Source organism: Paenibacillus sp. A14 (assembly GCF_036864815.1).
In the GTDB taxonomy this organism is placed as follows: Bacteria; Bacillota; Bacilli; order Paenibacillales; family Paenibacillaceae; genus Fontibacillus; species Fontibacillus sanfengchensis.
The window spans coordinates 1-55974 of record NZ_JBAGJD010000001.1; the positions used below are offsets into that span (position 1 = coordinate 1).

The 55974-nt window shown below is 52.1% G+C and carries 59 protein-coding genes and 1 rRNA gene (1 of these 60 only partly in view); 18 read left to right on the forward strand and 42 right to left on the reverse strand.

Annotated elements, in window-relative coordinates; translation table 11 throughout:
- Positions 1-320: ribosomal RNA gene (locus V4U88_RS00005) — 16S ribosomal RNA — on the reverse strand; the annotation flags it as partial.
- Between the two features lie 514 nt (positions 321-834).
- Here V4U88_RS00005 and V4U88_RS00010 point away from each other — a divergent pair.
- Positions 835-1353 carry a DUF3231 family protein gene (locus V4U88_RS00010; protein WP_334071163.1) on the forward strand — a complete coding sequence of 173 codons (519 nt, stop codon included), beginning with the start codon at positions 835-837 and terminating at the stop codon, positions 1351-1353.
- A 44-nt stretch (positions 1354-1397) separates the two neighbouring features.
- Here V4U88_RS00010 and V4U88_RS00015 read toward each other — a convergent pair whose 3' ends face one another.
- The 8 genes from V4U88_RS00015 to V4U88_RS00050 all read right to left on the reverse strand — a co-directional run bounded on the left by V4U88_RS00015 (position 1398) and on the right by V4U88_RS00050 (position 6769).
- Complete coding sequence (locus V4U88_RS00015) at positions 1398-1544, reverse strand: hypothetical protein (protein WP_334071164.1); 147 nt, start codon at positions 1542-1544, stop codon at positions 1398-1400.
- Positions 1526-2284: a hypothetical protein gene (locus tag V4U88_RS00020; protein ID WP_334071165.1), complete on the reverse strand. Its 759-nt coding sequence runs from the start codon at positions 2282-2284 to the stop codon at positions 1526-1528. The genes V4U88_RS00015 and V4U88_RS00020 overlap by 19 nt, the downstream gene beginning before the upstream one ends.
- Positions 2285-2447: 163 nt before the next feature.
- The gene (locus V4U88_RS00025) at positions 2448-3086 is read right to left on the reverse strand and encodes a hypothetical protein (protein WP_334071166.1); all 639 of its coding nucleotides are present in this window, start codon (positions 3084-3086) and stop codon (positions 2448-2450) included.
- Positions 3087-3222: 136 nt separating this feature from the next.
- Positions 3223-3777: a GNAT family N-acetyltransferase gene (locus tag V4U88_RS00030; protein ID WP_334071167.1), complete on the reverse strand. Its 555-nt coding sequence runs from the start codon at positions 3775-3777 to the stop codon at positions 3223-3225.
- An 89-nt stretch (positions 3778-3866) separates the two neighbouring features.
- Positions 3867-4739 (reverse strand): VOC family protein, encoded by an 873-nt coding sequence (locus tag V4U88_RS00035; protein WP_334071168.1) that lies wholly within the window; start codon positions 4737-4739, stop codon positions 3867-3869.
- 170 nt (positions 4740-4909) lie between these two features.
- Positions 4910-5689: a TIGR00266 family protein gene (locus V4U88_RS00040; protein ID WP_334071169.1), complete on the reverse strand. Its 780-nt coding sequence runs from the start codon at positions 5687-5689 to the stop codon at positions 4910-4912.
- Between the two features lie 56 nt (positions 5690-5745).
- Positions 5746-6249: a hypothetical protein gene (locus V4U88_RS00045; RefSeq protein ID WP_334071170.1), complete on the reverse strand. Its 504-nt coding sequence runs from the start codon at positions 6247-6249 to the stop codon at positions 5746-5748.
- Positions 6242-6769, reverse strand: a complete 528-nt coding sequence (locus tag V4U88_RS00050; RefSeq protein ID WP_334071171.1) for a GNAT family N-acetyltransferase — start codon at positions 6767-6769, stop codon at positions 6242-6244. Before V4U88_RS00050 ends, V4U88_RS00045 begins: the two co-directional genes overlap by 8 nt.
- A gap of 179 nt (positions 6770-6948) precedes the next feature.
- Here V4U88_RS00050 and V4U88_RS00055 point away from each other — a divergent pair, with 179 nt between their 5' ends.
- A complete protein-coding gene (locus V4U88_RS00055; RefSeq protein WP_334071172.1) occupies positions 6949-7326 on the forward strand; it encodes a MerR family transcriptional regulator in 378 nt (125 codons plus the stop codon).
- Positions 7323-7643, forward strand: coding sequence for a thioredoxin (trxA, locus tag V4U88_RS00060; RefSeq protein ID WP_334071173.1), 321 nt, complete (start codon positions 7323-7325; stop codon positions 7641-7643). Before V4U88_RS00055 ends, trxA begins: the two co-directional genes overlap by 4 nt.
- A 167-nt stretch (positions 7644-7810) precedes the next feature.
- Here trxA and V4U88_RS00065 read toward each other — a convergent pair whose 3' ends face one another.
- The 3 genes from V4U88_RS00065 to V4U88_RS00075 all read right to left on the reverse strand — a co-directional run bounded on the left by V4U88_RS00065 (position 7811) and on the right by V4U88_RS00075 (position 9800).
- On the reverse strand, positions 7811-8278 hold the full coding sequence (locus V4U88_RS00065; RefSeq protein ID WP_334071174.1) for a hypothetical protein: 468 nt from the start codon (positions 8276-8278) through the stop codon (positions 7811-7813).
- A gap of 118 nt (positions 8279-8396) precedes the next feature.
- Entirely contained in the window at positions 8397-9476 is a 1080-nt protein-coding gene (locus tag V4U88_RS00070) for an AI-2E family transporter (RefSeq protein WP_334071175.1), read from the reverse strand.
- Positions 9477-9533: 57 nt separating this feature from the next.
- Positions 9534-9800, reverse strand: coding sequence for a hypothetical protein (locus V4U88_RS00075; RefSeq protein ID WP_334071176.1), 267 nt, complete (start codon positions 9798-9800; stop codon positions 9534-9536).
- Positions 9801-9959: 159 nt separating this feature from the next.
- Between V4U88_RS00075 and V4U88_RS00080 the strand changes: the two genes are divergently transcribed.
- Both V4U88_RS00080 and V4U88_RS00085 read left to right on the forward strand, forming a co-directional pair.
- Entirely contained in the window at positions 9960-11315 is a 1356-nt protein-coding gene (locus V4U88_RS00080) for a TrkH family potassium uptake protein (protein ID WP_334071177.1), read from the forward strand.
- A gap of 68 nt (positions 11316-11383) precedes the next feature.
- On the forward strand, positions 11384-12616 hold the full coding sequence (locus V4U88_RS00085; RefSeq protein WP_334071178.1) for an aminopeptidase: 1233 nt from the start codon (positions 11384-11386) through the stop codon (positions 12614-12616).
- Between the two features lie 62 nt (positions 12617-12678).
- Here V4U88_RS00085 and V4U88_RS00090 read toward each other — a convergent pair whose 3' ends face one another.
- On the reverse strand, positions 12679-12879 hold the full coding sequence (locus tag V4U88_RS00090; protein WP_334071179.1) for a hypothetical protein: 201 nt from the start codon (positions 12877-12879) through the stop codon (positions 12679-12681).
- Positions 12880-12944: 65 nt separating this feature from the next.
- The gene (locus tag V4U88_RS00095; protein ID WP_334071180.1) at positions 12945-13562 is read right to left on the reverse strand and encodes an MFS transporter; all 618 of its coding nucleotides are present in this window, start codon (positions 13560-13562) and stop codon (positions 12945-12947) included.
- 138 nt (positions 13563-13700) lie between these two features.
- Here V4U88_RS00095 and V4U88_RS00100 point away from each other — a divergent pair, with 138 nt between their 5' ends.
- The 3 genes from V4U88_RS00100 (at position 13701) to V4U88_RS00110 (ending at position 15884) form a co-directional block, all read left to right on the forward strand.
- A complete protein-coding gene (locus V4U88_RS00100) occupies positions 13701-14279 on the forward strand; it encodes a TraR/DksA C4-type zinc finger protein (protein WP_334071181.1) in 579 nt (192 codons plus the stop codon).
- 182 nt (positions 14280-14461) lie between these two features.
- A complete protein-coding gene (locus tag V4U88_RS00105; protein ID WP_334071182.1) occupies positions 14462-15070 on the forward strand; it encodes an RNA polymerase sigma factor in 609 nt (202 codons plus the stop codon).
- Positions 15021-15884, forward strand: a complete 864-nt coding sequence (locus tag V4U88_RS00110; protein WP_334071183.1) for a hypothetical protein — start codon at positions 15021-15023, stop codon at positions 15882-15884. The genes V4U88_RS00105 and V4U88_RS00110 overlap by 50 nt, the downstream gene beginning before the upstream one ends.
- 74 nt (positions 15885-15958) lie before the next feature.
- Here V4U88_RS00110 and V4U88_RS00115 read toward each other — a convergent pair whose 3' ends face one another.
- The 3 genes from V4U88_RS00115 to V4U88_RS00125 form a co-directional block, all read right to left on the reverse strand.
- Complete coding sequence (locus tag V4U88_RS00115; RefSeq protein ID WP_334071184.1) at positions 15959-17239, reverse strand: hemolysin family protein; 1281 nt, start codon at positions 17237-17239, stop codon at positions 15959-15961.
- 335 nt (positions 17240-17574) lie between these two features.
- Complete coding sequence (gene gerQ, locus V4U88_RS00120) at positions 17575-17979, reverse strand: spore coat protein GerQ (protein WP_416367238.1); 405 nt, start codon at positions 17977-17979, stop codon at positions 17575-17577.
- Positions 17980-18176: 197 nt separating this feature from the next.
- Complete coding sequence (locus V4U88_RS00125) at positions 18177-18599, reverse strand: cell wall hydrolase (RefSeq protein ID WP_334071186.1); 423 nt, start codon at positions 18597-18599, stop codon at positions 18177-18179.
- 238 nt (positions 18600-18837) lie between these two features.
- On the opposite strand from V4U88_RS00125, the gene V4U88_RS00130 reads away from it, so the two are divergent.
- Entirely contained in the window at positions 18838-20163 is a 1326-nt protein-coding gene (locus tag V4U88_RS00130) for an FAD-dependent oxidoreductase (RefSeq protein ID WP_334071187.1), read from the forward strand.
- A 50-nt stretch (positions 20164-20213) separates the two neighbouring features.
- On the opposite strand, the gene V4U88_RS00135 is transcribed toward V4U88_RS00130, so the two are convergent.
- From V4U88_RS00135 to ilvB, 3 genes are all read right to left on the reverse strand, one after another.
- Positions 20214-20618 (reverse strand): DUF2500 domain-containing protein, encoded by a 405-nt coding sequence (locus V4U88_RS00135; RefSeq protein ID WP_334071188.1) that lies wholly within the window; start codon positions 20616-20618, stop codon positions 20214-20216.
- Between the two features lie 218 nt (positions 20619-20836).
- Complete coding sequence (locus V4U88_RS00140; protein WP_334071189.1) at positions 20837-21022, reverse strand: hypothetical protein; 186 nt, start codon at positions 21020-21022, stop codon at positions 20837-20839.
- Between the two features lie 206 nt (positions 21023-21228).
- Positions 21229-22926: a biosynthetic-type acetolactate synthase large subunit gene (gene ilvB, locus V4U88_RS00145; RefSeq protein WP_334071191.1), complete on the reverse strand. Its 1698-nt coding sequence runs from the start codon at positions 22924-22926 to the stop codon at positions 21229-21231.
- Between the two features lie 129 nt (positions 22927-23055).
- Between ilvB and V4U88_RS00150 the strand changes: the two genes are divergently transcribed.
- Positions 23056-25053 (forward strand): LuxR C-terminal-related transcriptional regulator, encoded by a 1998-nt coding sequence (locus V4U88_RS00150; RefSeq protein ID WP_334071192.1) that lies wholly within the window; start codon positions 23056-23058, stop codon positions 25051-25053.
- 20 nt (positions 25054-25073) lie between these two features.
- On the opposite strand, the gene V4U88_RS00155 is transcribed toward V4U88_RS00150, so the two are convergent.
- Both V4U88_RS00155 and V4U88_RS00160 read right to left on the reverse strand, forming a co-directional pair.
- Complete coding sequence (locus tag V4U88_RS00155) at positions 25074-26378, reverse strand: WD40/YVTN/BNR-like repeat-containing protein (RefSeq protein ID WP_334071193.1); 1305 nt, start codon at positions 26376-26378, stop codon at positions 25074-25076.
- A gap of 53 nt (positions 26379-26431) precedes the next feature.
- Positions 26432-27448 carry a polysaccharide deacetylase family protein gene (locus tag V4U88_RS00160; protein ID WP_334071194.1) on the reverse strand — a complete coding sequence of 339 codons (1017 nt, stop codon included), beginning with the start codon at positions 27446-27448 and terminating at the stop codon, positions 26432-26434.
- A gap of 312 nt (positions 27449-27760) precedes the next feature.
- On the opposite strand from V4U88_RS00160, the gene V4U88_RS00165 reads away from it, so the two are divergent.
- Entirely contained in the window at positions 27761-28687 is a 927-nt protein-coding gene (locus V4U88_RS00165; RefSeq protein WP_334071195.1) for an L-lactate dehydrogenase, read from the forward strand.
- A gap of 99 nt (positions 28688-28786) precedes the next feature.
- Here V4U88_RS00165 and V4U88_RS00170 read toward each other — a convergent pair whose 3' ends face one another.
- The 3 genes from V4U88_RS00170 to V4U88_RS00180 form a co-directional block, all read right to left on the reverse strand.
- Entirely contained in the window at positions 28787-30346 is a 1560-nt protein-coding gene (locus V4U88_RS00170) for a 2-isopropylmalate synthase (protein WP_334071196.1), read from the reverse strand.
- A gap of 138 nt (positions 30347-30484) precedes the next feature.
- Positions 30485-30634, reverse strand: a complete 150-nt coding sequence (locus V4U88_RS00175; protein ID WP_334071197.1) for a hypothetical protein — start codon at positions 30632-30634, stop codon at positions 30485-30487.
- Positions 30635-31127: 493 nt separating this feature from the next.
- On the reverse strand, positions 31128-32363 hold the full coding sequence (locus V4U88_RS00180; RefSeq protein WP_334071198.1) for an MFS transporter: 1236 nt from the start codon (positions 32361-32363) through the stop codon (positions 31128-31130).
- Between the two features lie 150 nt (positions 32364-32513).
- Here V4U88_RS00180 and V4U88_RS00185 point away from each other — a divergent pair, with 150 nt between their 5' ends.
- The 3 genes from V4U88_RS00185 (at position 32514) to xerS (ending at position 34938) form a co-directional block, all read left to right on the forward strand.
- The gene (locus V4U88_RS00185; RefSeq protein WP_334071199.1) at positions 32514-32924 is read left to right on the forward strand and encodes a MarR family winged helix-turn-helix transcriptional regulator; all 411 of its coding nucleotides are present in this window, start codon (positions 32514-32516) and stop codon (positions 32922-32924) included.
- A gap of 202 nt (positions 32925-33126) precedes the next feature.
- On the forward strand, positions 33127-33795 hold the full coding sequence (locus V4U88_RS00190) for a spermine/spermidine synthase (RefSeq protein ID WP_334072030.1): 669 nt from the start codon (positions 33127-33129) through the stop codon (positions 33793-33795).
- A 42-nt stretch (positions 33796-33837) separates the two neighbouring features.
- Entirely contained in the window at positions 33838-34938 is a 1101-nt protein-coding gene (gene xerS / locus V4U88_RS00195; RefSeq protein ID WP_334071200.1) for a tyrosine recombinase XerS, read from the forward strand.
- A 61-nt stretch (positions 34939-34999) separates the two neighbouring features.
- Here xerS and mobB read toward each other — a convergent pair whose 3' ends face one another.
- From mobB to V4U88_RS00220, 5 genes are read right to left on the reverse strand one after another with little or no spacing between them, the layout of a single operon-like run.
- Entirely contained in the window at positions 35000-35551 is a 552-nt protein-coding gene (gene mobB, locus V4U88_RS00200) for a molybdopterin-guanine dinucleotide biosynthesis protein B (RefSeq protein WP_334071201.1), read from the reverse strand.
- A complete protein-coding gene (locus V4U88_RS00205) occupies positions 35548-36819 on the reverse strand; it encodes a molybdopterin molybdotransferase MoeA (RefSeq protein ID WP_334072031.1) in 1272 nt (423 codons plus the stop codon). The genes mobB and V4U88_RS00205 overlap by 4 nt, the downstream gene beginning before the upstream one ends.
- On the reverse strand, positions 36819-37169 hold the full coding sequence (locus V4U88_RS00210) for a prenylated flavin chaperone LpdD (RefSeq protein WP_334071202.1): 351 nt from the start codon (positions 37167-37169) through the stop codon (positions 36819-36821). Before V4U88_RS00210 ends, V4U88_RS00205 begins: the two co-directional genes overlap by 1 nt.
- 39 nt (positions 37170-37208) lie before the next feature.
- Positions 37209-38141: a dihydroorotate dehydrogenase gene (locus V4U88_RS00215; RefSeq protein ID WP_334071203.1), complete on the reverse strand. Its 933-nt coding sequence runs from the start codon at positions 38139-38141 to the stop codon at positions 37209-37211.
- Positions 38138-38833, reverse strand: a complete 696-nt coding sequence (locus V4U88_RS00220; RefSeq protein WP_334071204.1) for a dihydroorotate dehydrogenase electron transfer subunit — start codon at positions 38831-38833, stop codon at positions 38138-38140. Before V4U88_RS00220 ends, V4U88_RS00215 begins: the two co-directional genes overlap by 4 nt.
- Before the next feature lie 163 nt (positions 38834-38996).
- Here V4U88_RS00220 and V4U88_RS00225 point away from each other — a divergent pair, with 163 nt between their 5' ends.
- Positions 38997-39851 (forward strand): polysaccharide deacetylase family protein, encoded by an 855-nt coding sequence (locus V4U88_RS00225; protein WP_334071205.1) that lies wholly within the window; start codon positions 38997-38999, stop codon positions 39849-39851.
- A 53-nt stretch (positions 39852-39904) separates the two neighbouring features.
- Here the strand turns inward: V4U88_RS00225 and V4U88_RS00230 are convergent, their stop codons facing one another.
- The 4 genes from V4U88_RS00230 to V4U88_RS00245 all read right to left on the reverse strand — a co-directional run bounded on the left by V4U88_RS00230 (position 39905) and on the right by V4U88_RS00245 (position 43158).
- Complete coding sequence (locus V4U88_RS00230) at positions 39905-40606, reverse strand: 3D domain-containing protein (protein ID WP_334071206.1); 702 nt, start codon at positions 40604-40606, stop codon at positions 39905-39907.
- Positions 40607-40846: 240 nt separating this feature from the next.
- Complete coding sequence (locus V4U88_RS00235) at positions 40847-41569, reverse strand: amino acid ABC transporter ATP-binding protein (RefSeq protein ID WP_334071207.1); 723 nt, start codon at positions 41567-41569, stop codon at positions 40847-40849.
- Positions 41556-42218, reverse strand: coding sequence for an amino acid ABC transporter permease (locus tag V4U88_RS00240; RefSeq protein ID WP_334071208.1), 663 nt, complete (start codon positions 42216-42218; stop codon positions 41556-41558). The genes V4U88_RS00235 and V4U88_RS00240 overlap by 14 nt, the downstream gene beginning before the upstream one ends.
- A gap of 94 nt (positions 42219-42312) precedes the next feature.
- On the reverse strand, positions 42313-43158 hold the full coding sequence (locus tag V4U88_RS00245) for a transporter substrate-binding domain-containing protein (protein ID WP_334071209.1): 846 nt from the start codon (positions 43156-43158) through the stop codon (positions 42313-42315).
- A 345-nt stretch (positions 43159-43503) separates the two neighbouring features.
- On the opposite strand from V4U88_RS00245, the gene V4U88_RS00250 reads away from it, so the two are divergent.
- On the forward strand, positions 43504-45249 hold the full coding sequence (locus V4U88_RS00250; RefSeq protein ID WP_334071210.1) for an alpha-glycosidase: 1746 nt from the start codon (positions 43504-43506) through the stop codon (positions 45247-45249).
- A gap of 99 nt (positions 45250-45348) precedes the next feature.
- On the opposite strand, the gene glgA is transcribed toward V4U88_RS00250, so the two are convergent.
- Together glgA and glgB are read right to left on the reverse strand one after the other, a co-directional pair.
- The gene (gene glgA / locus V4U88_RS00255; RefSeq protein WP_334071211.1) at positions 45349-46788 is read right to left on the reverse strand and encodes a glycogen synthase GlgA; all 1440 of its coding nucleotides are present in this window, start codon (positions 46786-46788) and stop codon (positions 45349-45351) included.
- Positions 46785-48722 (reverse strand): 1,4-alpha-glucan branching protein GlgB, encoded by a 1938-nt coding sequence (glgB, locus tag V4U88_RS00260; RefSeq protein ID WP_334071212.1) that lies wholly within the window; start codon positions 48720-48722, stop codon positions 46785-46787. Before glgB ends, glgA begins: the two co-directional genes overlap by 4 nt.
- A 189-nt stretch (positions 48723-48911) precedes the next feature.
- Here glgB and V4U88_RS00265 point away from each other — a divergent pair, with 189 nt between their 5' ends.
- On the forward strand, positions 48912-50135 hold the full coding sequence (locus tag V4U88_RS00265; protein ID WP_334071213.1) for a glucose-1-phosphate adenylyltransferase: 1224 nt from the start codon (positions 48912-48914) through the stop codon (positions 50133-50135).
- Positions 50136-50199: 64 nt separating this feature from the next.
- On the opposite strand, the gene V4U88_RS00270 is transcribed toward V4U88_RS00265, so the two are convergent.
- Genes V4U88_RS00270 through V4U88_RS00295 form a run of 6 tightly spaced genes read right to left on the reverse strand, consistent with a single transcriptional unit; the run spans position 50200 to position 55152 of the window.
- Positions 50200-50742 carry a GNAT family N-acetyltransferase gene (locus tag V4U88_RS00270; RefSeq protein WP_334071214.1) on the reverse strand — a complete coding sequence of 181 codons (543 nt, stop codon included), beginning with the start codon at positions 50740-50742 and terminating at the stop codon, positions 50200-50202.
- Positions 50723-52231, reverse strand: a complete 1509-nt coding sequence (locus V4U88_RS00275) for a sensor histidine kinase (protein ID WP_334071215.1) — start codon at positions 52229-52231, stop codon at positions 50723-50725. Before V4U88_RS00275 ends, V4U88_RS00270 begins: the two co-directional genes overlap by 20 nt.
- Complete coding sequence (locus tag V4U88_RS00280) at positions 52228-52926, reverse strand: response regulator transcription factor (RefSeq protein WP_334071216.1); 699 nt, start codon at positions 52924-52926, stop codon at positions 52228-52230. Before V4U88_RS00280 ends, V4U88_RS00275 begins: the two co-directional genes overlap by 4 nt.
- Before the next feature lie 30 nt (positions 52927-52956).
- On the reverse strand, positions 52957-54228 hold the full coding sequence (locus V4U88_RS00285; RefSeq protein WP_334071217.1) for a hypothetical protein: 1272 nt from the start codon (positions 54226-54228) through the stop codon (positions 52957-52959).
- Entirely contained in the window at positions 54225-54959 is a 735-nt protein-coding gene (locus V4U88_RS00290; protein WP_334071218.1) for a phosphonate ABC transporter ATP-binding protein, read from the reverse strand. The genes V4U88_RS00285 and V4U88_RS00290 overlap by 4 nt, the downstream gene beginning before the upstream one ends.
- 31 nt (positions 54960-54990) lie before the next feature.
- Positions 54991-55152, reverse strand: coding sequence for a hypothetical protein (locus tag V4U88_RS00295; RefSeq protein ID WP_334071219.1), 162 nt, complete (start codon positions 55150-55152; stop codon positions 54991-54993).
- Positions 55153-55228: 76 nt separating this feature from the next.
- Here V4U88_RS00295 and V4U88_RS00300 point away from each other — a divergent pair, with 76 nt between their 5' ends.
- A protein-coding gene (locus V4U88_RS00300) for a helix-turn-helix domain-containing protein (protein ID WP_334071220.1) crosses the window boundary here: on the forward strand, positions 55229-55974 show its 5' portion. It continues 169 nt past the right edge of the window; the window shows 746 of its 915 coding nt (coding positions 1-746); it begins with the start codon at positions 55229-55231; the stop codon falls past the right edge of the window.

Genomic DNA, 55974 nt, shown 5'->3' on the forward strand with positions numbered 1-55974 from the left:
CCGTTCACCCTCTCAGGTCGGCTACGCATCGTCGCCTTGGTGAGCCGTTACCCCACCAACTAGCTAATGCGCCGCAGGCCCATCCGTAAGTGACAGATTGCTCCGCCTTTCATTATCCCACCATGCGGCAAGATAAATTATCCGGTATTAGCTACCGTTTCCGGTAGTTATCCCAGTCTTACGGGCAGGTTGCCTACGTGTTACTCACCCGTCCGCCGCTAACCAATGGACTCCCGAAGGAATCCATTAGTCCGCTCGACTTGCATGTATTAGGCACGCCGCCAGCGTTCGTCCTGAGCCAGGATCAAACTCTCCAATAAAGTTGAAACTTATTGAATAAGCTGATAGCTCATTTTGAATCTGACGAGAAAACTAATTCTCATTTTAATACTCACTCGTTGTTCAGTTTTCAAAGATCAACTTCGTTTCTTTCGTCATCGCCTCATCAGCGGCAACTTTTATATCTTATCATATCAGCAAGCTAGATTGCAAGAACTAATTCTTACCATTTCGCTTGCCACCATGCCGTCGAAGCGGCAGGAATAATAATATAACACGCTCAGGATCAAATAACAAGGTGTAATTTCTTCCATCGCCTTATTCCCCGGTCAATTCCTGACTGGATTTATAATATAACACGTAGGTTGGAGGAAAGCCAAATGTAAATTAATCCACAAGTTTGTTAAATGTATGCTCGATACGGCTGAGCTCTCACTTTACGACATCCGCCCTTACCCGATCCATGGCACGATAAATACTTAAGCATCAAATATGTCCCCTCGGTAAATAATAAACTCGTATGGTAATCCAACAAGAATAAAGGAGACACTTAATATGGGTATTTTGAGCGGGAATCCCAAAGATCAACCGATGCACTACGGCGAGGTTATCGGTATTTGGGAAACCTCTATGATGGCTAAAGGTACGATTTCATGCTACCAGGCGTACTTAAATCATGCCGGAGATAAAGATCTGAAAGAAGTGCTGAAAGATTTGCTGGATCAAGCCAAGCTTGAATCCAAAGAGTGCGACGCTCTGCTGACGGAGCATGGGATTTTACCGGCCCCCGGATTTCCGGAAAGACCGGCGGTCTCCTGGGAAGACATTCCTCCAGGAGCTCGATTCTCCGATCCGGAGATCGGTGCCAAAATCGCGGCCGATTCCGTTCTAGGCCTTGCCGCCTGCAGCAAAATGATGGGGATGTCCTTTCGCGAAGACATCGGCGCATTGTTTGCGAAGTATCACACGACAAAAACGGCGTTCAGCCTTCGCATACTCCGGTTGAACAAAGACAAAGGTTGGCTCGTCCTTCCTCCGCTGCACTTCAAAAGATCCGATGAGGATGTGGAGTAACAAAAAAGATCCCGCCACAGGCGGGATTCTCTCGTTTATTCACTCTAATTTTCATAATCCAGGTTCTCTTTAATTTGGTCGATAAGCGCGGCGGCGTTCGGATCCTTGGAAGCCAGCTTTATAAATTGCTCCATGTTCTTTGGCAGCGTCTTCTCGATCTTCTTCAGTTCCTTCATATCTTCGGTTGACAATTCAAGGGCGTCTGTGCTGCCATCCTCCATCTTCCCATTTTTGCCAGTTCCGTACCGGCATTAATGATTTTCCGAATCATGCCGCCGCCCGTCCCGATATAATAATAGGTGGCAAGATCATTCGTGATCGCTCTGACAAGCTGTTCATACTGCTTCACTTGACTTGCCAACTCTCTATTGGATGCCAACCCCTGGATGCCAACCCCTGGATGCCAACCCCGAACTTCTCGCCTCTCCCAAACGTTCGGCAATAGCATAAGCAATGTAACTTTCCGAAAAAGTGTTCCTTCATTCAGAAAAAGGATCACCGAGTCCGAAGGAGACGCGTAATCCCAGCCCCCGGATTGCTGAAGCTGAGGTGTACATATAATAAGTGGATAATTTGAGGACTGAATCCGTTTGAGAATCTCCGTTCCTTTTTTCTCCAAATTGGCAATCGTCAGGTTCTTGACCGAGTCGCTCAGCACGTCATTATACCAGGGCAGCACAGTGTAGGATTTTTCTTGGGAAAAATAAACGGCCGCTCGAGCCGTAGACTTTGGTCCGCTATTTTTGTTCAATTCTGTGTACTCGTTAATAATCAGAATATCCTTCATGTCATCCCCATTCATGTCTTTGAAGCCGATCGCAAGAATGCCTTGGAACCGCAAATCTTCCGGTGTGGAGTCAGACAGAGTATAAACGATCCGTTCCTGGTCATCCGTAAACAGAAAGACCGGTTTCTTTTCGTCCCCCTTCATCTAATAACCGGATGTAAAGTGAACCTTTCCCCAGAAAGCCGTTTCCAAATCGAAGGACTGCTTCGCATCCCGCTGGAACCCGCGCTCCTTCCAGTCACTTAGGCTTGCCAAATGGGCGGCTCTTCCGCGCCGGAAGAATCATCCCCGCCCTCATCCTCGGCGGTCATGCTTCATCCGCTGTCACCGCCTCGGAGGCGGCCTTGAGTTCTTTCGTATAAGGCTCCACCTGCACCTTAAGAGTAGTTCCCGTATCTTCGGCAGCACCGGGGATTTCCAATTCTATAAAGCCATCCCCTATAAAGCCTGAGAACACCTCAGCCATTTTCCCTTTATATTCATACCCTTTTTCCTTCAATATGGGAAGGATCATGTTCTCCAAGGTCCGGTTAGCTTCTTCGCCGCTCATGTCCTTCAAATTAGGAATGGAATCCGCATCAAGAAGCAGATTATAAAGCGGCATCCCGCTAACCCCGTCCACTACTGTGCCGGTTTTAACATTGACCTTATAAATGGCCGCTTCCATCCCTTCCGGAGCATCGGCGTAATAGGTCAGCATCTCGGCGGAAAGATATTCGGCCGTATCTTTCCCCCGATATTTCAGCCCCTTGTCAAAATGGCGCTGCATAAGTTCGGTGAACTTCTCTATATCCGCGGTAACCGGTTTTTCTTGAGTCACCGCTTTGGTTTCCGGTGCTCTTTCGCCTTTCGCTCCTTCGGAATTGCCGGAACAGCCTGAAAGCACCAGACCTCCGGCCAGGAGCAAAATCAGGCTCCAACTCCCAATTTTTCGCGATTTCTTCATCCTTTTTCTCCTCTCTGAATCCAACATTCCATATTTAACCACCCCCTGATAAAACGTGTCAATAAGGAAAAAAGTATACAGGCTGCCGACAAATTAAAACGCCCGGTTTCCCGGGCGCATTATCGCTGGACAGACCTCAAGCCCTATTTGCTTCGTATTGCTGCTTAAGAAGTGCAAATATGACAGCGTCGGCGAACTGATTTTTCTCATAAAAGCATTGTTTCAAGTAGCCTTCTTCATGAAAACCCGTCTTTTCCAACAGGTATCTGGAACGGATGTTATCCGGGTCGATAAAGGCCTCGATCCGATTCAGCCAGAGATCCTCGAAGCCGAAACGCAGGGTCTCCTGCAGCACCTCGGTCATCACGCCCTTACCCCAATAGGTGGGGTTCAGCTCATAGCCGATCTCGGCTTTGAAATGCTCTTTGGACCAATTATGAAAGCCGATCGTACCGATGACCTTGTTGTTCGGTTTCTCGGTAATGGCCCAGCGGAATCCTCTCTTCTCAGTGAAACGGCGGTTCCAGGATTGAATCAAATCCTCGGCCTGCCGAAGCTCTACAAAGCTGTCCAAGTCGTAATATTTAGTGACTTCATCATTGGAAAAATAATGGAACAAATCGCGGGCATCCTCGGAAGTCAGCTTGCGCAACACAAACCTTTCCGTCTCCAATTGCGGGAACAGCTGCATGGCATTCGGTCCTTTCCTACGGAATTCGTATTCCTTATTATAGGCGAAAGGACGCGGCGGAGAAAGTGGAAAGCGCATTTTTTTTCGATTTATTCGTGATCGGAAACCTTCAAGCGGATGCCGATCCCGAACGGGTCCTTCATAACCATTTCTCCGGATAGGCGTTCAAGAGAAATCCCCCCGGCGGCCAGACGCCGCTCCACCGCGTCGAGCTCCTGGGTGCTAGGGACCATGATGGTAAAATAACGGATGCCTACGGCGTCTTCCGGCGCGGCAGGAGCCCCCGCCCCGGCCCAAAGGTTCAAGCCGATATGGTGATGATAGCCGCCGGCGGAAACAAACAATGCGGAGCTGCCATAATGCGCCGTAATCTCAAAGCCGAGAATATCGCAGTAAAAATGCTTGGCGGTTGGCAAGTTGCCTACATGAAAATGAACGTGCCCGATTTTTGTTTTGTCCGGCAACCCCTCCCAAATTGCCCCTTCGGAGGCGGATAACAGCCCGTCGACATCCACCGGGTCCGTAGTCATGACATACTCGCCCCGTTCATTTCTTTGCCAGGTCTCGCGCGGGCGATCGGAATAAATTTCAATGCCGTTCCCGTCCGGATCGTTCAAATACAGCGCCTCGCTGACCAGGTGATCGCCTTGGCCGACCGGAACCTGATGGCGCGCCAAGTTTCGCAGAACCGATCCCAGAGATCGGCGATCCGGGACAAGCACCGCAAAATGATACAACCCGGATACCGATCGCTCCGGCAGCCTGCGGAAATTTGGATCGGCCTCCAGAATCAGCAGTGGATTTTTTCCATCCGCCGTCAGGACGGCTGTGGCTGAGGCTTCATCCCGGCTCAAAAGGTGAAAACCTACCGCCTCCCGATAAAATTGCAGCGATTGCTCCAAATTCGTGATTTTGAGGGAAACCGGTCCGAGTCCCGTATCCGGGTGAAGTTGTGCTTCCATAAACATGACCAACCTTTCTTAAAATAAGTTATTGAAATAAAGTAAGTTACAGTAGATGTAACAATTATAGTTACAATAAGCGTTCCCGTCAACGCTTCTCTTTAAAGCTTTCCGATTATCGATATAAAAAAAATGCCCATTACAGGGCATTTTAATCAGAGTTTTAGATTTTAACGCTCGAACAGGTTACCGAGTCCGCCCAGCAGACCGCCTTCATCCTTGCCGCCGAATCGGGCTGCCGAAAGAACACGGTCCGCCATCCGGCTGAACGGCAGGGATTGTACCCAGACTCTGCCCGGACCGCGCAGCGTAGCAAAGAACAGGCCTTCGCCTCCGAAAACGGCGGTTTTAACGCCTTTGACGAATTCGATGTCGTATTCCACCGAAGCGGTCATTGCCACCAGGCAGCCGGTATCCAGCCGGAGAATCTCGCCGGGGGCCAGATCGCGCTCAATCACAAGCCCGCCCGAATGCACAAAGGCCAGACCGTCCCCTTCGATCTTCTGCATGATAAACCCTTCTCCGCCAAAAAAGCCCGCACCCAGACGGCGCTGAAACTCGATGCCCACGGAAACCCCTTTTGCCGCACAGAGAAAGGAATCCTTTTGGCAGATAATTTTTCCGCCGAGCACCTGCAAATCCATCGGGATGATCTTGCCGGGATAAGGTGAGGCGAAAGTTACACTTTGTCGATGATGGCCCGCGTTCGAGAAGACGGTCATAAACAGGCCTTCGCCCGTAATCAACCGTTTGCCGGCTCCCATTAACTTGCCCATCAGGCCGCCGCCCTGATTGCTCCCGTCCCCGAAAATCGTCTCCATCCGGATATCCTGGTCCATCATCATGAAGCTGCCCGCTTCAGCGACTACACTCTCGCCTTGATCAAGCTGAATCTCCACGCACTGCATTTCCTCGCCCATAATCCGGTAATCGATTTCATGTGCATTCAATTTGAACGCCTCCTCCTAAGAATGAGTAAACCGTATTCATTATGTAAAAAAGCCGCTTACAGCTTCTCCAACATCAATAGCATATGCTCCAGCATTTGCGGCAAGTCCGCCAGGACCTCTTCACCGAACCTGCGGTTGAAATAAATCATAATCTCGTCCAGCGGCATTTTCTCCGCTTCGCCGTAAACCGTAATAATCCGCTGCATTTGATGGATATGATTTCCCCAGATTTCCGTCGTCAGCGCTTCAATTTGGGGGCATTCCACCTCCGGTTTCTTGAGGCGTTTATAAAAAACGGGCTGCATTTGGCAACCGAGGGTTACGGTGTCAAGCTCCAGGATCTCCCCCGCCAAGTCCTCCGTATCCGCCCATAGCCTTAACTCCGCCCAAACTTCGGGCTTGTCCGGCAGCGAGAACTGAATGGCATAGTAACGAGACATCGCCGTCAACTCAATCCGGTCGTTGCGGCCGATCACTTTCAATTCACCGCGCATATCCAAATCGTAGACCGAACCTTCCAGAACGACCTTTAAATTATCAAAGACGGTTGGATCAAACATCCCTGTACTCCTTTTCCAAGATGGACATCAGATAGAGAGATTCATACCCGCTTTCGCTTTCGTCCCGGAGACATTCGCGAAGCACTCCTTCCTGCACGAAGCCTTCCGACTCGTACAGGGCCTGCGCCCTCAAATTTTTACTCTTCACGTCCAGTTGAAGCCGGTGAGCGCCAGCTTCGTCAAAAGCCCATCTTTTTACCAGCCGAAGCGCTTCCCGTCCATACCCGTTGCCCTTGCTGGCGATCACCAGCCGGGTGATATCCACGCAGCCTTCCGCTAGAATAACGCCCTTTAATAGTAAATAGCCGACGAGTTCGTTCGTCTCCCGCGTCTCAATCACCATATGCAGATGATCCGGATCGCTTCGGAACGTCTCATGCTGCTGTCGTTCCCAGAGACTTATAAAACTGCGGTTCTCCTCGACATGCTCCAGCGTCATGACAAAATCCAGTTCCGCTTCCGCACGGGTCGGTCTGATCCGTAAACGGGAACCTTCCAGAACCAAAGCCATCGAATCCATTCTGTTCCTCCTCCAAATCGCCGGCAAGTCGCACAACTATAACTACATGTCAGTACTCGCTCATTACATTATACACGGAACCTAAGCCGCTGAAAAATAGATTGACCCTGACACTAATGTCAGGGTTTATAATGTCCTTACGGGCCACTCCGAAACAAAAAGGCAGGTGAGCATACAACGTGAAGATTGGCGAACTATCCAAACTAACCGGAGCTAGCATCCGCTCTCTCCGTTACTACGAACAACAAGGGTTAATCGCCTCCAAACGGCTGGATAACGGATACCGCGATTACTCCGCCATGACTGTGGAGCAGGTCCGGACGATTCAGTTTTATTTACAACTGGGCCTTTCAACGGAACAGATCTCCGGTTTTCTCAATTGCGTTATGACTAGCAAGGAGGCTTTTTGCGAGCAGATCCTGCCGATTTATCGCAGCAAATTGGAGGAGATTGACTCCCAAATCACCTTGCTCCAGTCCATCAAATCCAACCTGCAGGAGCGCATCGCCTTTTTGCTGGAGGAAAACCCGAAACTAAAAGGAGGAATGAATTTATGAGTATACAAAGAGTTGTTACCCCGTCCGAGTTTGAGGAGCAAGTCCGTCCGGAAGGAATTACGCTGGTCGACTTCGATGCCCCTTGGTGCCCGCCCTGCAAAGTATTGGGGCCGATCCTGGAACAGCTCCACGCAGACTATAATGGCAGTCTCAACCTGGTCAAAGTCAACTGCGACGAAGCTATTGAACTCGCCTCCCGGTATGGGATTATGTCGATGCCGACCGTAATCCTGTTCCATAACGGCGAGCCGGTGGAGAAGCTGGTGGGGCTCCGGCCGCGGGAAGCTTATGATCGTCTGATCGAAAAATACAACTAAAGCTAGGGTCAGCTCCGGTATCAAATGAATAACCGGAGCTTTTCTGTTAGGTTAACCAGATGACCGGTGGCGATAACCCTGCTGATTTCCATTGAACAGCATATAAAAAGGCACCTTCGCAAAATGCGAAAGCGCCAGGTCTTTCTTCAGGCATGTCATTTCCCTGTTCATTCGTAAACGGGCATACCCCGAACCTGCTTGGCCAGTTCGATGTAAGGTCCGTCCGCCAGATTGTTGAACGCCAAGTGCGTAGCTCTTAAACTGAGCAGCTTCTCCCCGGGCGTTACGCCGAATTGGTCCCAGGTTTCAAGCGGCAGCCGGATATATTGATCACGACCCAGATAAGTCCAGCAGAATAACCGTTCTTTGAAGCATATCGTCCGCCCTTCAGGAATGGAAAAATTCCGCAGTTGCGGCAAGCTCGCAAAGATTTTCGCCAGGGGTGAATTGTCGATCAGTTCCTTGCAAACCACGCTGAAACCTTTGGCGGTATTTCGACCCGACATGAGAATGACGTTTGAATCCATGCGAATGTGATATTCCTGCAGGGCTTGATCCGGCAGGTAAAAGGATCCATCCGGGAGTATCTTGCTCCAAGCATAAAAATACTTCCCGTTTTTGGCGGTTACTGCCATGTGTTATCATCCCCCGAGAGTTTATGATCACCCTTTCATTAGGTTAATCATCTCGCATGGGACTGGGCCGTCGATATGATTTTCATCACCATTTATAGGTCTATGGAAAACATTTGAATCAGGTATTCAACTCTTCGACTTTGTCCGACAAAAAGATCTGATATACGCGCACAACGATGATCTTAACCATCATGTAAACCGGTATGGCCAAAATCATCCCCAGGATTCCCCCGAAGTCTCCGGCAATCAAAAGCAGGACAATCGTCGTTAGCGGATGAATATTTATGGTCTTTCCGTAGATGTAAGGCGAGATCAAATTCCCTTCCACTTGCTGGGCAATCACCACGATAACGATCGTCCACAGCACCATGGAGGGCGAAATCGTGAAGGCGACGATTACGCATGGAATGGCTCCCAGGAGCGATCCGAAGTAGGGAATGAAGTTGAACAACGCGCCGACAATGGCCAAGAGCAGCGGATACGGCAGTCCAATCAGCCAGAAGCCGATGAAGCACATAATGGCCAACACGACCGCACTGATCATACGTCCGGCAATAAATCCTTTCAGCATCGTGTCGATATCATGGATGACGGTTTCCCCGTCGTGGCGATAGCGTTTAGGCACCATCCGTACCAGAGAAGGGGTGACCCGGTCATCTTCCTTCAGCATGTAGTACAGCATAATCGGCACCGTGCCGACCACAATAAAGAAGTCGTTAAGGAACGTAAACACATGCGATATGTATCCGGTGGCCTGTTGGATTCCCTTGTTGACATACTCGGTGATTTTGTCCATCAGTTGGGTATCCTGGTTATCGAACATGGAGAAATATCGATTCTTGCGAATTTCGTTCATCTGGCTTTGCAAACCGTCGATGAGTTTCGGCACATTGTTGATAAACTCGGTGATCTGCTTCTCCAATGGCGGCCAGACTACCATAAGAAATATCGTCACAACACCGGCAAATAGCAGATAAATGAACAGAATCGACAGCATCCGGTTCATTTTCCGCGATTCCAGATATTGTACGATCGGTCGAAGCAAATAGTACAGAAATCCGGAGATCGTTAAAGGCACGATCAGAATCTGGACTAAAGTAACCAACGGATTAAATATAAAATGAACCTTGTGAATCAAATAGATGATGGTTAAGAGCATGATCGCTCCCAGGCACCTTCTGTAAAAAGGTTTTTCCATCAAGGGCATTCCCTCCTTGTTAGGGCGAGCGTTAGAGTATCCGGTGCGCTTGAAGGCCTACTCGGCCAGCTTGGATTCGGCGGCCTCCAGAAGCTCGTCAAACCAGTCGTCATCCTCCTCAAGCTTCGCATCGACGCTTAATAGCTGGGCTTCGATCCCCGATTCCTTGGCGTAGTTCAGACTGTAATCCCATTCCTTTCCCTTCTTGCTGTAAAAAGTGATCTCGTAAGCGGCTTTATGCCCTTCGACTTCAAAAACAGTGCTGCCTACAAATGCTCCCTCTTCGTCTTTGTGCATGCCGGCATCCATAATCGTAAACTTCATTGGGAAGTACTCTCCTTTAGTCCGTCATTTCTTTTGTGCTTCCTTCTCATTTGCGTTTTCCCTATAATGGGGATATTGCCCCTGTAATCAAGCTATCCTATTGCAATATCGTATCATTTTTTTGGTCAATAGCAAGAACCAGTCTGAGGTGAACAAGTGTTGTCCAACAAGAAAAACTCGATTCAAGCGCTGACGCCGGCAAAATTCCTCGCATTTGGATTCGGCATCATCATTATTTTGGGAACCTTCCTTTTGTCGCTTGCTCCCGCTTCCGCCGACGGAACGCCTATGCGGGTGATCGACGCGCTGTTTACGGCGACATCGGCCACCTGCGTGACCGGGCTGGCCGTAGTGGATACGGGAACGCATTTCTCCCTGTTCGGAGAAATTGTTATTCTATCCCTTACCCAAATCGGCGGGTTGGGATTCATGGCGATCGGTACCTTGATCGCTCTGGCCTTTAACCGGCGCATCTCTCTGCGGGACCGGCTGGTCCTCCAGGAAGCTATGAATCATAATTCCATGGAGGGACTGCTTATCTTGATCCGCCGGGTCATCGTCTACGCCGCGGTCATCGAGGGGGCGGGCGCCCTGCTGCTCGCTGGGCGCTGGGCGCAGGACATGCCTTGGCATCAGGCGGTTTATTTCGGCATTTTCCATAGTATTTCCATCTTTAACAATGGCGGATTCGACCTGTTCGGATCGATTCACGGCAAATTCAGCGGATTGGCCGAGTATGCCGGCGATCCGTTCGTCAATGTGGTGGTGATGATCCTGATCATTCTGGGCGGGATCGGGTTTATTGTGATTTCAGATCTGCTGCATTATCCCAAAACAAGAAAGTTGTCCCTACATACCAAAGTGGTGCTGACAATGTCGGGAATTCTCATTGTTGTCGGAGCCGTGCTCATACTCGCACTGGAAGCAAGCAACCCGGCAACACTGAAACCGCTGAGCTGGGGGGACAAAATCATAAGTTCCTTCTTCCATTCCATCAGTTCCAGATCGGGGGGCGTCAGCACCTTAAGTATGGCGGATATGCAGAACTCCACGCAGTTCCTGTTCATTCTGCTCATGTTTATCGGCGCCGCCCCGGGCTCCACCGGCGGCGGAATAAAAGTAACGGTGTTCGCCATTCTACTGGGAGCTATGTATTCCATGATCCGGGGACGGGAGGACATCGTCTTTTTCCGCCGCCGTTTGTCCAAAGTGTCCATTATGCGCGCGATCACGCAGACCTGGCTGGCCTTGTTTCTCGTCATCTTCGTGGCGATGGTGCTCTCGACTCTTGAGGATCGGGAGTTCCTTCCACTGCTGTTCGAAACGACCTCGGCGTTCGCTACGGCAGGCCTGAGCCTCGATTTGACGCCACGGCTAACGGACTTAAGCAAAGCCATCCTGTGCGCTGTCATGTTTCTCGGCCGGGTTGGCCCGGTTACACTGGCCTACGCTTTGGCCCCCAATAAAGAGAAAGAGCTGTACAAGCACCCCGAGGGAAAAATAACCATCGGTTAATTGGAACGTCAGCCGTAATCGTAGTATGATGTAGGAACAACCATTTTTTAGAATATGGAGGAGCGAACATGTCTGATTTTCATAATAAGCTGCAAAAATACGCCGAACTCGCCGTTAAGATCGGGGCGAACGTTCAGCCGGGCCAAAATTTGATTGTTAACGCCACGGTGGATTCGGCGGAACTGGTCCGCCTCATCGTGAAGCAAGCCTATGAAGCCGGAGCCCGGTTTGTCAAAGTGAACTGGAGCGACGATACCGTCACCCGCTTGCGTTATGAGAAGGCCGCGAATGAGTCTTTCCTGGATGAACCGAAGTGGTATGCCGGAGAGATGCTGGAATATGTGGAAAACGGAGCAGCTGTCCTGCACGTCATCTCCTCCGATCCCGATTTGCTGAACGGCGTGGATCCGCAGCGGATCACCAACCATCATAAAACCTACGGTAAGGCGATGAGCAAGTATCGCGAATTGCAAATGTCCGACAAATTCAGCTGGTCGATCGTCGCCGTTCCTTCCCGAGCCTGGGCGGCAAAGGTGTTCCCCGAACTGCCGGCTAACGAGCAAATTCCCGCGCTTTGGGAAGCGATCTTCAAGACCGTTCGGTTGGATCAGCCGGACCCGATTGCCGCTTGGCGGGAGCATATCGATGGCCTTACCCAAAAGTCCGATTACCTCAACGCCAAGAGATACAAGAAGCTTCATTATATCGCTCCCGGCACCGATCTGACGATTGAACTGCCGAAAGGCCATCTCTGGGTCGCCGCGGAAAGCATCAATGCGCAGGGGAAGACGTTCCTGGCCAATCTGCCTACTGAAGAAGTATTCACCGCACCGCTCAAAACCGGCGTCAACGGTACCGTCTCAAGCACGAAGCCGCTCAGTTACAACGGAAACATTATCGACCGTTTCAAACTGACGTTCGAGAACGGAAGAATCGTCGACTTCTCGGCGGAAGTCGGCGAAGCAAACCTGAAGCAGTTGATTGAATTGGATGAAGGTTCCCATTATTTAGGGGAAGTGGCGCTCGTGCCCCACGGTTCGCCGATTTCCCAATCCGGCATCCTTTTCTACAATACACTGTTTGACGAGAATGCATCGAATCATTTGGCAATCGGCAACGCTTATGCCTTCAACCTCGATGGGGGAAAATCGATGACGCGCGAAGAACTTGCGCAAAGCGGCCTGAACGCCAGCTTCGCCCATGAGGATTTCATGGTTGGCTCCGCCGAAATGGATATTTACGGCGTTACGGAAGACGGCAAGGAAGAACCGATCTTTGCTAAAGGAAATTGGGCTTTTTAATGTCAAGAACCCACCGGAAGGATTCCGGCGGGTTCTTCTTTTTTTCATGTTCTCCATCAAGACTAGAAGTCCAGTATAACAGCCAGCAGCAACGCAATTACCAAGATGGAGCCGCCATAAATCAAGGTGAGCTTCGCGAGATTTTTCTTGGTCCGTTGATCGTAGTCGGGATTGCCGGTTCGATTTTCTTTGGAATTCCCAATCATTAACGTCCCTGCCGCCGCAGCGGCAACCAGCACAATAATCAACACGTACAGCCACATGGTTGCGTCCTCCCTTTCGCGGGCATAGCCCTTATCCTATCCTTCAATAATGATTCCAAATATGTTTAGCCTTCGCTTCCCGTAACGGTCCTCATCCTTTTGACCACCATCGCCGCGATACTGAACAGAACCAGCGCAGCCACAAAAGCGGAAAGCGACCAGGAAGACGCCCCCGCTCCGCCCCAGTCCATGCTTTTCCCCATCCAGAGCGGCAGGAAGGCTCCTCCTACCCCGCCGGAAGCGATCAGCAGACTTGGGGTCATTTCTTCCGCACCGGGCAGCAGCTTATTGGCAAACACCAGAGCGATGGAAAAGAGTCCCGACATAAACAGTCCCAAAAGCACAATGAACACCATTAAGACCGTGAGGCCATGAACGAGAGCAAACACGGAGATCATCAGGAAACTACCGAGGCAGCACATGATGACATATCGGCTATACGATATTTTCTCCGCAATCACCCCGGCGAACAACCGCCCCGCCGTCATCGCGATCCAGAATACCGTGACGCTTAAAGCCGCTGTGGCCTTGTCCGTTCCCGTTTTCTCGATCATCAGGGACGGCAGGAAATTGACAAAACTCCCGTAATGTTCCAGCAGGTTGGGCATAATCGACCCCACCACCACATGAGCCAATCCTATCAGCAGGTAGGCTAAGCATCCCATCCACAACAATCGCTTCATCTATCTCTCCTCAAATGTAATAGCCGAACCTAACCTCTATTGTAAGGTATTGCCGGTCTTGCGTCACCCTCCAATCTAAAAGGGTAAAGCAAGGATAGGCGGAAAATCCAGGCGATACTTTAGAAGGAGGGAAACATCATGAACCATCTCACGAAAGAACAACTGCAGACGTTGAAAGATATTCTGGTCCGGGAAAAACGGGACTTGGAGCATCATTTCGATAAAGGAAATGAGGAGTCCGTCTCGGATGAATCGTTGCGCGTTTCGACCGGCGAGCTGTCCTCTTACGATAACCACCCTGCCGATGTAGGGACGGAAACCTTCGAAAGAAGCCGCGACTTGGCGGTCGACGGGAATTTAAGAAGCCGCTTGGACGAGATCGACCGCGCTCTGGATAAAATCGAGGATCACACCTACGGATCCTGCGAGGTCTGCCATCGGGAAATTCCGTATGAGCGGCTGGAAATTCTCCCGTACACTTCCTTTTGTGTTGAGCATACGCCGGAGCGGAACATTTCCAATCACAGGCCGGTTGAAGAAGACGTGATGACCACGCCACCGAAAGGCGCGGGCGAACACCGTCAGCGCGATGCCGGGACGTTCGATGACGCAGGCGCGTGGCGCTCCCTTGAAGAATACGGGAATTCCGATTCACCGGCTATGGCGGCCAAGCGGAACGCCACCGACTACAACTCTCTGTCAACGGATGGGGATTGAGTCTAAAGACCTGATAACCATCGGTGAAAATACCTAATAGAAAGGCATTTTTCCTATCTGGAAAGATGCCTTTCGTTGTATTTGCCATGGTAAAACATTCCTTTTCCCTGTGGGTTATAGTAAAATCGAGGTATTGGTTTTTTTTAGATTCAAAGTGCCTAGCGGCTAGAGAGGGGAGTACCATGCCGGATCGGTTGGAATGGCTGCTCGGAGCCGAATTTCAGAATCTGTCGGATACGATTCAAGAAGATGTCTACTACGCTTTTTATGATCTTGTCTATGGAACCATCTACTATCTTGTTAAAGACCATCAGGCTGCCGAGGATATTATTCAGGAAGCTTTTATAAAAGTGGTCACCAAAAAACCGGAGTTCGAAAGTGTCAGCGGCATGAAGGCTTGGCTGAAAACCGTGGCGCGAAACACGACCATTAATTATTTTCGAAAAAACAAAAAATTTCGTAACCATCTGGATGTTGAGAGTGTTTATATGGATATAGAGCCGATTAACCTGCAAGTTCCCTCGGTAGAACAAACCGTGGAGACCAAAATGATGGAAGAAGCGATCCACGCTTATTTAAAGGGGCTTAAACCGGAATACCGTCTGTTGATTGAACTTCGCTGGAAGCAGGGATTGAGTTACCGGGAAATCGGAGAACGCATGAAGCTCTGTGAGAATATTGTCAGGCAAAGGTTGTTTCGAACGCGGGAAGGGATCAAGAAGATGCTTTATAGAGAGTGGGGTGGCGATTATCAAGAAGGTGAGCACCAAAAGTCGGGTATATCCCGCTGATTTTGAAACCCAATTTGATCAAGCCTTCCAACAAGCCGTCGACGCCCTCCCCTCTTATACGGATGCCGACCGCCGCAAGTCTTGGGAAAGAATACACCAGAAGCTCTTGAGGGACAAAATCCGGCGCAAGCAGCTTAAGCAAATGCGGCTCGTCGGCATCGTAGCTGCTTCGATGCTGATCGGCGCTGTATTATTCAGTCCTCCCCTGGCTACCCAAGCGATCTCCCCCATTTATCAGGAGTTAAAAAACTGGGGTAACGGCGTCACGCAACTCGTTTTTGGAAACGGAAGGCAGACCGATGCGACCGGGGTAAAGTCGTCGCTTCCCCCGATGGAACCTAATGCGGAGGGAATTCAGAATGTAGGCAAGTCCGTCCATCTCGCTGCTTCGGATGTAAGCGAAGTCGTTGAAGTAAGCGAGGAACAAGCAAGGAAATCCCTAGGCTTTCCCCTTCCGAATCTGACCTACGTTCCGGAGCGCTTTACGCTTCAAAGTATTGAGATCGTTATTCCGGCCGATATCCGGGAAAATCCTCACCCGTTCGGAACAAGCGCCCACCTCCGTTATAATTCGGCCCAAGGCCACTATTTAAGGATCTCTTTCGATTTGTTGCTGCAAAATGAAATCATGACGATGACAAGTTTCTATACCGAAAAGACGGAAGAGGTTGAGTTGGATGACGGGACTCTTGCTTATTTGGGAACAGGGAACAACAAATCCGAAATTAACCTGATGTTGGGGAATGTTCATTTTATGGCTTATGGCGATGTGAGCCGAGAAGAAATTTTGCGGATTGCAAACGGCATAGAATAAGCTGTTTCAAGCCAAATGGAGATGGAAGAAGGGCAGCTCCGACGGGGAGCTGCCCTTCTTTACTAGTTTATTAGTTAAGCGCCCGCCTCCTCGATCGGAAGAAGCTGTTCTTTGAGCAGCTTGACGCGCGAAATTCTCTTGTTGTCGGTTTCTTCAACCACGAAAGTGTAACCTTCGTGCTCCACGGTCTGTCCCGTCTGTGGAGGAAGAATGTCAATGCGCGAATACAACCAGCCGCCGATCGTATCGTAATCATCGGAATCCAGTTCGAAGCCGAATCGGTCGTTGATCGATTCGATCAGCATCAGCCCGTCGATGGAATACGTCATTTCATCCAACTGTTCAATACCGGGCCGCTCTTCATCGAATTCGTCCTGAATCTCCCCCACGATTTCTTCGACGATGTCTTCCAGCGTCACCATGCCGGAGGTTCCCCCGTATTCATCAATCAGGATCGCGATCTGCGTCTTCCCGCGCTGCATCCGCTTCATTAAGTCACTGATCGGTAGAGATTCGGGGACCGCCATGATCGGCCGCAGCAGATCCCGGTAATCCTGCGTATTCGAACGAATCAAATCTTTAATATGAATAAATCCGATAATATGGTCTTTATCGATATTGCATACGGGATAACGGGTTCGAGTGCCCTCGAGGGCGATAGTCAGGTTCTCATCCAATGTGTTCTGCGTATATAAGCAGATCATTTCCGTCCGGGGAATCATGATTTCCCGGGCCGTGGTATCCGCAAATTCAAAAATGTTGTCGACGAGCGACATTTCTGTACTGTCGATCAGCCCGCTTTCCGAACTTTCCTTCATCATCACGCGGATCTCTTCCTCGGTATGCAGAGAATCCTGCTCCGTGACGGGGGCCATCCCAAGCAATCTCAGCAGACCGCTCGAAAGGCGGTTAAGCAGCCAGACGAATGGGAACATCAGCTTGTAAAATACCCGCATCGGCCGTGCCGATAGTAAGGTCACCTGCTCAGCTTTGCGTACGGCGATCGTTTTGGGAGCGAGCTCCCCAAGAACGATATGAAGCACGGCGATCAGCAAAAAGGAAACAAACAGAGAAACAATATGCACCAAACTTTCGCCGAATCCCGCAATCTCAAACAGCGGGCTCATCATACGCGCGACTACCGGTTCTCCCAACCAACCCAGCCCCAAAGAGCATAAAGTGATTCCGAGCTGACAGGCGGATAAATACCCATCCAGATGATTCAGCAAACCTTTGGCAATTACGGCGCTTTTCCGGCCCTCTTCGACCAGCGCGTCGATCCGTCCGCTTCGGATTTTAACGATGGCAAATTCGGCGGATACGAAAAAGCCGTTCAGCAGGACCAGCAACAGCATGAGTCCCAAAGATAATAGACTCGGTAAAGGGTCTGTCAATACGATTCCTATTCCCGCGCGATCTGCGGTGAATAGGTGCACCTCCTTCGCGGTTTAAAATGATAGTGATGTTGGATACTCGCATATATCGTCAATTTCCCAATGGATTCATCTCCTCTGCTAAGAGCATTTGCATCATGAAACAAAAAGTACATGCTTAATTACTTTTAATTATATAATTATAAACTACACAGTCAAACCCGTGTGTATGACTGTTATACGGGCCGTAAGAATCAGCTTTTTTCGAAACAAAAAACAGAACCTTTTTTTTGAAAGGCCCTGTTTTTGAGGTTCTTTTACACTCTGCGCATTGCCGGCAGCGTGCCGGGTGTTCCCGGATATTGATAGTTAAGCGGTTGGTCGAAGGTTGCGTAATCCAGATTCACCATCAGCAGCAGGGTTCTTTGCCCTGTGCTGGGATTACTGATAATAATGTGGTCCCGGCCCGCGGCTTCCAGAACGCCTTTAAAGATCTTCGCGTTCCATTCGGAGTTGTTCTCATAGGTCATATAGAACGTGCCGATTTTCCCGAGGTTCAGACGTAAAATGTTCTCGATGTAAGATTGCTCGTAAGTAGGGATTTGCACGGGCATCACGGTGCCCGAAGGGGTCATCGGACTGCCGCTGGGAACCTGCGGAGGTTGTTGATAGGTTCCGGTTCCCATTCCCGCTCCGGTTCCTGCCCCGCCTCCCATGCCCATTCCTGTTCCGTTTCCCGTTCCCGTCCCGGTTCCCGCGGGATATTGTCCGGAGCCTCCGACTCCAATCGTGTAAGTAACCGGCCGATATGATGGATTAAACATGCCGTATATTCCTCCTTAATTATGTTCTTGAATCCTTCGTTTATGAAAAGCCCAGTGGGTGGATTCCCTTGCTTGAGTACGCCTTAGCATTAACCTTAATACACGTCAGGACAATCTTCCGCGGATGGAGCAAAGAAGCAGTGCGCTTTAAATCTGCCCGTATTTTGCTGGTTATACCATGTAGCGGGGCAGTCGCCCGCAGGCCGGAAGAACCACAGCGCATTGGTAGCGGGCCTAACCCGCTCGCCATTGATGACCCGCCGGGCCAGACGAATTTCCCGTTCACGGGCACCTTGATAAAAATATCCTTTTTGCGTCGCCTCATACCCGCCAGGTGATTGAAAAACCATATCCCTCATGTTCCGGATATTGCGAAAGTCCAGACATCCCCCCAAAATCCGGTTTACACCGACGTTACCGACCATCATCATCCCTTGCTCGCCTTCTCCCTCGGCTTCTGCCCGCATTAACCTGGCGAGAAGCTTCACATCTTCGGAATTAGCTTTAATGACTGCCAAATACCGTTCCCCCTTTCCTCTCGACTGAACGATACATCATATGTGCGAATGCCCATCCAGGTGCAAACGCCCAGATAAAAAAGTCTGTCAAGCGAATCTTGTCGAAATGGAAGTGTATGCGATTGCAAAATTGAATATTTCGTGTCCATTTCTATGGACGCGCTTACATGAATAGCATATACTGATAACAGAACAAGAATTTCTTCCTTAACTTAAAACCTTTTAGGAGGTTCTTCTCATGAAAATCGCAATCATCGGCGGCGGCTTGGCCGGTTTGACAGCTGCCGCGTACTTATCTGCTCAACCGGACACGGAAGGTATCGTCTTTGAACGCAGTCCCCAGCTTGGAGGCCGTGCTTTTACTTACGAGAAGTCGGGTTTTACCCTGAACTATGGAGCGCATGCCGTCTATGGAATCGACCGCCATACCCTGCAGCATATGGAGGAAGAGCTGAACCTGAAGTTTCAAAGCAAGCAAGTGGATAAGCGTAAGGTCGTTTATGCCAAACACGGCCGTCTGACCCCCGCTCCGCTGGATTTCGTCAATATTATGAAGACCGGAGTCCTTACCGCAATGGAGAAAGTACGATTCGTTGCCGAAGTCGCCGCCGTGATTAGCCATATTCATCAGTTGAAACATTACGGTACGCTTGGAGAATATCTCGACAAATCCAATTCCGCCCCGGATGTGAAAGAACTTTGGGAGCATCTGGTCAGCTCCAACTTTTTTATTACGCCCGAAGACGCGCGTAAAGTATCGGGCGAGGTCATTGCCGAGTACTACCATAACCTGTTTCTTTCCGGCAAACCGGTTAACTATATCCTCGGCAGCTGGGCGACGATCACGGATCAGCTTGTAAGCAAAATTCGGGAGAACGAGAAGTGGGACATTGCCGTCAAAGAACCGGTAGAAACGATTGTGATGGAGAAGGGGAAATACCTCTTGAATACGAAGAGTCGCGAAGCTCTCGAATTCGATCAGGTCATTTTCGCGATGCCGGTACAGCAAGTATGTAAAATGCTCGAGACCACACCGTGGAAAACTCAGCTCGATCCTTACAAAGACAACACCTGCACCGAAGTCCTGGTCTACGATGTCGGGTTCTCCAAAGTGGTCGCACGTCCATTCCACTATATCAGCGATATGGATAACAAGGTGTTCATCAGCGATGTTTCAGCTACCGATTACACTGTAGTACCTGTGGGCGGCCAACTGCTGCAGGGAATCGCCTACTTGAACGACGATTTTACCGATGAAGAAGAGAAAAAGCAATATCTGGATAATAAAACCCGGCAGATGGAAGCCCTCTTCGATACGTATTATCCGGACTGGCGGGAACACACGGCGGTGAAGCGAGTGTCGAAAAAGGCGATGGTGGCAAGCGTCAAAAATATTTACAGCAACAAGCTTCTGCCCAACAAGCTTCCGGGCGTCCCCTTCCTGTTTTGCGGCGACGGATGCGAGGGCAAAGGCGAGCTGGCGGAACGCGCCTTTTCCAGCGGACGCGCCGCGGCTCAGATGCTGCTTAACCAGAGGCTGGAAACCAAAGCACTCGCGCTGTAGGACTAAAATTGAAAGGAGCCGCCCGCTGGCAGCTCCTTTCAATTTCCGGATTAGTAATGTCTGTACTCCTGCAGCCCCGCCCGGTAGGTTGTTAAGCGTTCGAAGCCAAAGTACCTGCTCCCCTGAAAGGTCAGCTTTCCCTCATCCCCTTCCGAGCATTGACCGTACTCTTTTCCGCTAACGACGAATTCCAGGCGATCTCCGCTTTCCACCTCAAACGTCAAATAGTATGTGCTGTCCGAGCGGTTTACCGAGAGGTCCGTATCATGTCTGTGGGAGACTTCGGTCCGTTTTCCCACGATGACGGAGCGTACGGTAAGCACTGGCTGCCGGTTGTCGGACAGATAACGCGTGAAGCCCCTTGCCCCTGTTAGAATCAGCATTCCGACGGCGATGACCAGAAAGACCGGAATCGCCTGATTCATCACCCCGAACAATTCTACCCCAGACTGCATCCTTCTCCCTCCTTGTCACAAACTACCTGACGGTGGCGAAAGCCTGTATCGTTTCTTACTACCCTATGTATATGCCGCCCGGAGCAAAACTTGTTATTCAGGTGGTGGAGAAAATATGCCTCCTTGTCCTACTTTTTTTGGACAAAATAAAATAACCTCCGATCCCTGGGCCAAGAATCGAAGGTTATTGGAAAGTGGTTATAAATGAAGAGCTGGAATCATGCATAGTAGAGTTGAAGCAATTCTTGAGTTTCATCGGCCGCTTGCGTATCCCGTTCGCACAGTCCTTGCTCCGCCCAGCATGCTTGGCAAGCTTCCTCTGTCGTGCACAGATGAGCGTCTTCGCAGGTGTAGCAGAATTGGAGGAAGTTGCGGGTTACGGTTTCTTGATTTGCTGTTTTCATGAGGATCCACTCCTAATGTTTTATTAAGAACTTGCGTTCCTTTGTGGTGTTTCCTTCTTACAAGTTAAATATATCACAAAGTCGAAATAGTGCACGTGATAATTTTCACAAATTAATGAACATCGTTTTTTTTCTGCTTTTTCTTACAAAACCGGTATTCGCGGTGTTTAATAAAGCGCATACCGGTTTATTTCGGACCACAATCGCTATTCACATAAAATCATATCTCGCAAGGTATCCCCTTGTCGGATCATCGGCAGCACCAATTCGTCTTTATCCACCACGAACTCCAAAAGTACCGGGCCCGGATGCTCCATGGCCGTCGCCCAAATCCTTTCGGCGTCCTTGGGATTGTCCGCCCGTAAACCTTTTACCCCGTACGCCTGCGCCAGGAGCACGAAGTCCGGACTCCCCGACAGGTCGATATGGCTGTAGCGTTTATCGTATATAACCTCCTGCCACTGGCGGATCATCCCCAACGTCCGATTGTTAATGACGACGATCTTGACCGGGATTTGGTGAATCGAGCAGATGGCAAGTTCCTGAGAGCACATCTGAATGCCCCCGTCTCCATTGATCGAAATGACGAGCCGGTCCGGGTTGCCGATTTGAGCGCCGATCGCGGAGGGAAACCCGAAGCCCATCGTTCCCAAACCGCCGGAGCTTAAGAAGCTGCGCGGGTGCTTATAGGTGAAAAACTGAGCAGCCCACATCTGATGCTGTCCGACGTCGGTGGTCACAATGGCCTCGCCCGAAGTTGTTCTGGACAGCATCTCAATTACGAATTGTGGTTTAAGCACTCCCTCCTCTTCCCGATACCGCAGCGGGTACCGCTCTTTCAGGCCAAGGAGATAATCTACCCATTCATCGGTTCGCGGCGCTTCGGAATACCGTTCATTCAGCATCGCCAGGACCTCCCTGGCATCGCCCACCACGGAAATGAACGTTTCCACCAGCTTATCGATCTCGGCGGCATCGATATCGATATGCGCAATCTTCGCTTCCGGTGCGAACGCATCGAGCCGCATCGTTACCCGATCGTCGAACCGTGCTCCGACCGCGAGCAGAAAATCGCACTCCGTCAAGGCTCGATTCGCGCTGACCGTTCCATGCATGCCCGGCATGCCGAGCCACAAGGGATGACCGCCTGGAAAACCGCCCAGGCCGAGCAAAGTGGTTGTCACCGGGATACGGGCGCGCTCGGCGAAAGTGAGCAGCTCCGCAGAGGCCTCGGCATGGATAACGCCAGCACCGGCGACAATGACCGGCTTGCGGGCAGCGCGGACCGCTTCAAGCAGCCTGCCGATGACGGCGGCTTCCGGCCGGTCAACAAGCCGATAACCCGGCAGTGACACCGTTTCGGGGTACTCAAACGGAGCCAAAGCCGCCGAAACGTCTTTCGGGATATCGATCAGCACCGGTCCTTTTCGCCCGGTGCCTGCGATATAGAACGCCTCCTTGACGGTTTTGGCCAGGTCCTCCACCCTGCGTACAAAGAAACTATGTTTGGTGATCGGCTGGGTAATTCCAACAATATCGGCCTCCTGAAACGCATCCGTGCCGATCAAGTGGCTGGCGACGTTGCCGGTAATCACCACAAGCGGAACGGAGTCCATATACGCTGTCGCGATGCCGGTCACCAAATTGGTCGCCCCCGGGCCGGAAGTCGCCAGGCATACCCCCGTTTTGCCGGTTGCTCTCGCGTAACCGTCAGCCGCATGAATCGCCCCTTGTTCATGGCGCGTCAGCAAATGCCGGAACTCCTCATTTCCGTGCATGGCATCATAGATATATAGCACCGCGCCGCCCGGGTAACCGAATACGCATTCGACCCCTTCCTTCAATAAAGACTTTAGCAGGATCTCCGATCCCGTCACAAGTTCCACTTCTTCGTTTAGATTCATCCGTTCTCGTCCTTTCGCTGACTAATGCACAAAAAATATCACATCACCATCCCCTCCCGTAACTATCCATTCGTGGATTTTGATAGTATACTTCTAGATAAATTATGGAAGGAACCGGAGGTTTGAAGCGTGATAGAGCGAAAAGACGTCAAATCGATCGGCGATATTCTGCATCGGGTTCAGGAACATGGATTCGTTGGAAGAGCCCGCGAGCAGGAGACTTTTCAGCGATATTTAATAAATATGGGGCAACGTAACGAACGGATTCTGAATGTATACGGTCCCCCCGGCATAGGCAAAACCGAGCTGCTGGGCCAATTCAAAAGACAGGCCGAAAGTATGGGATTCCGCCAGGTTCTGCTAGACTTCCGTGAGATCGGTCCAGGTGACGGGGAAACCGGTTTATGGTGTCTGCATGAATCCGCTGCAAGCGGCCCGCTCCTTGTTGTCTTGGACCATTACGAGGAAGCCGGTCCGCTGGACAAATGGGTACGTACGTCACTGATACCCAGGCTCCCTGTCGATACCTTCATTCTCATCGGGAGCCGTTACCCTTTGCTCAGGTCCTGGATTTCGTCACCGGCCTGGATTTCTATGATTGTGTCCATGACGTTAAGCGAGTTAAGCCGCGACGAAGCGGAGGAATATATGAAGCGAAGCGGGATCACCCGTATGACGGATCTGGATCAAGCCTGGTTGCACACCAAAGGCCATCCGCTGATGTTGTCCCTGTGGTCCGGAAAGATGAGCCGAATTCTGGATTCCGCGGAAGAAGTGGGAACCCCCCGGCTGGAGCCCCTGCTTGACTGTTTGCTGGACTACGGCCTGGAGGAAAGCCATCGCCAGGAGCTAACGGACGTTCTGGAAGTTGCCGCCTTTCTGCGGCATTTTGACCGGGAGCGGTTGGAGGCCTTATTGCGAAGGAGCCTTCCCTCCACCGCCTTCGATCGTTTGATTCAGCTCTCCTTCGTGCGGAAGTATAGCCGTGGCTGGCAGATTAACCGGCTGATTCGGGAGGCGCTGCGAAATCGGGTTAAAGCGAGAACCCCTGAACGGTATGAACAGCTCCGAAATGCGACGGTGAATTATTATACCAGCCGCCTGCAGCAAAAGCTCGTACAGGCTCACGACGTTACGGAAGAAGTGGAGGAACTGATGCAGTACCTCGGCAATCCCGTCTTGAGAGCCCATTACAGACATGTCGAGGGAATTCACTATGTTCTGGAACAACCGGATCCCGGCAACCTGGAGGAAGCCAAAGCCTACATCCGGCAGCGTCAAATAAACGCCCGGCCCTGCCGCATCATCTGTGCGGACCCGGAGACGGGGGAAGAATATCGCTACCGGCTCACCCGGGAGGAGAGCCTGCTCCGATTCAATCCGGCTCAACCGATCTTGCTGGTTGAGAGTTACCCGGACACCGTGAAGCTGTTTAGAAACCACGATGGAGAACTGTTCGGGCTGGCGGCCGTCGTGCCGGTGAACCGGGAGCATATCTCCCTCCTGGCCTCCTCGCCGGTTTCGCGTGCCTATATTGAAAGCTTGGCGTCCGAGGAACTTGCGGAGATCCAGCAATTATCCGGGCCGGACTGCCATAAGGGCTATTTTCTGCTCGCCATGGATATGGAGAACCTGGAAGACGATCATCAGCGCTCCATCCTGGTGCACTTTACGTTAAAATACTTGTTGTCGGGGGAGCGGCTCTTTGTTTCTCCACCTCCGCATCCTTATTTTCAGGACGCTTACCGAAACCTGGGCTTCGAAGTTATTCCGGGTACCGATCATACCTACTATGACAGCGAAACCAAGGCGTTTACGTTCGTAGCGGACAGTCGAGGTTCGGGCTTGTTTCAACTGTTTGAAAAATGGATGACCCGGCCTCTACCCCGGCCTGACAGTTCGGTCCCATCTTCGGACGCGGGCGAGCTCACTCTTTTTACCGCCAGGGAACGGGAGGTAGCCGACAAACTGCTGAGGGGGATGACCAACCAGCAAATTTCCCAAGCTCTTTATATCAGCGAAGCGGCAGTTAAAAAACATCTCACTGCCATGATGCGCAAAGCATGTGTCCAAAATCGAACACAGCTCGTTTCCGCCATGTTGAGGGATCTGCCGGACTCCAAATAAAAAGTCAGTTGGCCATGCTCCTAGAGCACGTGCCAACTGACCCCTCCATCCTGCGTTTGCATAAGCAATGATCTTTTTTTATCATGGTTGGCCACCAACAGCCATCCGGTTTTTTGGGAGTGGAATTGCAATTTCACGACCTCCGGATAGTCCGCAAGAACCTCCCGCAACTTCCTGCTCTCCGGCAAAGGTGACCATGTTTTCCCTTGATCCACGGTATGCATTATAACCGATTTCTGCAGGGTCCACCCCTCCTGGGAATTTAAAAACGTGGTGGACAACCCCCCGTCCTCTTCTCTCTGCCACGGCAAACCCAGCAGAGCCAGACTCCAGTGCTTTCCGGCATCCTGCGTAAAATATCCGTTATATTTCAAAGCGCCCTCTCCTCCGCAGCCTACGGCTACCCATGCCGCCGTCCCGGACGCGTTCAGTCCTTGGGGCGCGGTTGTCGTAAAGCGGGTACATCCCGTAATTTTACTCTCGTCAAAGAATGAGGCGCTCTTGGTCCAGCGATGTCCCCCGTCCACAGTGACATAAAGGGTGGGAGCTCCATCTTCGATCAGAGTGGCATACCCGTTTTTCTGATCGGTAAACATCATTCCATCCGGTTTTCCCAGCTTGGGCAGCGTGTGATTCGCCGCGGATGTATCGGTCGGAAGCAATGGAGTGCTCATTATCTTCTCCCATGTCGCCCCGCCGTTCGCTGTGGTATATACCGCCTTGGCTTCAATGCTGTCCGCACCGTCACCGACGGTCAAGATCCAGCCCCGCTGCTCGTTGACGAAATAGATCGAAGAGACGTCATCGGCTTTCGGTAGCGAGGTCATCTTCCAGGTTCCTCCACCGTTTGTCGTCCGAAGCACGATGGCCTCCCCGGAGCCGAGCGAATCTCTTACAACCCAGCCATGGTCCAGGTCCTTGAAAAACAAGTCCTTGCCATACTGCGGGTTGTTCGGGAATTGAATCGAAGAAGAAGGGGATATATTAGTCCAGGTTTTCCCGTTATCCCGGGTCGTATATAAGCGCAGCTCGCTGCGTGTCGACCCCCAAGCCAATCCGGCCGTGTCGCTCATTAATTTAAAATCGGTCAGGCGCGTCTGTATTTGATATTCTCCCGTCTCGGCCTCCGCCGGAGATGTAGTATTGGGGCTTGGCGAAGGTTCGGGGTTGACGATAGTTAGGGTCTGCCCCTCTTCTGCCATTCCCTCATCATGCTGCGTTTGGAGAGAGGAGACAGGATCCGCAGGTTGTTCCGAAGCGCAGGCGGTAAGCAGCAAACCCGCCGTCAAAAGACATCCCGCCAAGTTGCACCACCACTTGAACAAACAATCACCTCACTGTCCTAATTCTAGATGATGAGACAAGTATAACATATCTTTTATAACCGCTGGTCCTTCGAGAAGTTGACGACGACATGCTGGTCCGGTTTGTAGACCGCAAAAGAATAGCCCTTCTTCTCCAAAACGGAAATGATCTCCGGCAGCGCCTGTACGGTCTGCGCTTTCTCATGCATCAAAATGACTTCGGTGTCCCGATGAGCCTGCCGTTTGACTTCCTGGATAATTCGATCGGGTTTGCCCGGGTAACTCCAGTCTTTGGAATCCACCGTCCAATCCCACATTTTAAAGCGTTCGGCTGCGATGTCATCGCGGAAGGTCTTCCCTATAAAAGGATGGCTTCCGTATGGAGCGCGAATCAACCAAGGGGTAGTGCCTACGATTTTCTTGATCATAGCTTGCTCCTGCTTGTATTCCTTAAGAAATTTAGCGGAGCTTCCGCTCTTGTACAAAGTTTTCTTGTTGTGGGTCATGCTGTGCATGCCGATGTAATTTCCGGCCTGCGCCGCAGTTTTGACGGCCTTTTCGTTCCCCTGCAGTTGATTCCCGATCATAAAAAAAGTGGCATGGATGCCTTTTTGATTTAAAATATTTACAATTTGGTTGGTGTATTTGCTGGGGCCGTCATCAAACGTTAAATAAACTACTTTTTGGGCCGCAGTCTCCTTGGTCTGGACGGCTTGCTTCTGCTGGTTGGGGGCCGGATTGCTGTTTTGGGCCGGCGTTCCCGGCTCTGTCGTATTCGCGTCGTCCGCCTTGTCAACTTCCGTTGCGGGGGGCTCAGCGGCCTTCTCCGGAGAATCCATGTCCGTTTGCGTCTTCGCCGCATCCGTTTCATTGGCCTCCAAATACTTGGGAGCCGTCACTGTTACCGATCCGGACGTCTTGGATTTCTGAATGACGGAGCCGGCGGCATAGACGCAGAATGCGAGCGACGTGGACGACAGAATCAACGCTGCTATGATCAATGTTTTCATTTTGCTCTGCGAAGCCTTCCCGTGTTTGGACGATCTGGATTGTCTCGCCGCTTGTTCTTCCATTCTCTCTATGTAGGACATTCCCTCTCACCAAAACCTCTCTTCCGTTGTTATTAATAGAATAATATAAAAAGAGAGGTAGTGTCCTTACAATATGGTTACATCCTGGTTAATCCGCCGTTACAAAGCCACGAAAAAACTTAAATATTTTTAATTCCATGTTTTACTTTAAATTTTCATTGTTTCATGTAAAATGTAGGGAGTAATAAATACATATCCGCATGTTTTGTTGCGGATTTCTCAAGTTCCGGCCATCCGGGCGTGCTGATTAAGGTCGTCCTGTTCTGCACAACCTAAGGTATGGAAAATATCACTTATTAGGGAGATGAATCAATGAAAACTCAACTTCGTTCCAGTAGAGTCGTGATTATTGGGACAGGCGCAGTTGGCGCAACTACCGCTTACACCCTTTTGCTTCGCGAAAGAGTTTCGGAACTCGTACTTATTGATGCGAATAAGGATAAGGCGCTTGGTGAAGCCTTGGATATGAATCACGGGCTTCCGTTTACCGGAGGGGTTAAGCTCTGGGCCGGCGATTATAGCGATTGCGCGAATGCCGATGTCATTGTAATTGCCGCGGGCGCTTCCCAGCGTCCGGGGGAAACGCGAATCGATCTCCTGAAAAGGAATGCGGACATTTTTGACACGATCATTCAGAACATCGTCAAATACAACGATCATGGGATCATTTTGGTCGCTACGAACCCGGTCGATATTTTGTCCTATGTGTCCTTAAAAAAGAGCGGATTCCCTTCCAATCGCGTCATCGGCTCCGGCACCCTGCTGGACAGCGCCCGTTTCCGTTACTTGATCGGACAGAATAAAGGAATCAACCCGCGCAGTATTCACGCGCATATCGTAGGCGAGCACGGCGATTCCGAGGTTCCGCTGTGGAGTCTGGCCAATGTGGCCGGCATCGGTCTGGAATTCTCCGAAGAAGATCGGGAAGAGATTTTCAACAGCACCAAAAATGCGGCTTATGAGATCATCAACGCCAAAGGCGCGACTTCTTACGCCATTGCTCTGGCCCTGGATCGGATTATCGTCTCCATTCTGCAAAACGAGGGCTCCGTTCTCAACGTATCTACGCTGCTTAACGATTACAACGGCGTATCCGACGTTTATATCGGTGTACCGAGCATCGTAGATCGCACCGGCGTTCGCCAGGTTCTGGATCTCACGCTGAGCGGCCAAGAGCTCGAAAAATTCCAGGCATCCGCGAACAAATTGAAATCGGAAATCGCCAAGCTGGAGCTGTAATACACATAATAACGCTTGAAAGCAAAATCCCCTGCAAGCAGGAATCAACTGCCCAGGGGATTTTGCTTTACCTCTTCCTGCCAATCCTAATGAAGCCGGTCAATAGATCACGATATTGCCGTCCCGTTCCTGATCCGGCTTCCGCTCCGGATGCTTCCGGCCAGCCACGCGATTGATCGCCTCAAGGAAGGCTTTGGCGCTGGCTTCGACGATGTCGGTACTGGTTCCCCGGCCGGAGAAAGTTTCACCTGCCGCCTTGATGACAACATGCACCTCGGCTTGCGCATCCGTCCCCGGCGTCACGGAATGGATACTGTAATCTTCCAGTTCCACCCGCCACCCCGTAGCTTTGGACAGTGCGCGATACACCGCGTCCACCGAACCGTTGCCTACGGCGGCTTCATCGACGATGGTGCCGTCCTGCTTCAAGATACGGACCGACGCGGTAGGCAAAGACCGGTTTCCGTAAATTACCTGGAGGTTATCCAGGGCAAACAGCTTCGTCTCATTCGAAATGTTCTCATCCAAGAGAGCCCGAATATCCTCGGACAGGATATTCTTTTTCCGGTCGGCCAACGCCTTAAACTTGGCAAAAGCGATATTCAGCTGCTCCTCGTTCAGGGAATAGCCGAGATCGACCAATTTTTCCTTAAACGCGTGCCGTCCCGAATGCTTGCCGAGCACCAGCTTGCTGGAACTGGCACCGATGGTTTCGGGAGAGATAATTTCATAAGTGCCGCGGTGTTTAAGCATCCCGTCCTGATGGATCCCCGATTCATGGGCAAAGGCGTTAGCCCCGACGATCGCTTTATTCCCAGGGACGCTCATCCCCGTATATTTGCTGACCAGCCGGCTGGTTTTATAAATCTCGCTCAACACGAGCCCGGTCTTGGCACCGTAGAAATCGCTGCGCGTTTCGAGCGCCAAGGCCACCTCCTCCAGGCAGGTATTTCCGGCCCGTTCCCCGATGCCGTTTATGGTTCCCTCGAATTGATCGACCCCATTGGCTATCGCCGCCAGCGTATTTGCGGTCGCCATTCCCAAATCGTCATGGCAGTGCGTGCTGAGCTGAATTTTCTCGATCCCCGGAACGGAAGATCTGATGGTCCGGAACATGGCCCCGAATTGCTCGGGCGTGGCAAATCCGACCGTGTCCGGCAGATTGACCACCGTCGCCCCGGCGGAAATCGCCATCGCCGTCACTTTACACAGAAAGTCGATCTCGGTTCGGCTGGCATCCTCGGCGGAGAATTCAACTTTGCTGAAAAATTTCCGGCCATACCGGATCGCCGCCTCCGCCGTCTCCAATATTTTGTCCTGACTCATCCGGAGTTTGTGCTCACGGTGAATCGGCGAGGTGGCCAAAACAAGATGCAAACAAGGGTCCTCCGCTTCCTTCAGCGCTTCCACGGCCGCATCGATATCCTTCGTGTGGCAGCGGGCGAGACTCAACAGCGTTGCGTGCCTAACCCTTTTCGCGATCTCCCGGATGCTCTGCAGATCGCCGGGAGATGTGGCGGCAAAGCCGGCCTCGATCCGGTCGATGCCGAGCCGTTCCAATTGAAGGGCAATCTCCACCTTCTCTTCCGTCGTCAAGCTGACTCCCGGAGACTGCTCCCCATCCCGCAGGGTTGTGTCGAATACATAAATTTTGCGCATGTTCATTCCCACCTTTTCTAAAGTTATTAAAAAAACCTCTTTCGCTCCCGCCAAGCCGAACAATGGCTTTGGCAGGGGCGAAAGAGGTTGCTTTCACGGTACCACCCTGATTTACCTCCGATGCTCCCATCGTAGGTCTCAACGGAAACCGCGGGAGCCCGGAACTCCGGCGGTTTCCTGTACGATAACGGGTACAATCCGGCGCTTCTTAAACAGCCGGCGGATCCGGACGATATTATCCGATCCCCGGTCTGATTCGGGAACGCGGCTCCAAGGCGAGTCGGTCACGGGATTAAGACGGCGATTTCAGCCTGCTCGCCGCTCTCTGGACATAAGAGCCCGTAGGACCTGCTCCTTTTCATAGCCGATCATTCATTATTTGCAACTAAAACTAAAAAACCCCTCTCATCCCGTACGCATCAAACGTACAATGGGACGAAAGGGGTTGCTCTTCCGTGGTACCACCCAAATTCACTGTGCTTCCGGAATAAACGAAAACACAGCCTCGGCGCCAAGCAATACAAAAATCGCTTAAGCGAGCATGTTAACGGGTGCTTTAAACCCGGTTGTCCTTACAAGATCAAGTTCGGGACAACGGCTCCAAGGCGAGTCGGCACTCGGGATTAAGACGGCGATTTCAGCTGGTTCGCCGCTCTCTGGACATAAGAGCCCGTATGGCCTGCTCCTTTTCTTTGCCTTTCAATTTGAAACTTGGTGCTATTATATGCCATTATCAAAAATTAAGTCAACCTTGATTTTTTGTTGCGTTGGCTGCACTCGTTTAGTGTCCCGCTCCCATCTCATCCACATGGCTTACATGTCGGCGATTGGAAAGAATTATCAGGACGGAGAGCAGTACGAATCCGGCACCGACCACAAAAGGAATGTGCGGGTTATACCATTCCGCCAACTTTCCCGCCAAGAACGGGGCAATCGCGCCGCCAAGAAAGCGCAGGAAGCTGTATGCGGCGGAGGCCGTTGATCTCTCCACCGGCGAAGCATTCATCACCCCCGCGGTGATTAAGGTATTATTGTTCCCCAGCAGTGCACCGGCAAAGATTACACAGGCGATAACGACCCACTGGATCTCGGTCCAAATCCCCATGGCCAGCAGGGTTAGCGCAAACAGAAACAGCATGAATCCCATCGAGCGGACGGTCCCGAACCTGCGCTGCAGGCGTGGGGCCGTAAATACGGAGGTGAAGGCCAGCAGAACGCCCCAGCCGAGAAATACGTAGCCTAACCCGTGTTCGTCCAGGCCCATTACAAAGGGAGCGTACGCCATCAGCGTAAAGAAACCGAAATTATACAGGCAAGCGGTGAGGCCGAATACGACCAGAGGGCGATGCTTTAAGGCCCGAAACGGCTCCAACGGCGAAGTGCTGCTTTGTCCTTGGGAAGCACCCTCGGATTTGGGCATCAGGGTGATGAGACCGATAAACGCAACGACCATCAAAGAAGCTACGCCCAGAAACGGGCCTCTCCAGGTGATGGCCCCCAGCCACCCGCCGAGCAGCGGGCCGACAGAAATGCCCAGACCCACGGCGGCTTCGTATAAAATAACAGCCTGCGTTGTTCCGCTCTGGGATAAGGATACGATCGCCGAAAGCGCCGTAGCTACGAACAAGGCGTTTCCGAGTCCCCATCCCCCCCGCAAACCGATAATGGTCCAAATATTGTCGGACAATCCGCCGAGTGCGGCGAATATAGCGATCACAATAATACCGGCGAGCAGCGTCCGCTTCATACCGAGCCTTGAGGAGAGCGTCCCCGTAATCAGCATGGCAACCGCCATGACAGCGTTATAGCTCGTAAACAACAGCGTGACTTGGCTCTGGGAAGCATGCAGCTTCTCCGCAATCGCAGGCAAAATCGGATCCACGAGACCGATTCCCATGAAAGCGATGATTCCCGCAAAAAACACAGCCCAGACGGCACGCGACTGATTCAGAATTCCATGCTTCTCCCCGATCGAAGTCGATCCCGGCTTCGGATCGGAGTATACTTGATTTGACATGCTTTTCTCTCCTTGCCTTACGGAACGTAGATGTTTTTGAATTTGGTTCCGGATTAATTAGTTGTATTATGAAAGTACATTATTGTATTATACAACTACATCCAACGGTGTCAACTTATTTTAAATTTAATGTGAACTGAGGTCTTAGTCATGGACGAACAAGCTTTGGAAACGATTGAGGTGGAGCTTGCCATCTTGTATCGGCGAATAACGAACCGGAAACACGGGAATCTGGACAGATCGGCCTATTTGCTCCTGCATCAAATTCACGCTAACGGCGCTGCCGGCGTTAAGGCGCTCGCCGATGAGTTCCGGCTGGACATCTCTACCGTAAGCAGACAAACGGCGGCTTTGGAGAAAAAAGAATATGTCGTACGGATTCCCGATCCTACGGACGGACGGGCCTATTCCCTGCAAATCACCGAACTCGGCAAACAGGAGCTCGCGGTCTCCAAAAAATCGCGCACCGACCGCATCGCCCGTTTGATCCGGGATTGGTCCGAGGAAGAGAAGGTGATATTCGGCCGGCTTCTGGCCAAGCTGAACCGGACGTTTGACTAATCCGCTATTTTTCTTCGGGTTTGCGGATATGGAGAGAAAAATGGTGAACTTGGGGAACTGTGATAGGGACGAGGAATATAAGGTTTACTATTTTGAATTTTTCATATAATGAAATTTTGAAACAAAAGGCACTATTTGACAACCTCGTCGTTGTCCTCTATATTCGAGTTGAATTAGGAACGCGGAAAATAGGTTGACGGAGGTGCTTGAATTGAACGATTATGACAGCCCTGTCGAGATCATTGAGCGAGCCGAGACGCTGCGGGGGGAAATACAGCTTCAGCGCAGGGGCGAGCATTTCGAGGTAATCAGCAATGGAACCTTTCTGATGGCGACGTACAATGGAGAATCGGAACAACTGCTTGTCCGAAGCGCCCTGAACTCTGCCAAATGCTGCGAGTCGGTATTGATCGGCGGCTTGGGCGTAGGTTTTTCGTTGCAGGAGGCCTTGAAGGATGATCGTGTTCGTACGGTTACCGTTGTGGAAATTGAACAAAAAGTGATCGAATGGAACCGTTCGGTACTGGCCCCGGTGTCCGGCAATGCCCTCTCCCACCCGAAAACGAGGCTGATTCATGACGATTTGGTAAAGTGGCTTTTCCAAACGGATGAAATTTTTGATCTGATATGCCTGGATATCGATAACGGACCGGATTGGAAAGTATTTGACGCCAACGGCTCCCTTTATGATGAAAACGGGCTGGCCCGGCTTCGGAGCCGGCTCAAACCGGGGGGATGTGTGACGTTTTGGAGCGCGACGCCCTCTCCGGAGTTTGTTGCCCGGCTGGAGCGCTTTTACGGAAATGTTCAATCTCTTGAGGTCCCCCAGCAAAACGGAGTACCGGACTACATATTTCTGATTCAAAACTGATTCGTCCGCCCAAGCGGCTTATCGGTTCAAGGAGGTGTAACCATGACGATTCAAAAAGCGATCGACCGCAAAAAACTCGATGAACGGGTCGTGGATATGCCCTGGTTCGTCCAGCAATTTATCGACTATAAGCTGCCGGACCTTTCTCCCTCCACCCTTCTGGAATATGTTCGCGATTATGAGCAGTTCTTCAACTGGCTGCGCGCCGAGGGTCTTTCGGAGGCGGCCGGCAACGCGCAAGTTACGCTGTTGGAATTGGAGCGTCTGCGGATGGAGAGCATTGTAGGCTACCGAATTCATCTGACGACCCGGACCGAGGGTACCAATGCAAGAATCACGGTCTCCCGGAAGATGTCCTCCCTGCGTTCGCTGTTCCATTACCTGAGCCAAATTGCCGAGGATGAGAACTTTTATCCATTGCTGAAACGGAACATCATGGCGAAGGTGGAAATCAAACGGATTCACAAGCCCAAGGACACCGCCGCCAAATTAAAGGGGAAAATTTTGGAGGAAGACGAGCTTCTGGAATTCATCGGCTACATCGCGGAGGGGTACGGCGCGGATATTCAAAACAACAAGCAGGCGCTCCATAGCTACGAGCAGAACAAGGAACGCGACGCCTGCATCGCCAGCCTGATCCTGAATTCGGGACTGCGCGTTTCGGAGCTGGTCAACCTGAATGTCGACGATCTCGATCTTGCGAACAAGTTGCTGTATGTGTACCGAAAAGGGAACAATGATGAGACTTTCAAAACTCCCGTCTATTTTCGCGAGCAATCCAAGGACGATCTGACCCATTATTTGATGCTTCGGCAGACCCGGTACAAGACGCCAAAACGGGAAAAGGCCCTTTTCGTCACGATTCCGAACGGCCAGAAGGAAGGCAAACGGATGACCAAGCGGGCGATACAGGCGATGATTATCAAGTATGCCAAGCGGTTCGGCAAGCCTTATTTGACGGTGCATAAGCTGCGCCATTCTTTTGCCACGGACTATTATTTGCAAAACGATATTTACAAAACGAAAGAACAGCTCGGTCACGCTTCCACGGAAACGACCGAGGTCTATGCGCATCTGACCGATAAAACGATGTCCGAAGCGATCGAGCGGCGTAACGAGGCTAGGGCGGATATCGGCTCCTGAAAATACGGAACCTTGTCAAAAAAGGTGGCCAAGAGCATCCTTCTCTTGGCCACCTTTTCGTTTATTTACCAGGATTAACGAACATTTGCCCGATCCATCGGGCTATCTCTTCCACGTTCTCCGCATGGAACACGGGAACACCGTAATCCCGATGAATGTCCTTCATAGCGGAGTCAACCGCTTCCCCAGGATCGCCGCCAGAGCAACTGTGACCCGGACGGTAAATAACCCCGATCACATCACTTAGCGAATCCAGCAGGCCAAGGTCTTCCCCTTCATCGCGAACCAGTACCAGCTTGGGATAAGGCTCGCGCTTAAAACCTTCGATCACGATCAAATCATACGTCTGAAACCGTTCGATCAAATCGGTCAGCGGGGACTCCCGCTCCTCGACCACTGCGGTCCGCCATGGAGATGTAATTGCGGTTGCCGCGGCCCCGGACATGCGAAATTTATGGGTGTCGGTCCCCGGCACATCGCCTTCGAATCCGTGCACATCATGTTTGATCACGGCTGCACGCACGCCCTTCTCCCGCAGCAGCGGCAGCAGACGGCCGATCAACGTGGTCTTCCCGCTATTTTTGTAACCGACGACCTGGATGACGGGGATCATCGGGCACCCGGCAGGCGCAGCACAGTAACCGTTTCACCGGCCTTAACACCTCTGCTGGACGGCTGAATGACAATCAGACAATCGCTGTCCTTGATCGTAATCATTACGCTGGACTCATCCAGCGAAGCCGGATAAGCGTACAAGCGCCCTTCCCGAACCTCAAGCCGTCCGCGCACAAAACGGGTGAAGTTGTTGACCTTCGTATAATCCCGGCCCAATTCCGCCTCCCATTCAGGGAGAAACGGCTCGTTTATGCCGAGCATCCGGCCGATGACGGGCCTTACGAACAGTTCGAAGCCGACGAAGCAGGCCCCGGGATTCCCCGATAAGGCGAACAAATGCTTGCCGTCCTTGACCGCGGCGGTCGTCACGCTTCCGGGACGCATCATCACTTTGTTGAACAGCATCTCCACGTCACCGCTCTGGACCAAATCCGCCATGATGTCAAAATCGCCGACCGAGACCCCGCCGGTCGTGATCACGAAATCGTACAACGCGAAAGCATCCTGTACTTTCTGCCGGGCCGTGGTCAAATCATCGGCGATCGCTTCAAGGATGACCGGCTCTCCGCCCGCCTCCCGGACCTGGGTCGCCAGCATATACGTATTGCTGTTGCGGATTCGCCCGTCCTGCAGCGGTTCTTCGACACCGAGCAGTTCCGAGCCCGTGGAGAAAATCGCGATACTCGGACGCTTTGTCACCGGGACGCGGTGCACCCCGAATGTGGCCAGCACCGAAATCTCCCCGGCCGAGATTCGCCGCCCCCGCTCCAGAACCAGCTCCCCGGCGGCCAGTTCCAGACCCACCGGCGTTACATTGCTGCCCGGCGCGATTTCGCGTTTCAGCATAATCATGTCTTTCCCCTGGGATACCCCGGCCTCCGTCATTTCAAACATGACGACGGCATCGGCCTCGTCCGGCACTTTGGCTCCGGTCATAATCCGGGCGGCCGTACCCGGCACGAGCGCGACGGAGGGAAGACTTCCGCAAGGGATCTCATCGATCACTTCCAAGTATACGGGCTTCTCGGAGGTGCAGCCGGCCGTATCCGCACTCCGAACCGCAAAACCGTCCATCCCCGACCGGCGGAAATGCGGATAGGGATGCGGAGCCAGAATATCTTCGGCGATAATCCGGTCCTGCGCTTCGTGAAGGGGAATCCATTCCGTTTCCGCGATCCGGGTGTGGGCCAGAACCTTCTCCTGTCCCTCTCGAACCGAAATAGCCCGACGCCGGAACTTATCCTCTTTTTGGCTCAGATCTGTCATCATTGTTCGGCCCCTTCCTGTGTTTGCGCGCTTCTTAAGAACTCATTCATCCGTTCATCCGTTATGCTTGAAATCCGTTGGATTTCTTCCCGGGACAGCCCGTCATAATGAATTCCCATCACGACAGTTATGGTACACGACAACGCCGCCGCTGCCCGTTTGGCCAAGCTTTCCGTCAGGACATGCTCCTTGTGGCCCGGGACGGCCGAGGTCTGAACCTCGGCCCCTCCGGCGACCGGATAAGCGGTGGATGCCGCACCGATATGGGCTTCCCCACCGGTGATCATAATCAGGAGGTCCCGTCCCATCGGCACGCTCACCAGCCGAATATCCTCAAAACCGTGGTTCATGTGCGAAGCCTCCTTCAATAAACATGCTTGGCTTCTATTTTAAAGGATTCCGCGGATTTCGTCCAAAGAGGAGATCCCTTCCTCGCCCATTAACAACTCCAAATCCTCGATCAGTTGGATACCGGCTCGCGGGTTCACGAAATTGAAGGTCCCCACCTGAACCACCTCCGCCCCGGCCATGATAAACTCCAGAATATCTTCGGCGCTGCTGATGCCGCCCATCCCCATTACCGGAATGCTCACGGCCCGGCTAACCTGATGGACCATGCGGAGCGCGATCGGCTTGATCGCCGGGCCGGACAGTCCGGCATACAAATTGTCAAAGACACTGCGGCGCTTGCGGATATCGATTTTCATCGCCGAGAACGTATTGACGAGGGAAACGCCGTCCGCCCCTTCCTTCTCGCACATTTCCGCCATCTCCACGATATTCTCCGCGTTTGGCGACAGCTTGACCACCAGCGGCAACGAAGTGGCGGCCCTGATTTCCCTCACCACTTCTCTTGCCGTTTCCGTTTGAATTCCATAGGCCATCCCCCCGGCCTTCACATTCGGACAGGAGATGTTGAGTTCGATCATATCAAATGCCGTACGTTGCTCCTGCGCCCGCTCCCAGGCCGCTTCCTGAAGCAGTCTGGCGCCTTCCACGTAGTCCTGGATCGTGTTTCCGCCCAAATTGACGATGCGCACAAGGTCCAGCGCTTCCCAACGCGGACACTCATCCCTTAAAAAGGCGGGAATGCCCGGGTTTTCCAACCCTACGCTGTTCAGCATGCCGGACGGTGTCTCATAGACCCGCAGTCCGTTGTTCCCCTGTTTGGGATGAAGCGTCAACCCTTTCCCCGAAATGCCGCCTAAACGGCTCAAATGATACAAGGCACCGTATTCGTTGCCGAACCCGAACGTTCCCGAAGCCATGACGATCGGGTTCTTGAACGGGATGCCGGCGATTTGGCAAGTGGTATCGATCATGAGAAGACCACCTCCTCCGCGCGAAAAACGGGACCGTCCGTACACGCTTTTTTGCGTTTATCCCGGCACTGCACGCTGCAGACCAGACATGCGCCGATCCCGCAGGCCATCCGGTTCTCCAGGGAAACGTACACGTCGGCTTTGGTGCCCGAAGCCAGCTGCCGCTGTTGAGCGGCTTCCAGCATTTTGTGGGGACCGCAGACGTAAATCGTGTCATAGCTGTTAAAATCAACTTGATCCAATATTATCCCCCCGACATCCACGACCACATTTCCCGTTGTTCTCGGGCGAAACTCGTCCACAAGATACGCCTCTCTGCTAAAACCCAAATACAGATCCGCATCCTTGATCCGCTCAAGGGCGTAATAAAACGGAGCCGTGCCGATCCCTCCGCCGATCATGGCCGTCTTTCCTGCAGGGGCGGGAAACCCGTTGCCGAGCGGACCTTCGAGTTGCACCGAATCCCCTCTGCGAAGCGAGGAGAGAATCCGCGTTCCTTCTCCAACAACCAGGTATAGAAACTCTATACTGTGCTCCGTAATGTTAAAGATACTAAGTGGCCGGGGAAGCAATGGATATTGCTCCCATGCACGCAGCATGTAAAATTGCCCCATGTTTCCTTCAAACCGGCCCCCTACGGTCAATCGGTATACGCCTGCGGCAACCTGTTCGTTCGCTAAAATTTCCGGCAAGGCCCTCTCCCCTTCCGTTGCATTTATTCCATAAGCGGTATGCTTCATTTAAGATGCATTTTTTGGGGCCTCACAGTCTGTGACATTTGTCACTTTGAATAGGGGTGGGAAATTTAGGGCATACCATTACCTGACCGATGTCCTGATGAAGGAGGGCTTTTTTATGTCCAGAATAATCACACTTTCGCGGATCGCCTGTGGAATTTCGGGCCTGCTCGCCGTTTTGCTGCTGGGGTCACCTGCCGGTGCTGTCGCAGCCATGGAACCCGCCGCATGGAAAGAGACCTCCCAAACAGCAACCGGGGCCGGGGTTTTTAGGTGTGTTCCGGCGGCTCCCGAATCGATAGAAACCACCGCCAAACCGAAAAATCTGAGAGAATTGCGCCGTCAATATTCGGAGACCTTTAAATTTCGCGGGCCTGACGTCAAGAAGATAGCTTTAACTTTTGATGATGTTCCAGATCCCCGCTTTACTCCCCGGATTCTGGATATATTAAGCCAGTACCATGTGAAGTCGACCTTCTTCGCCGTAGGCCACCGGGTCAAGAAAAACCCTGATCTCGTTCGCCGAATCCACCGGGAAGGCCATATCCTCGGCAATCATTCCTTTAGTCACCCGCAGTTTAGGAACCGGTCAGTAAAACAATTCCAGCAAGAAATATTGCGTACCGAAAACATACTGAGCGGAATCATCGGCTACCGCCCCAAGTTTCTTCGTCCGCCATACGGGGAAATCAATGAAGAACAGGTGAAATGGGCCAAGAAAAACGGGTACACGATCGTAAACTGGAACGTCGATTCCTTGGATTGGAAAGGAATTGACAGTTCCAAGGTCAAATCCAATGTGTTAAACGCCGCGGGGCCCGGCTCCATCGTGCTGTTTCACGCCGGCGGGGGGAACGGCTCCGATTTGACCGGTACGATCGAAGCCCTGCCGGAAATCATTAAAACGCTAAGAGCCCGGGGGTATCAATTCGTCACCTTGCCGGAGCTGCTCAACCTGCCAAAATTTAAATGAACCTAAAAAAACAGCAGAACCATACCAGTTCTGCTGCTTCCGTGCAATTAGGCTTATTTTAAAATGTATAAAGTGACATCCTGAAATCCGAAAGTTTTGACATCATTCTGTTTACCCGGAATAAAAATATCGATTCGGCGGCCCTTGATGGCGCCGCCTTGATCCGTGGCGGTCGCGACGAAGGCTTTTTTCGGCAGATTCGCATGGCTATGGCCTGTAACCAGCACTTTGGTTCCCATCGGAATCACCTTCGGATCGACCGCAATCGTCCCGAGCTGCAGCGGGTTGCCGAAATAGTCCACGGCCCCCCATCCCCCGTTCTCCGCGGCCGAGGCGGAGTAGGCGCTCGCCTTCACGTCCACGGTCTTGGAATAATTGAAAGATTTCCCCCATGCCTCCACGACCTTGTCGTTTTCAGCGACCTTGAGCGTGGGAAGCGCTTCCTCCAAATTGCCTTTCACCGTCATGGAACCTGCGGCTTGCGGGGGATCCGTTTCCCGTCCGGGAATGACGATATCCAAACCGTCATAGATGTTCGTGGCCGAGATCGACGGATTCGCAAGCTTCAGTTGGTTCACCTCTACCCCATATTGCTCGGCAAGCAGGTAAAAGGTGTCCCCCTCCTTTGCCTTATGTATAGCGTTCGCTTCCGCAAATACCGGAGCGGCTTGCAGCGTCCCCGCGAGTCCGATCGCGATGGCGGCGGCTCCTATCATTCGCTTCCAATGTATCTTATGTCTATGATGTTGTTTCATGCTGACGTCCTCCTTGAAAATGCCTGCGGCGATAGTCTCCTGTCATACCAGGTTCTGGCCTACTCAATATATCACAATTTTGTAACCATATGACCAAGCAATTGTTTCCAAGGAGCTGAAAACCGCGCTTTAAAGCCATTTTTTTATCTTATGCCAATGACAAAAATGACAAAAAAGCAAGAAAAAGAGGCGGCCTCCCGCTTCTGCGAAAGCCCCGCCTCTTTTTAGGCTGTATAAGATTTACAACACCTTGCTTAGAAAATCCTGAGTACGCTGATGTTTCGGTGCGCCAAACACTTCCTGAGGGCTCCCCTGCTCCACGATCTGCCCCTGATCCATGAATATGATCCGGTCGCCTACCTCGCGGGCGAAGCCCATTTCGTGCGTGACTATAACCATGGTCATGCCCTTATCGGCGAGCTTCTTCATAACGTCAAGCACTTCGCCGACCATCTCCGGATCGAGCGCGGAGGTAGGCTCGTCGAACAGCATGACGTGCGGTTCCATGGCCAAGGCCCGCGCAATGGCAATGCGCTGCTTCTGTCCACCGGACAGTTGGGTAGGGTACGCATTGAGTTTGTCCTCCAGTCCGACCGTTCGCAGCAGCTCCACCGCCAGCGATACCGCGCGCGCTTTGTCCATCTTCTTCACCCGGATGGGAGCCAACGTAATATTGTCGATAACCGATTTGTGCGGGAACAAATTGAATTGTTGAAACACCATGCCCATCTTTTCCCGGGTTTGATTAATGTTATGCCCCCTGGCGGTAATGGATTTGCCTTCGAACGTAATTTCGCCTTCGGTCGGCTCTTCCAGCCGGTTCAGACAGCGAAGAAACGTACTTTTGCCCGAGCCGCTCGGTCCGATGACGACAACAACCTCACCCTTGGAAATTTCAAGATCAATGCCCTTCAAAATATGAAGCTGGCCGAACTTCTTATGCAAATTTTTAACGGTGATCACTGGCTTTCAACTTCCTTTCGAACAACCCCAGAATGCGGGAAAGTGTAAATGTCAAAATAAAGTACATCACCGCAACGATCAGATACGGCGTCATTCCGTCATAGGTAATCCCAACGACAGCTCCGGATTGGAACATAAGCTCCGTGATGCCGATAAACGAAACGATCGAAGACTCTTTGATAATGGTGACGAACTCGTTCCCGATCGCGGGAAGCACCGATTTGATTGCCTGCGGAATGATGATGAAGCGCAGCGACATCCCCCGCGTCATCCCCAAAGAACGCGCCGCTTCGCCCTGCCCCCGGTCCACTCCCTGGATCCCGGCCCGAAAAATTTCGGCCAGATAAGCGGAACTGTTGATGGAGAGCGTAATGGCTCCCGACTGGATCGGAGTGAAATTAAGATCGAACGCGTTGGCAAAACCGTAATGAATAATGAAAAGCTGGACAAGCATCGGTGTGCCCCGCAAAAATTCAACCCAGGCATGCCCGATGAACCGGAGAATCCCCCAAGGGGCCATCCGCAAGAGCGTGATAATAAGACCCAGTACAAATCCGAACAGAACGCCGAGAGCCGCCAGTTGCAAGGTATAAAGCAACCCGATTAAGAAAAAGCTGCGATACTCCCAAAACATTGTAAAAAAATCCATGTTCCCATCATTCCTCCTAGTTTACCTCAGTCCTTCACAAAAAAACAGAAAATAGCGAAAGAGATCCGCTATTTTCTGCAAACTCGATCCGCGCTTATTTCTTCTCGGCAAGCGCGCTTGCTTCCGTTACGAACTTGTCGATCGAACCGTCTTTGAGCAGTCGGTCCAGCGTCGTGTTCACCTGGTCGAGCATTTCCTTGTTGCCTTTTTTGACACCGACTACATACCCTTCATCTTCCGTTACCGGTTTGGCATCCGTAATGCTAAGGCCGTCGACGTTCTTGACAAACGATTCGGCAACCGGGCCTTCCAAAATCGCTATATCCACTCGTCCGGATTTCAACTGCATAATAATATCGGAAATTTTGGCCAGAGAAGTCAGCTTGGCGCCTTTTACCGTCTTGGCCATATCTTCCTGGATCGAACTGGTTTGCACGCCGATTTTCAAGCCTTCCAGTGATTCCATAGTAGCGTATTTATCTTTGTTTTCCGTAAGCGATACAATCGCTTGCTCCGCCTTGTAATAAATCTGGGACATATCGATCTGCTTCGCTCGTTCCGGCTTCGGGCTGAGTCCCGAAATAACGAGATCCACACGTCCGCTTTCCAGTTCGTTCAACAGCGAGTCGAATCTCATATCCTTGATTTCCAGCTCGGCCCCAACGTCCTTGGCGATCTCTTTGGCGATTTCCACGTCGAAACCGACGATTTCGTCCTCACCCTTCTCGTTCTTAAGATGGAATTCGTAAGGAGGGAAATCCGCGCTCATCCCAACGATCAGCTTTTTGGCGTTTCCGCCGCCAGCAGTTCCCTGATTGGCTTCAGCCGCGCTGCCTTGTTTCGCGGGCGCATTTCCCGCGCCGCTGTTCTTATTTTGTCCGCAAGCGGCAAGTACGCTCACCATCATAAGTGCTACAATTAAAATACCCCATTTTCTCATCTGTCTCTCTCCCGTCGGTAAAATAAATGTTTAGCGAATCGTTTTAATGGGCTAATTATAAATCAATATGCATATATATGCAAAGCTAATTTTGTCCTTTTCATGAAGGTTTCAAGAAAACCCGCATGAAATAGGTATTTTTGCTTTCAAAAATATAACGTCGGTCAATTCGACAAGCCGTCCTATAGTATCATGTCTCGCGTTCCGAAATATTATGACCGATGGCCGCTCTCATTCATACAAGGGTAAAGGTTGGGAATAATGGTTCATGTCAGGCCTCATTTGGTTATTAATTAGCGGAAAACCCGATTTGAAAATCCAAGCAATTATTAGGAGGTGGCCCTAATGCTGTTGGAGGCATTATACCATGTGCCGCGTGATAAATGGGCCTATGCCTATGATTCCGCTACGATCCATTTGCGGGTAAGAACCAAGCGCGATGATGTAGAAAATGTATATGCGATGACGGGTGACAAATATGATTGGGACGGAACCTACCTTGAAATCCCTATGGAAAAAGCCGCACACGATCATATGTTCGACTATTGGGAGGTTGCGGTCAAACCGAAATTCAAACGCTTATCCTATGCTTTCAAATTGACGGCCGGAACCGAAACGGTCTACATGATGGACACGGGGATTTCCCATGACGGACCTACCCCGCCGGGCGAATTGTATGAATTCCCGTATATTCATGACATCGATGTGTTCAAGGTTCCCGAATGGGCCAAGAAGGCCGTCTTCTATCAAATCATGCCCGAGCGGTTCGCCAACGGGGATCCGGCCAATGATCCGGAACATACGTTACCGTGGGGCGGACAGCCGACAGGGGAGAGTTTTTTTGGCGGCGATCTGAAGGGCGTTCTCGATCATCTTGACGATTTGACCGATTTGGGCATCAACGCGATTTACTTCACTCCGCTCTTCGTCTCTCCTTCCAACCACAAGTACGATACGGTGGATTACAAGCAAGTGGATCCGCATTTTGGCGATAACGAGTTATTGAAGCAAGTCGTGGAGGCCTGCCACAGCCGCGGTATCCGGGTAGTGCTTGACGCCGTGTTCAATCATTGCGGGGAACAGTTCCCGCCCTTCCAGGACGTACTGAAAAACGGCGCGAACTCCAGATATGCGGACTGGTTTCATATCAACGAGTTTCCCGTCCGGATCAAAAACGGCATCCCAACCTACGATACGTTCGGCTTCTTCGGTAACATGCCCAAATTCAATACCGCGAACCCGGAGGTCAAGGAATACTTGCTTGGCGTGGCGGAGTACTGGATCCGCGAAATCAAGCTGGACGGCTGGCGGCTCGATGTGGCCAACGAAGTCGACCATCACTTTTGGCGCGATTTCCGGCAGGTTGTGAAGAGCGCCAACCCCGAAGCCTATATCATCGGAGAGGTTTGGAGCGACTCCCTGACCTGGCTGTTAGGCGACCAATTCGATTCCGTGATGAACTATCCGTTTGCGGATAAGGTACTGGAGTTTTTTAACGGGGGGATGGACGGCTACAACTTTTCCAATGAGATGGGCGCGCTGATTATGCGCTACCCGCAGCAAACCAACGAAGTCGTGTTCAACATGTTATGCAGCCATGACACGCCGAGACTGCTGACCCGTGTCGGAGGCGATAAGCGCAAGCTGAAGCTTTGCGTCGTATTCCTGTTTACGTATATCGGGACACCTTGCATTTTTTACGGCGATGAGGTCGGAATTACGGGGGGCGGCGACCCCGATTGCCGAAAATGCATGGAGTGGGACCCCGCCAAACAGGATCGGGAGCTGTACGATTTTTATAAGATGATGATCGAGCTTCGCCGTCAGCATGACGCGCTCCGCCAGGGCCGCTTCCGCTTCCTGCAGGCGAACGTCAACGATCCGTGCATCGTTTACGAACGGATGGACGAGCATATGCATTTTACCGTCTGGATGAACAATACCGGGAAGTACCGTACGCTGTCCCACCCGATGGAGACCGACGACTGGCGCGACGCTCTGTCCCAGGAAAGAGTCAAACCGAAGGACGGCGTCATGCACATCGGCCTTGATCCTTACGGGTTTCGCATCTTGTACCGGCAGTTGAAGTAATTGCGGCGAAGCTGATCCTCTTCACTTCCGAATGAGAAAAAAGCGATAATCAGGGAGGGCCCCCTCCCTTGACTCCCGCTTTTTTTGCATTCGGTCATATCAGCGTTCTGTCCCCGTAATCCGCCGATAGATCTCTTCATACTGGCCTGCGGACCGGCTCCAGCTGTAATCTCCGGCAAACGCGTTCGCGGCTATTTTTTTCCACTCGTCAGGCTGGTGATAAAACGACACTGCTCTGCGAATCGTATAAAGCAGATCATGCGCGTTGAAGTTCGCAAAACTGAACCCGTTCCCTTCGCCCGTAAACTCATTGTATGCCTGAACCGTGTCGTTTAGACCGCCCGTTTCCCGGACCACCGGGATACTGCCGTACCGCAGCGCCAGAAGCTGGCTGATTCCGCACGGCTCGAATCTCGAGGGCATCAGAAACAGATCGCTGCCCGCGTAAATCCGCCGGGACAATCCGTCATTGAACCGGATATTCACGGACAATTTATCCGGATGACGGTAAGCCGCTTCCTTGAACCAGTCTTCATAGGCGCGATCCCCCGTGCCGAGTACCACAAATTGCACCTCGTCAAAATGCAGCCATTCGTCCATGATCCGGGCAATTAGATCCAGACCTTTCGGCTCCACCAAACGCGTGATCATTCCGACCAGCGGTACGCCGGAAGCCACGGGAAGACCCAGCTCCTTTTGCAATGCGACTTTGTTCTCGCGTTTTTTGCTTAGACTCTTGCGGTAACGCACGGCGATTTCCGGGTCGGTCGACGGATTGTACAGCTTGACGTCAATCCCGTTGACGATCCCCGACAGGCGGTTGCCCAAGGAGCGAAGCAGGCCGTCGAGCCCATAACCGTAATGCTCGGTCCGGATTTCCGAGGCATAGGTTGGACTGACGGTTGTGACATGATCGGCAAACACCAGACCGGCTTTCATAAAACTCACATTGCCGTAGTATTCCACCCCGTCCGCCGTAAAATACGAAGAGGGCAAACCCAATAAATCACCAAGCACCTCATACGGAAATATGCCCTGGTACAACAGATTGTGAATCGTGAACACCGTCCGGATGCCTGCATAAATCGAGTTATGTCCAAAGTGTTCCTTCAGCAGCAGCGGGATCATCGCCGTGTGCCAATCATGGCAGTGCAGCACATCGGGGATGAAATCGATAACCGGCAGAATCTCGAGAACGGCCCGGTTCAAAAAGGCGAACCGTTCGCCGTCGTCCCCATACCCGTATACGCCGTCCCGCCGGAAATAGTATTCGTTGTCGATCAAATAAACCGGAATTCCATCCCAGACGAGATATTCGATCCCGCCATATTGCCGGCGCCATCCGACCGGCACCTCGGTCTCTCCCAAATGCTGCAGGGCGTCCGTATAAGCGGCGGGAATATCTTTGTACTTGGGCAGCACAATCCGCACGTCATGACCTGCCAGCTTTAGGGCTTTCGGAAGCGCGCCGATGACGTCGGCCAGGCCGCCCGTTTTGATGAAAGGCGCCGCTTCTGCGGCCGCGAACAAGATCTTCATTTTTTCTTCCTCCTTTGCGGGGCCGCTTGGATAGCGGACTTTTTCCAAATCGATAGGCTTAGCCCAGGCAGCGGTATTTCAATGCTGTCGTTCTGCTGATGCCAGGGGATTTTTTCACTTGGCACCCGTTTGGCTTTGCCGCCCGTACTGTCGATTCCGCGGTAAGCCGGATGCTCCGAGTTGAAGATTTCTTCGTAAACCCCCGCACGCGGTACACCGATGCGGTAATTCTCGCGCGCCACCGGCTGAAAATTGACGATAACCAGCAGCGTATCCTTCATTTTTTTTCCTTTGCGCAGGTAACAGATCACGCTCTGGTTGGCATCATCCGCATTGATCCACCGGTATCCGTCGTAGGTGTGGTCCAGCTCCCATAACGCCGGTTCCTCGAGGTACAGCCGGTTAAGCGCCGCCGTGTAAGCCTGGATGCCGCGATGCGAGTCATAATCCAGAAGGAACCAGTCCAGCTCCCCTTGGTCGCGCCATTCGATAAACTGCCCGAACTCGCCGCCCATGAACAGCAGCTTTTTGCCCGGCGAGGTCATCTGGTAACCCAGCAGCAGCCTTAGTCCGGCAAACTTCTCCTCATAGGTCCCCGGCATTTTATCCAGCAGCGATTTTTTGCCGTGGACCACTTCGTCATGCGACAGAGGAAGAGCAAAATTCTCCGAATAGGCATAACATATGGGGAATGTCAGGAGATGATGCCGGTTGGGCCGTTCGGCGAACGGGGTTTCCATATATTTCAGCGTATCGTTCATCCAGCCCATATTCCATTTGTAATTGAACCCCAGTCCGCCTTCATGAACCGGCGCGGTCACGAGCGGCCAGGCACTGGACTCCTCCGCCATCATCAAAGCATGCGGATAATAGTGGAATACCGTCTCATTCAACTGTCGCAGAAAAGCCACCGCTTCCAGATTCTCAATACCCCCGTGCTCATTTTGTACATATTGTCCCGAAGGCTTCTCAAAATCGAGCCGCAGCATACTCGTCACGGCATCGACCCGCAGACCGTCAAAATGATACACGTCCATCCAGTACAGGGCATTGGAGATCAAGAACGACCGGACTTCGGGCTTTCCGAAATCAAAGCTGAGCGTCCCCCATCCCGGTTTTTCCGCCTTTAACGGATCGGCATATTCAAACAAGGGCGTACCGTCAAACCGGCGCAGGCCGTGGGCATCCTTTGTAAAGTGACCCGGAACCCAATCCAGAAGCACGCCGAGATCCGCCTCATGGCACCGGTCGACGAATTCCATTAAATCCTTCGGCTCCCCATAGCGACTGGTCGGAGCGTAGTATCCGGTCGCTTGATATCCCCAGGATAAATCATAAGGATGCTCGGTGAGAGGCATGATCTCAATATGGGTATATCCCATTGTTTTGACGTAAGGAATGAGCAGGTCGGCCATTTCCCGGTAAGTATAGAAGCTGCCGTCCGCCTTTTGCCTCCAGGTGCCGAAATGCAGCTCATAAATGTTCAGCGCCTTGTGATACAAGGCCCGTTTCTTTCGGCGCCAAGCCCCGTCTCTCCAAGGGTAGCCGTCCAGCGATTTCACCACCGAGGCGGTCGCCGGCCGGACCTCCGCGCAGAAAGCGTAAGGATCGGCTTTCAGGAATCGGCCCCCGTCCGGTCCCGTAATGTCATATTTGTAAAAAGTTCCTTCCGCAACACCCGGGAAAAAGCGAGTCCAAATTCCTGAATCGGGTATCCTATATAACACATCATTGTCCCCGTTCCAGCCGTTCCAATCGGTGGCGAGGGAAACCCGGCGCGCGCCCGGTGCCCAAACGGTAAAACGGACTCCCCGGCGGCCGTCCTCTTCCGTGACGTGCGCGCCAAACGTACGGTAACTGCGATACAGCGTTCCTTCATGAAACAAGTAAATGTCCGTCTCGGAAATGTCCTGTGTTTTCACGGGTTCCGTCAATTGATCACCTGCTTTATGTAGAATTCCAATTAACTATTTACCCAATTCTCCTTCGAATGGAACAGAAAAAACATGCCTGAAAAAATATATGTAATATTTTCTGTTGTTTTCCATAATTCTAGTTTCAACTACATTATATCTCGTTTATGTATGTACTACACAGACGAAACCTTACGGGAGGGAAACGAAATGAAAAAGAAAGACTGTATTGCAATGCTGTTGGCCGGAGGGGAAGGCAGACGTTTGTCGCCACTTACGTCCAGGCTTGCGAAACCCGCAGTACCCTTTGGCGGACATTATCGGATCATCGATTTTCCTCTCAGCAATTGCGTAAATTCGGGAATCGACACAATCGGTGTACTTACTCAATATGAAGCAGAGTCCCTTCATGAACATATTGGAGAAGGAGAAGCCTGGAAACTGCCGCGATCGGAAAACAACGGAATTTCTTTGCTCCCCTCCTACAGTGCTGGTGTTGAGGAATACGCCGGAACTGCGGATGCCATCTTTAAAAATATCGCCTACGTGGACAGCCACGCGCCGGAAAATGTGCTGATCCTGTCCGGTGACCACATTTATCACATGGATTATCGCGAAATGCTGGAGTTTCATGCGTCATCGGACGCTTGCGCCACCATTTCCGTGATGCCGGTGCCATGGGAAGAAGCCCACCGTTTTGGCGTCATGTCCACGGATGAGCAATTCCGGATTACCGAGTTTGCCGAAAAACCGCAAAATCCGCCCAGCAATTTGGCATCCATGGGGATCTACCTCTTCAAATGGGATTATCTGAAGCAACATCTTATTGAGGACGCCATAGACGAGAATTCGAGCCATGACTTCGGTAAAGATGTTATTCCGAAAATGCTGGCCGGAGATCGTCCGCTTCACGCCTACGAGTTTAAAGGCTACTGGCGGGATGTGGGCACCGTGCAAAGCTTGTGGGAAGCGCACATGGATCTGCTGGCCAAGGATTCAGACTGGCAGTTGATCAATGAAGCTTGGCCGATGTACACGCGGGAACAATGGAGATCGAAGCCCCGACCGTTTAAAAACCGCAGCATCCAGGCGAAAAGTTCGCTGATCCATGATTGCTGCAGCCTGGATGGCGCATCAGAGCGTTCCGTCATTTTTGGCGGCGTGGAGATTGGCCGTTTTACAAAGATCAAGGACAGCGTCGTCATGCCGAACGCCCAAATCGGACGCAACGCGCATATCGAGCGGGCCATTATCGGTGAAGGCGCGGTGATCCACGATGGTGCCGTCATTAAAGGGACGGCCGAGGAGATTATGGTTGTGGGGCCTTATGAGACGGTGGTGGCGAAACCTGCGCTCCGTCCTCAACCTGCCCGTCTGCTCAAGGAAGTTTACGACAAAACTGCCCGGCTTCGCGCGGAAGGTTTGTCCTCTTAATCGGTTTTGCAGCGAAAAAGGCGTCCGTCAATTTTGATTGACGGGCGCCTTTTTTTGGGGTAAGTCACAAGGTTTGAAACAGTTCCCCGTTCATTTCATACAAAATATACTGTCTTCCGTTGAGGCGGCCGATCCCCTTCTCCTCCATCCCGAGCTCGCGGTAGTAAGGATTCAGTTTGCGGTTTTGGTCCCAGCAATCAAACCTTAAGCCTTTTCGCCCCGTTTCCCGGCTGTGCTTGGCCGCCCAGTAGATCATTTCCTTTCCCAAGGCCCGCCCCCGGAAATACGGACGTACCGTTAAGCGGTGAAGGTAATTGTATGCCTCGTCATTCAGCGCGCCCCAATAATCCGGGTCGCCAGCCTGCAGGGTAAACATGCCGGCCGGTCCGGTCTCGGTAAGTATCATATAAATTTCCCGACCGGCAAAATAAGAGGCGATCACTTCCTCGGTAAATTGTTCGGGCGACCATTGCCCAATCCCGTTGGCCCGCATCCACTCGGCCGCTTCCGTCAGCAGAATCCGAACCGTTTCGGCATCTGCGGGTTCGGCCAGCGCGACTTCAAAAGTGCCCGCGGACGAAGCAAGCTCACCCCGTCGTTTCGCCATTCTTCTCTCCCCCCGTTTCATCCAAGCCCGGCTCTGATGGTTCTTCATCAGCTTCCGAGGCGCCTGGCTCGGTTCCGTTCCCGTTCTCTTCCTCCGAGAGCGGCAATTTCACCGATACCGTCGTACCTACGCCCAGCTCACTATGCAGATCCATCGTTCCGTGATGCAAGTCGACCAGTTGCTGGGTAATCGCCAGGCCAAGCCCGGTCCCGCCCCCTTGATGGTTGACCTGAAAAAACCGGTCCTTTACTCTGTTCAAATGCTCTTCGCTGATGCCGATCCCGGTATCGACAACCTCCACGAGGACATACCCCGGCTCGGTCCGGCTGATGACAAGGTGAATCCAGCTGTTCTCGTCCGAGAACTTAATCGCGTTATCGACCAGATTGAGAAAAACCTGTTTCAGCCGGTTCCCGTCGCCGATGACGGTGACAGGCTGGGTCGTGCGATCCTCCAGTTTGATTTTAATTCCCTTCTGCTCGGCTTTCGCCCAAACGTTCAACATCGTCTCCTGCAGCAGTTCCTTCAAATTAACCTGTCCAACCACCAGCTTCATCTCGTTCCGCTGCAGCTTGGAAAAGTCAAGCATTTCCTCCACCAGGCCGATCAGCCGATCCGTCTCTTTGGCGATGATGCCCATACCGATCTTCGTTTCCTCAGGATCGAAACCGCCGAGCGTCAAGGTCTCACTCCAGCCCTTGATCCCCGTCAGCGGCGTGCGGAGCTCATGGGAGATCGAAGAAATGAAATCGTCCTTGACCTCGTTGCTGCGGACGATTTCCTGCGCCATGTAGTTTAGCGTCGCCGCCAGTTCCCCCAGCTCGTACCTGTAATCCCCTTTGATCCGCGCATCGAATTTGCCCTTGGCCATCTGCGCCGAAACGGCGCGAATGTTGTTAATCGGCCTCACGATCGAGTTGGCCAGACCGATGCTGAACAGGGTGACGAGAGCCAGGACGGCCAGACATACGGCGGCGGAAAACAACGTCAGCTTCATCAGGTTGGCGTTCACGGCTTCCAGGGAGGTAACGAAACGGACGATGTACCGATTCTCGCCCCGCTCCAGCAGCGGGGTCGAGACGGCCATGACCATCTCGCCGGTCGACGTTTGCCGCCCCACCCATTTGCCTACGTTTCCGGCCGCCGCCTGCATCACATCACTCGTCTGGATCGCCTTGTCCGCCTGAAACATATTGCTGCTGGCCTGGACCTCGCCTTTGCGGTTCAGGATCATCAATTCCGTGTTGTCCAGTTCAAACGTGCGCAGCATTTCGGTGAAATAAGCGGGATCCCGTTCCGAGCTGAGCCGGACGAACTTTTGAAAAAAGTCGGAAGCCCACGTGGAATGCGTGGACATATGGTTATAAATCGTGTCGTAATAATAAACCCGAATGGCCAGGGAAAAAATAACCTCCACCATAAACAGGGTCACGAATACGACGATAAAATACTGCATTACAATTTGCCGGCCGATGCCTTTCTTGATCATTGTCCCTCGCCTTTCCACTTATAGCCGTGTCCCCACACGGTCTGCAGGAACGCCGGCTCGGAAGGATTGCTCTCAATTTTTTGCCGGAGTCTGCGGATATTCACGTCCACAATCTTCGGGTCTCCCATATATTCCTTGCCCCAGACATGGTCAAGCAGCAAGTCGCGGCTAAGCGGCGTATTCTCCTGCTCCAGGAAATACTGGATCAGCGAGAATTCTGTAGGCGTAAGCTCGATCAACTGGCCGTTCTTTTTGAACTGCTTGGAGATGAGGTCCAGGGTGAACGGCCCCGAGGTGAAAGAAACTTTGGCGCTGCTTTCCCGGTATACGTTGACTCTTCGCAGCAGCGATTGAATCCGGGCGATCAACTCGGTGGGACTAAAAGGCTTGCTCACATGATCGTCCGCTCCGACCGACAGGGCGTATACCTTATCCTGTTCCTGCACCTTGGCAGTTAAAAAGATAATGCCGATCCGCTCGTTCGTTTCACGGACTCTCCGACATACCTCGAACCCGTCGATTCCCGGAACCATGACATCGAGCAGGGCGATGTCGATATCCGGCACGCTTTGCAGTTTGCCCAGCGCCTCGTTGCCGTCGGCCGCCTCCAATACCTCGAAGCCGTTGCGCTTCAAATTAATGACGATAAAACTGCGGATTGACTCCTCATCTTCCAATATCAAAACTTTGCTCAACTTGGTCTCCTCCCTCAACTTCGCAAAACATTAGCGCTTGATTTCTTTCTCGCCTTTATTGAGTTTCACATCGGTGTGGCTCAAAAAGCCGATCACCTTATCATTATCCCTGGCCAGCAGCTCCCAGTCCTCTTTGTGGTTCTCCCATTCGGACAACGTGAAGAAGGAAATTTCCGCGACGACTTCGCCGGTATCGATCCGGGTGAACCACAGGTGCTCATTCTGGTTCGATTTCGGATCGATCGTCACATTCCCCCACCAGTCCTTCGGAAAATTAAAGTAGAAGCGGCCCGCTAAATCCATATATTGCTGGAGCACAAATTTCAGACCCTTCTCTTCCTCCCATTGATAAAAAGAAAACAAGGGGATATCGTCATAAGGGCGATTCTCCCAGCCCTTCGGCTTTTCGGAGCGGCCGACCTCCAGAATTCCATCCCCGTCCACGTCTCCGCTGAGGACGGGATAATTCTTAAAGGTGGCGTCCTGGGACGGCAGCAAATCGACCAAATTTCCGTCCTTCATGGCGATCATGTGGGAATACGCATAGTGCGTGCCGAAGGCGGCGTCCAGCACGATCCCCTTCAGCTTGGGCGTGATGTTGCCGCTGACTGTGTTGTAATACTCCCGGATCGGATCGTCCAGCTGGATATGGCTAAGCTCATTGAAAGAACCGTCGTATTGGTACACGGTGACCATGGCGTTCTGGTCCCGCTTCAAGGTAACGACCGTCAAATCCAGTTGACCGTCCTGATTCAAATCGTCGATGAGAAAATCATTGTAGGGCAGCGTAAGGATGTTCTCCACATCGCTCCCGTTATACGTATATACCGTCAATCCCCGCTGCGGATCCTCTTCCCCGCTGGAAAATCCGGCGATAATCTCCAAATGGCCGTCGCCGGTAATATCCCGCAGTTGAAACGTTTCCAGCACCTGGCCCTCGCCGTCAAATTTGACTCTCGGCTCCCACGTGTCCCCTTGCTGCTCCAGGATCAACCCGTGAATCCGCACCGCTTCGTCCGGCGTTTCATAGAAGACGATCGCTTCCTTCACCCCGTCGTTATCCAAATCGGGCGTACGGACCGAGCTGATGTCGCTGACATCGCGGGGGCGGATTGGCTGGGCCCCTTTGATTTCCTTGTTGATCACGCTCATCAGCGATTCCCGGTCCGAGGTCAACTGCGGCGTCTCCATCAGCGACTTCGGATCTTTAATTATGGTGCAGCCGCTAAGGGCCATCATGATCATACCCCCGGCCAACATCGCAAGCCACCGATTCAAAAGCAAAATCATCACTCTCTTCATACTAGGTCGATGGACCGTTTCTCTTCTCCGGTCAGTCGTCTACCCGAGATATCGAGCTTAAGCTCTCCTTCATAGAGTCCCCAAATTCTCGAACAATAACGTTCCGCGAGCTCCATCGGCAGAGCGGCGACGACGATTTTCCCTTGTTCGGCGCAAAGCGTGCGCAGCGTCGTCAGGACGCGCTCCGCCGATTGCGGGTCCAGGCCGACGACCGGCTCGTCCGCCGCGATAAATCCGGCCCCATGCACCAGCGCGCGGCAGATGGCGACCCGCTGGCGTTCGCCGCCGCTCAATTTGCCGGCCTTCACATGGGCCTTATCCAGCAGGCCGAACTTCTCCAGTTCGTCCATAGCGCCCATGTAATCGTCCGAGCGGACCATGCCCGTAAGCCGTCTGACCAGCGGAGTCTGTCCGGCTTGTCCGATCAGCACGTTTTTGAGCGCCGTCTTCTCGGGGTAGAGCGACGGATTTTGTTCCAGATACGCGCAGCGTGAGCGGTATTTCTGCGAGCCGCTTCCGCCTCCGCGGATCACGGTTTCTCCATCCCAGGTGTATTCGCCGCCGTCCCATTTCTCGCGCAGGGCAAGGCAGCGCAGCAAAGTGCTCTTCCCGCTTCCGCTCGGTCCCACCACGCCGATCATCTCCCCTTGCTCAAACCGGGCGCTTACCTCGCGAAGTACTTGCTTCTTACGGCCATCCACCGATTTATTCAAACGGTTTACATTGATCATAAGTCCGATTCTCCTTTGGATATTCCTGCTTCTATTCTTTAGTGTATTGGAATTGTTCATGAAAATCCATTACAGCCTGTTCATATTTGCCGACAAAAAAGAAGAAAATCGCTGGTATCCCGGCGACCTTCCGCATAATGGCAAGTTTGCTAGTTAATTGAAAGCGATGGACCGCTTTCAATAAATCGTCCATAAACATTATAGTAGACAAGCCCTGCTACAACAAGCCATAATGAAATTGTGTGCATTGATATAGAGGAGGGCTTGTCATGTTTTATGACGTGAAAATCGACGTATCTCCCGTGTACGAGCTTCTGAGCGGCTTTATGATATATACGACGCAAAAATGGGTAAACAATCTCGATATCGGGCCCGAGTGGATTGCCGACATCGAATCCCGGTTGGACGAGACGCAGCGTTCAGCGTTTGAGGCGGCGGCCCGGCGGCCGTTTTCCGATTATGATCTGCTGTATGCCCTGGCTATCGAACATCATCCCGATCAAGGGATCGAGCGTTATCTCGAAACGCTTGCCTCCGCCGATGAAGAGCTTCTGCTGCACAAGCTCAGCGCCTATGTCCCCGCCGTAACCGGCCGGGATATTGCGCGGCTGCGCCAATATGCCGCTCCGATACGGATTTGGCACGAGGTGTATTTTCAGCCGATCGAAGCGCAGTATGTAGACTTGCTGGAGGAAGACGCCGCCGAGAAGCGCGCCCTGGTCCGAAAAATGGATCCCGACGCCTTGGTGGAATACGCTTCCGGCGGTTTGGTTCTCGAACCGGAGTTGCCGATCGACCATGTCGTTTTAATTCCCTCGATTCATTTTCGGCCGATTAATACATACTGTTTCTATGAACGCAGGCTGCTGATTCAATATCCGCTCGATTTGCCCGAGCTTGACGAGGACGAGCCGCCGATCAGCTTACTGCGCTTTACCCGAGCCCTGGCCAAACCGGAGCGCCTCCGTCTTCTTCGATACGTGGCGAACCGGCCGAAATCGCTGCCCGAGATGAT

Excerpts from the sequence above, each read along its gene's own strand:
- V4U88_RS00010 (WP_334071163.1), top strand. The coding sequence starts at position 835 with ATGGGTATTTTGAGCGGGAATCCCAAAGATCAACCGATGCACTACGGC.
- V4U88_RS00020 (WP_334071165.1), bottom strand. The coding sequence starts at position 2,284 with ATGAAGGGGGACGAAAAGAAACCGGTCTTTCTGTTTACGGATGACCAG.
- V4U88_RS00025 (WP_334071166.1), bottom strand. The coding sequence starts at position 3,086 with ATGAAGAAATCGCGAAAAATTGGGAGTTGGAGCCTGATTTTGCTCCTG.
- V4U88_RS00030 (WP_334071167.1), bottom strand. The coding sequence starts at position 3,777 with ATGCAGCTGTTCCCGCAATTGGAGACGGAAAGGTTTGTGTTGCGCAAG.
- V4U88_RS00035 (WP_334071168.1), bottom strand. The coding sequence starts at position 4,739 with ATGGAAGCACAACTTCACCCGGATACGGGACTCGGACCGGTTTCCCTC.
- V4U88_RS00045 (WP_334071170.1), bottom strand. The coding sequence starts at position 6,249 with ATGTTTGATCCAACCGTCTTTGATAATTTAAAGGTCGTTCTGGAAGGT.
- V4U88_RS00050 (WP_334071171.1), bottom strand. The coding sequence starts at position 6,769 with ATGGATTCGATGGCTTTGGTTCTGGAAGGTTCCCGTTTACGGATCAGA.
- trxA (WP_334071173.1), top strand. The coding sequence starts at position 7,323 with ATGAGTATACAAAGAGTTGTTACCCCGTCCGAGTTTGAGGAGCAAGTC.
- V4U88_RS00065 (WP_334071174.1), bottom strand. The coding sequence starts at position 8,278 with ATGGCAGTAACCGCCAAAAACGGGAAGTATTTTTATGCTTGGAGCAAG.
- V4U88_RS00070 (WP_334071175.1), bottom strand. The coding sequence starts at position 9,476 with ATGGAAAAACCTTTTTACAGAAGGTGCCTGGGAGCGATCATGCTCTTA.
- V4U88_RS00075 (WP_334071176.1), bottom strand. The coding sequence starts at position 9,800 with ATGAAGTTTACGATTATGGATGCCGGCATGCACAAAGACGAAGAGGGA.
- V4U88_RS00085 (WP_334071178.1), top strand. The coding sequence starts at position 11,384 with ATGTCTGATTTTCATAATAAGCTGCAAAAATACGCCGAACTCGCCGTT.
- V4U88_RS00090 (WP_334071179.1), bottom strand. The coding sequence starts at position 12,879 with ATGTGGCTGTACGTGTTGATTATTGTGCTGGTTGCCGCTGCGGCGGCA.
- V4U88_RS00095 (WP_334071180.1), bottom strand. The coding sequence starts at position 13,562 with ATGAAGCGATTGTTGTGGATGGGATGCTTAGCCTACCTGCTGATAGGA.
- V4U88_RS00100 (WP_334071181.1), top strand. The coding sequence starts at position 13,701 with ATGAACCATCTCACGAAAGAACAACTGCAGACGTTGAAAGATATTCTG.
- V4U88_RS00105 (WP_334071182.1), top strand. The coding sequence starts at position 14,462 with ATGCCGGATCGGTTGGAATGGCTGCTCGGAGCCGAATTTCAGAATCTG.
- V4U88_RS00115 (WP_334071184.1), bottom strand. The coding sequence starts at position 17,239 with ATGCTGTTGCTGGTCCTGCTGAACGGCTTTTTCGTATCCGCCGAATTT.
- gerQ (WP_416367238.1), bottom strand. The coding sequence starts at position 17,979 with ATGGGCATGGGAGGCGGGGCAGGAACCGGAGCGGGAATGGGAACCGGA.
- V4U88_RS00130 (WP_334071187.1), top strand. The coding sequence starts at position 18,838 with ATGAAAATCGCAATCATCGGCGGCGGCTTGGCCGGTTTGACAGCTGCC.
- V4U88_RS00135 (WP_334071188.1), bottom strand. The coding sequence starts at position 20,618 with ATGCAGTCTGGGGTAGAATTGTTCGGGGTGATGAATCAGGCGATTCCG.
- V4U88_RS00140 (WP_334071189.1), bottom strand. The coding sequence starts at position 21,022 with ATGAAAACAGCAAATCAAGAAACCGTAACCCGCAACTTCCTCCAATTC.
- ilvB (WP_334071191.1), bottom strand. The coding sequence starts at position 22,926 with ATGAATCTAAACGAAGAAGTGGAACTTGTGACGGGATCGGAGATCCTG.
- V4U88_RS00160 (WP_334071194.1), bottom strand. The coding sequence starts at position 27,448 with ATGTCCTACATAGAGAGAATGGAAGAACAAGCGGCGAGACAATCCAGA.
- V4U88_RS00165 (WP_334071195.1), top strand. The coding sequence starts at position 27,761 with ATGAAAACTCAACTTCGTTCCAGTAGAGTCGTGATTATTGGGACAGGC.
- V4U88_RS00170 (WP_334071196.1), bottom strand. The coding sequence starts at position 30,346 with ATGCGCAAAATTTATGTATTCGACACAACCCTGCGGGATGGGGAGCAG.
- V4U88_RS00180 (WP_334071198.1), bottom strand. The coding sequence starts at position 32,363 with ATGTCAAATCAAGTATACTCCGATCCGAAGCCGGGATCGACTTCGATC.
- V4U88_RS00185 (WP_334071199.1), top strand. The coding sequence starts at position 32,514 with ATGGACGAACAAGCTTTGGAAACGATTGAGGTGGAGCTTGCCATCTTG.
- xerS (WP_334071200.1), top strand. The coding sequence starts at position 33,838 with ATGACGATTCAAAAAGCGATCGACCGCAAAAAACTCGATGAACGGGTC.
- mobB (WP_334071201.1), bottom strand. The coding sequence starts at position 35,551 with ATGATCCCCGTCATCCAGGTCGTCGGTTACAAAAATAGCGGGAAGACC.
- V4U88_RS00205 (WP_334072031.1), bottom strand. The coding sequence starts at position 36,819 with ATGACAGATCTGAGCCAAAAAGAGGATAAGTTCCGGCGTCGGGCTATT.
- V4U88_RS00210 (WP_334071202.1), bottom strand. The coding sequence starts at position 37,169 with ATGAACCACGGTTTTGAGGATATTCGGCTGGTGAGCGTGCCGATGGGA.
- V4U88_RS00215 (WP_334071203.1), bottom strand. The coding sequence starts at position 38,141 with ATGATCGATACCACTTGCCAAATCGCCGGCATCCCGTTCAAGAACCCG.
- V4U88_RS00225 (WP_334071205.1), top strand. The coding sequence starts at position 38,997 with ATGTCCAGAATAATCACACTTTCGCGGATCGCCTGTGGAATTTCGGGC.
- V4U88_RS00230 (WP_334071206.1), bottom strand. The coding sequence starts at position 40,606 with ATGAAACAACATCATAGACATAAGATACATTGGAAGCGAATGATAGGA.
- V4U88_RS00240 (WP_334071208.1), bottom strand. The coding sequence starts at position 42,218 with ATGGATTTTTTTACAATGTTTTGGGAGTATCGCAGCTTTTTCTTAATC.
- V4U88_RS00245 (WP_334071209.1), bottom strand. The coding sequence starts at position 43,158 with ATGAGAAAATGGGGTATTTTAATTGTAGCACTTATGATGGTGAGCGTA.
- V4U88_RS00250 (WP_334071210.1), top strand. The coding sequence starts at position 43,504 with ATGCTGTTGGAGGCATTATACCATGTGCCGCGTGATAAATGGGCCTAT.
- glgA (WP_334071211.1), bottom strand. The coding sequence starts at position 46,788 with ATGAAGATCTTGTTCGCGGCCGCAGAAGCGGCGCCTTTCATCAAAACG.
- V4U88_RS00265 (WP_334071213.1), top strand. The coding sequence starts at position 48,912 with ATGAAAAAGAAAGACTGTATTGCAATGCTGTTGGCCGGAGGGGAAGGC.
- V4U88_RS00270 (WP_334071214.1), bottom strand. The coding sequence starts at position 50,742 with ATGGCGAAACGACGGGGTGAGCTTGCTTCGTCCGCGGGCACTTTTGAA.
- V4U88_RS00275 (WP_334071215.1), bottom strand. The coding sequence starts at position 52,231 with ATGATCAAGAAAGGCATCGGCCGGCAAATTGTAATGCAGTATTTTATC.
- V4U88_RS00285 (WP_334071217.1), bottom strand. The coding sequence starts at position 54,228 with ATGAAGAGAGTGATGATTTTGCTTTTGAATCGGTGGCTTGCGATGTTG.
- V4U88_RS00290 (WP_334071218.1), bottom strand. The coding sequence starts at position 54,959 with ATGATCAATGTAAACCGTTTGAATAAATCGGTGGATGGCCGTAAGAAG.
- V4U88_RS00295 (WP_334071219.1), bottom strand. The coding sequence starts at position 55,152 with ATGGACGATTTATTGAAAGCGGTCCATCGCTTTCAATTAACTAGCAAA.